41 protein-coding genes (1 of these 41 running past the window's edge) are annotated in these 57,671 nt (G+C 51.0%); 18 read left to right on the top strand and 23 right to left on the bottom strand.

Annotation, left to right across the window (positions count from 1 at the left end):
- Window positions 1-70: 70 nt before the first annotated feature.
- From ACZ45C_RS09845 to ACZ45C_RS09835, 3 genes are all read right to left on the bottom strand, one after another.
- A complete protein-coding gene (locus ACZ45C_RS09845; RefSeq protein ID WP_460562080.1) occupies window positions 71-1,270 on the bottom strand; it encodes a transcription initiation factor IIB family protein in 1,200 nt (399 codons plus the stop codon).
- A 385-nt stretch (window positions 1,271-1,655) separates the two neighbouring features.
- The gene (locus ACZ45C_RS09840; protein WP_200530629.1) at window positions 1,656-2,990 is read right to left on the bottom strand and encodes an IS4-like element ISH30 family transposase; all 1,335 of its coding nucleotides are present in this window, start codon (window positions 2,988-2,990) and stop codon (window positions 1,656-1,658) included.
- 37 nt (window positions 2,991-3,027) lie between these two features.
- On the bottom strand, window positions 3,028-3,411 hold the full coding sequence (locus ACZ45C_RS09835; RefSeq protein ID WP_460562078.1) for a hypothetical protein: 384 nt from the start codon (window positions 3,409-3,411) through the stop codon (window positions 3,028-3,030).
- Window positions 3,412-3,965: 554 nt separating this feature from the next.
- Here ACZ45C_RS09835 and ACZ45C_RS09830 point away from each other — a divergent pair.
- Together ACZ45C_RS09830 and ACZ45C_RS09825 are read left to right on the top strand one after the other, a co-directional pair.
- Window positions 3,966-5,138: a hypothetical protein gene (locus ACZ45C_RS09830; RefSeq protein WP_460562076.1), complete on the top strand. Its 1,173-nt coding sequence runs from the start codon at window positions 3,966-3,968 to the stop codon at window positions 5,136-5,138.
- Window positions 5,135-5,893, top strand: a complete 759-nt coding sequence (locus tag ACZ45C_RS09825) for a DUF429 domain-containing protein (protein WP_460562074.1) — start codon at window positions 5,135-5,137, stop codon at window positions 5,891-5,893. The genes ACZ45C_RS09830 and ACZ45C_RS09825 overlap by 4 nt, the downstream gene beginning before the upstream one ends.
- Window positions 5,894-6,008: 115 nt before the next feature.
- On the opposite strand, the gene ACZ45C_RS09820 is transcribed toward ACZ45C_RS09825, so the two are convergent.
- Window positions 6,009-7,247 carry a HEAT repeat domain-containing protein gene (locus ACZ45C_RS09820; RefSeq protein ID WP_460562072.1) on the bottom strand — a complete coding sequence of 413 codons (1,239 nt, stop codon included), beginning with the start codon at window positions 7,245-7,247 and terminating at the stop codon, window positions 6,009-6,011.
- 109 nt (window positions 7,248-7,356) lie between these two features.
- Between ACZ45C_RS09820 and ACZ45C_RS09815 the strand changes: the two genes are divergently transcribed.
- A complete protein-coding gene (locus tag ACZ45C_RS09815; protein WP_460562070.1) occupies window positions 7,357-8,628 on the top strand; it encodes a HEAT repeat domain-containing protein in 1,272 nt (423 codons plus the stop codon).
- 66 nt (window positions 8,629-8,694) lie between these two features.
- Here ACZ45C_RS09815 and ACZ45C_RS09810 read toward each other — a convergent pair whose 3' ends face one another.
- The 4 genes from ACZ45C_RS09810 to ACZ45C_RS09795 form a co-directional block, all read right to left on the bottom strand.
- Entirely contained in the window at window positions 8,695-11,031 is a 2,337-nt protein-coding gene (locus ACZ45C_RS09810) for an ATP-binding protein (RefSeq protein ID WP_460562068.1), read from the bottom strand.
- 1 nt (window position 11,032) lies between these two features.
- Window positions 11,033-12,088, bottom strand: a complete 1,056-nt coding sequence (locus tag ACZ45C_RS09805; RefSeq protein ID WP_460562066.1) for a metallophosphoesterase family protein — start codon at window positions 12,086-12,088, stop codon at window positions 11,033-11,035.
- A 132-nt stretch (window positions 12,089-12,220) separates the two neighbouring features.
- On the bottom strand, window positions 12,221-13,390 hold the full coding sequence (locus tag ACZ45C_RS09800) for a hypothetical protein (RefSeq protein WP_460562064.1): 1,170 nt from the start codon (window positions 13,388-13,390) through the stop codon (window positions 12,221-12,223).
- Window positions 13,383-15,137 carry a DEAD/DEAH box helicase gene (locus tag ACZ45C_RS09795; protein ID WP_460562062.1) on the bottom strand — a complete coding sequence of 585 codons (1,755 nt, stop codon included), beginning with the start codon at window positions 15,135-15,137 and terminating at the stop codon, window positions 13,383-13,385. Before ACZ45C_RS09795 ends, ACZ45C_RS09800 begins: the two co-directional genes overlap by 8 nt.
- Window positions 15,138-15,251: 114 nt before the next feature.
- On the opposite strand from ACZ45C_RS09795, the gene ACZ45C_RS09790 reads away from it, so the two are divergent.
- Window positions 15,252-18,458, top strand: a complete 3,207-nt coding sequence (locus ACZ45C_RS09790) for a DUF499 domain-containing protein (RefSeq protein WP_460562060.1) — start codon at window positions 15,252-15,254, stop codon at window positions 18,456-18,458.
- 361 nt (window positions 18,459-18,819) lie between these two features.
- On the opposite strand, the gene ACZ45C_RS09785 is transcribed toward ACZ45C_RS09790, so the two are convergent.
- Complete coding sequence (locus ACZ45C_RS09785) at window positions 18,820-18,969, bottom strand: hypothetical protein (RefSeq protein WP_460562058.1); 150 nt, start codon at window positions 18,967-18,969, stop codon at window positions 18,820-18,822.
- Between the two features lie 170 nt (window positions 18,970-19,139).
- Between ACZ45C_RS09785 and ACZ45C_RS09780 the strand changes: the two genes are divergently transcribed.
- On the top strand, window positions 19,140-21,806 hold the full coding sequence (locus ACZ45C_RS09780; RefSeq protein ID WP_460562056.1) for a DUF1156 domain-containing protein: 2,667 nt from the start codon (window positions 19,140-19,142) through the stop codon (window positions 21,804-21,806).
- A gap of 2 nt (window positions 21,807-21,808) precedes the next feature.
- Window positions 21,809-22,192 carry a hypothetical protein gene (locus ACZ45C_RS09775; RefSeq protein ID WP_460562054.1) on the top strand — a complete coding sequence of 128 codons (384 nt, stop codon included), beginning with the start codon at window positions 21,809-21,811 and terminating at the stop codon, window positions 22,190-22,192.
- Between the two features lie 4 nt (window positions 22,193-22,196).
- Here ACZ45C_RS09775 and ACZ45C_RS09770 read toward each other — a convergent pair whose 3' ends face one another.
- From ACZ45C_RS09770 to ACZ45C_RS09755, 4 genes are all read right to left on the bottom strand, one after another.
- Window positions 22,197-22,643 carry an ASCH domain-containing protein gene (locus tag ACZ45C_RS09770; RefSeq protein WP_464374314.1) on the bottom strand — a complete coding sequence of 149 codons (447 nt, stop codon included), beginning with the start codon at window positions 22,641-22,643 and terminating at the stop codon, window positions 22,197-22,199.
- On the bottom strand, window positions 22,612-24,090 hold the full coding sequence (locus ACZ45C_RS09765; protein ID WP_460562050.1) for a PIN domain-containing protein: 1,479 nt from the start codon (window positions 24,088-24,090) through the stop codon (window positions 22,612-22,614). Before ACZ45C_RS09765 ends, ACZ45C_RS09770 begins: the two co-directional genes overlap by 32 nt.
- Window positions 24,091-24,253: 163 nt before the next feature.
- The gene (locus ACZ45C_RS09760; RefSeq protein ID WP_460562048.1) at window positions 24,254-26,020 is read right to left on the bottom strand and encodes a 5-methylcytosine restriction system specificity protein McrC; all 1,767 of its coding nucleotides are present in this window, start codon (window positions 26,018-26,020) and stop codon (window positions 24,254-24,256) included.
- Complete coding sequence (locus tag ACZ45C_RS09755; protein ID WP_460562110.1) at window positions 26,020-27,252, bottom strand: AAA family ATPase; 1,233 nt, start codon at window positions 27,250-27,252, stop codon at window positions 26,020-26,022. Before ACZ45C_RS09755 ends, ACZ45C_RS09760 begins: the two co-directional genes overlap by 1 nt.
- Before the next feature lie 265 nt (window positions 27,253-27,517).
- On the opposite strand from ACZ45C_RS09755, the gene ACZ45C_RS09750 reads away from it, so the two are divergent.
- Window positions 27,518-27,715 (top strand): helix-hairpin-helix domain-containing protein, encoded by a 198-nt coding sequence (locus tag ACZ45C_RS09750; RefSeq protein WP_379739421.1) that lies wholly within the window; start codon window positions 27,518-27,520, stop codon window positions 27,713-27,715.
- A 203-nt stretch (window positions 27,716-27,918) separates the two neighbouring features.
- Here the strand turns inward: ACZ45C_RS09750 and ACZ45C_RS09745 are convergent, their stop codons facing one another.
- Window positions 27,919-29,418, bottom strand: a complete 1,500-nt coding sequence (locus ACZ45C_RS09745) for an HNH endonuclease (RefSeq protein ID WP_460562045.1) — start codon at window positions 29,416-29,418, stop codon at window positions 27,919-27,921.
- Window positions 29,419-29,506: 88 nt separating this feature from the next.
- Between ACZ45C_RS09745 and ACZ45C_RS09740 the strand changes: the two genes are divergently transcribed.
- The 4 genes from ACZ45C_RS09740 (at window position 29,507) to ACZ45C_RS09725 (ending at window position 38,758) form a co-directional block, all read left to right on the top strand.
- Window positions 29,507-32,857, top strand: coding sequence for a PD-(D/E)XK nuclease family protein (locus ACZ45C_RS09740; protein ID WP_460562043.1), 3,351 nt, complete (start codon window positions 29,507-29,509; stop codon window positions 32,855-32,857).
- A gap of 2 nt (window positions 32,858-32,859) precedes the next feature.
- Entirely contained in the window at window positions 32,860-36,585 is a 3,726-nt protein-coding gene (locus ACZ45C_RS09735) for a UvrD-helicase domain-containing protein (RefSeq protein WP_460562041.1), read from the top strand.
- 140 nt (window positions 36,586-36,725) lie between these two features.
- On the top strand, window positions 36,726-37,340 hold the full coding sequence (locus ACZ45C_RS09730; protein WP_464374313.1) for a hypothetical protein: 615 nt from the start codon (window positions 36,726-36,728) through the stop codon (window positions 37,338-37,340).
- A 206-nt stretch (window positions 37,341-37,546) separates the two neighbouring features.
- The gene (locus ACZ45C_RS09725) at window positions 37,547-38,758 is read left to right on the top strand and encodes an ATP-binding protein (protein ID WP_460562037.1); all 1,212 of its coding nucleotides are present in this window, start codon (window positions 37,547-37,549) and stop codon (window positions 38,756-38,758) included.
- Window positions 38,759-39,623: 865 nt separating this feature from the next.
- Here the strand turns inward: ACZ45C_RS09725 and ACZ45C_RS09720 are convergent.
- Window positions 39,624-40,247: a hypothetical protein gene (locus ACZ45C_RS09720; RefSeq protein WP_460562035.1), complete on the bottom strand. Its 624-nt coding sequence runs from the start codon at window positions 40,245-40,247 to the stop codon at window positions 39,624-39,626.
- A gap of 96 nt (window positions 40,248-40,343) precedes the next feature.
- Between ACZ45C_RS09720 and ACZ45C_RS09715 the strand changes: the two genes are divergently transcribed.
- Entirely contained in the window at window positions 40,344-41,159 is an 816-nt protein-coding gene (locus ACZ45C_RS09715) for an IS5 family transposase (protein WP_128906796.1), read from the top strand.
- Window positions 41,160-41,361: 202 nt separating this feature from the next.
- On the opposite strand, the gene ACZ45C_RS09710 is transcribed toward ACZ45C_RS09715, so the two are convergent.
- The 6 genes from ACZ45C_RS09710 to ACZ45C_RS09685 all read right to left on the bottom strand — a co-directional run bounded on the left by ACZ45C_RS09710 (window position 41,362) and on the right by ACZ45C_RS09685 (window position 47,086).
- Window positions 41,362-41,685 (bottom strand): hypothetical protein, encoded by a 324-nt coding sequence (locus ACZ45C_RS09710; protein WP_460561843.1) that lies wholly within the window; start codon window positions 41,683-41,685, stop codon window positions 41,362-41,364.
- A gap of 227 nt (window positions 41,686-41,912) precedes the next feature.
- The gene (locus ACZ45C_RS09705) at window positions 41,913-42,326 is read right to left on the bottom strand and encodes a TRAM domain-containing protein (protein ID WP_460561845.1); all 414 of its coding nucleotides are present in this window, start codon (window positions 42,324-42,326) and stop codon (window positions 41,913-41,915) included.
- Window positions 42,327-42,380: 54 nt separating this feature from the next.
- The gene (locus ACZ45C_RS09700; RefSeq protein ID WP_460561847.1) at window positions 42,381-42,533 is read right to left on the bottom strand and encodes a DUF7837 family putative zinc-binding protein; all 153 of its coding nucleotides are present in this window, start codon (window positions 42,531-42,533) and stop codon (window positions 42,381-42,383) included.
- 661 nt (window positions 42,534-43,194) lie between these two features.
- Complete coding sequence (locus ACZ45C_RS09695; RefSeq protein ID WP_460561849.1) at window positions 43,195-44,220, bottom strand: PDDEXK family nuclease; 1,026 nt, start codon at window positions 44,218-44,220, stop codon at window positions 43,195-43,197.
- Window positions 44,221-44,650: 430 nt separating this feature from the next.
- Window positions 44,651-45,466 carry an IS5 family transposase gene (locus tag ACZ45C_RS09690; protein ID WP_464374304.1) on the bottom strand — a complete coding sequence of 272 codons (816 nt, stop codon included), beginning with the start codon at window positions 45,464-45,466 and terminating at the stop codon, window positions 44,651-44,653.
- A 72-nt stretch (window positions 45,467-45,538) separates the two neighbouring features.
- Window positions 45,539-47,086, bottom strand: coding sequence for an outer membrane protein assembly factor BamB family protein (locus ACZ45C_RS09685; protein WP_460561929.1), 1,548 nt, complete (start codon window positions 47,084-47,086; stop codon window positions 45,539-45,541).
- Between the two features lie 125 nt (window positions 47,087-47,211).
- Between ACZ45C_RS09685 and ACZ45C_RS09680 the strand changes: the two genes are divergently transcribed.
- Together ACZ45C_RS09680 and ACZ45C_RS09675 are read left to right on the top strand one after the other, a co-directional pair.
- Complete coding sequence (locus tag ACZ45C_RS09680; RefSeq protein WP_460561931.1) at window positions 47,212-47,682, top strand: PDDEXK family nuclease; 471 nt, start codon at window positions 47,212-47,214, stop codon at window positions 47,680-47,682.
- Entirely contained in the window at window positions 47,682-48,722 is a 1,041-nt protein-coding gene (locus ACZ45C_RS09675; RefSeq protein ID WP_460561933.1) for a hypothetical protein, read from the top strand. Before ACZ45C_RS09680 ends, ACZ45C_RS09675 begins: the two co-directional genes overlap by 1 nt.
- A 1,306-nt stretch (window positions 48,723-50,028) precedes the next feature.
- Here ACZ45C_RS09675 and ACZ45C_RS09670 read toward each other — a convergent pair.
- The gene (locus ACZ45C_RS09670) at window positions 50,029-52,011 is read right to left on the bottom strand and encodes a restriction endonuclease (RefSeq protein ID WP_460561935.1); all 1,983 of its coding nucleotides are present in this window, start codon (window positions 52,009-52,011) and stop codon (window positions 50,029-50,031) included.
- 497 nt (window positions 52,012-52,508) lie between these two features.
- Between ACZ45C_RS09670 and ACZ45C_RS09665 the strand changes: the two genes are divergently transcribed.
- From ACZ45C_RS09665 to ACZ45C_RS09655, 3 genes are all read left to right on the top strand, one after another.
- Window positions 52,509-53,015 (top strand): hypothetical protein, encoded by a 507-nt coding sequence (locus ACZ45C_RS09665; protein WP_460561937.1) that lies wholly within the window; start codon window positions 52,509-52,511, stop codon window positions 53,013-53,015.
- 165 nt (window positions 53,016-53,180) lie between these two features.
- Window positions 53,181-53,516 (top strand): hypothetical protein, encoded by a 336-nt coding sequence (locus ACZ45C_RS09660; protein WP_460561939.1) that lies wholly within the window; start codon window positions 53,181-53,183, stop codon window positions 53,514-53,516.
- A gap of 227 nt (window positions 53,517-53,743) precedes the next feature.
- Window positions 53,744-55,549 carry an HNH endonuclease gene (locus tag ACZ45C_RS09655; RefSeq protein ID WP_460561941.1) on the top strand — a complete coding sequence of 602 codons (1,806 nt, stop codon included), beginning with the start codon at window positions 53,744-53,746 and terminating at the stop codon, window positions 55,547-55,549.
- A 432-nt stretch (window positions 55,550-55,981) separates the two neighbouring features.
- Here ACZ45C_RS09655 and ACZ45C_RS09650 read toward each other — a convergent pair whose 3' ends face one another.
- Window positions 55,982-56,371 (bottom strand): winged helix-turn-helix domain-containing protein, encoded by a 390-nt coding sequence (locus ACZ45C_RS09650; protein ID WP_460561943.1) that lies wholly within the window; start codon window positions 56,369-56,371, stop codon window positions 55,982-55,984.
- A 1,245-nt stretch (window positions 56,372-57,616) separates the two neighbouring features.
- On the opposite strand from ACZ45C_RS09650, the gene ACZ45C_RS09645 reads away from it, so the two are divergent.
- On the top strand, window positions 57,617-57,671 hold the beginning of the coding sequence (locus ACZ45C_RS09645; protein ID WP_460561945.1) for a hypothetical protein. 1,241 nt of this gene lie beyond the right edge of the window; the window shows 55 of its 1,296 coding nt (coding positions 1-55); the start codon lies at window positions 57,617-57,619; its stop codon lies off the right edge, out of view.

Below are 57,671 nucleotides of genomic sequence, written 5' to 3'. Positions count from 1 at the left end.
ATTGGCGGGTGATCGACGAGACAGTCAGTTGCTCAGTGTACTGACTCTATCCGCAGCAAACATACTCTGGCTAGGGCGAGCCAGTGTATTTCCGGTAGTTGTTTCGGATAGTGACTTCGGATATTTCTGCTGCACGAGCGATGTCCTCTTGAGTTATCGAATAGTTATCTGACTGTTTCATCGCCACGTAGAACGCCGCAGCAACCTCTGAGATTGGATTCGAACCCCCGCCATGCTCTTCTTGTGTTAGTAATTCACATACTGAATTACGAAGGCTGGTATCGTCTGTTACTCCCAAGTGCCGGGCGATGTAGGGCACATAATCGACCGGGTCAACAATAAGATCGGAAACGTCCAGCGTTTCTGAGAGACTGGTCTCTTTCATTATTCGTTGGAACTTATTTCGAATCGAGGTCGGATCCTCTTCGACTGTATCAGCAATATCCGCGAGCGGTCTCGGCGTCCCTGCTTCGATTGCAGCGATACGCAGAGCTGCTCCTACCGAGCTCTCGTGTGCTGCTCCAGGAACTACCCCAGCAGCGTGTCCTTTCGCATAGAGTTCCGCTGTCCGGTAGGCGACAGCCGGTGAGAGGTACAACGATTCGACCGTATCGATAATAACTGGCGTCAATTCGAGAGCAAGCCTTTCCTGGTAGTCCCGATCGTAGGGGTGAACGTAAGTTCTGACTCGGTCGCCGTAGTTGATTTTCTTGGCGACTTTCCATTTGTTGATCTCAGCACCGGGATCTGTCTCTGAACTCTCGGAGAGTGGCTCGTTACTGGACTCAAATTTCGGAATGTGCGCCCCACGGCCCCGAAGTGCACCGACTGCTTCCCAGAAATCGCGTCCTTCTGGGTACTCCCGTTCGTTAGCGATGATTCCTTCTTCGAGAGCAACCAATTGCAACGCATCAAGCGCGATCATTCCCTTTCGGTAAATCCACACGTCATCCAGTACGCCTAATCGAGTTCCGGATTCGCTGTGGACCCACGATGGATCATACGAATACGTTCCATCGCCATGTTCCCGGGTCTGTGTACTCCGCATTCGAATATCGGACGGCCGAGTCTGGTTGATTGCATCAAAAATATCTTGGATGTCACTTGTCGTCTCTATCTCGTGGAGTTCATCACGGGATCGTTGCGGTTCTGCAATCGTCCGATCAGGCGTTTCGCTACTAACCGAGGCGTATTCGGCCTCAAGTTCATTTAGCAAGCGATCGCCAGACGTGATCTCAGCAGGGGTTCTCTCAAGGTGATCTCCAGTCACCGCGACAAACCGGTTCCGGTCATACACTTCTAAAGTTTGGTCGTCGCCTTCGTCTATCTGACCCGTTAGCGACTTGATGTCATCACCGAGGCTTCCACTGACAAAGACGTGGATCCCGGTTCCAGAAGTAGAGGCTGCAGTGTATGCATCCGTTGTAGTTTAGCGGCGCGTTGAGGCGGTGTTTGTGCGGATAGTTGACCAAGACGGTGTTGAGTCCAATCGCTGATGAAGTGTGATCGGAGAACTGAACGGATGTTCTTCTGTCTCGGATGATGAGATCTGTGTCACTCTCTGAAGGCGGCGCACTCACTCCGGTGAGTGCGTCGCCGATCCAGAGCTGTCACTACTACCAACGTCTGAGCTGACCGGCTTGTCAGGCGAGTTTCTACCAGAACTCGCCTGACTCAACCTGCTCACGTAATCTTGCTCGATGTGGATTTGGATCCCGTGACGACCACAACAGCAATTCGTCGAGATCTGGCAGTTCATACCCCAGATCTAGCATCAGGTACAGTTGGACCAAGTGTGCGTGACGTTCGAGCGCGTGAGAACACCGACGGCGTGGGAGACGCGTCGACGACGCCGCTGCGTCGTCGTCGCTTCCCTGCCGCTTTGCGTCTAATTTGCGGAGTTCATCCACAATAACGCGGCTCATCAGCAGCGAGAGCGCCGCTACGATGATCAGCGCTTCAATAATGTAGGGATCCGTCGTATTGATCTCATCAAGACCGAAGCGCGATTTGAGTTCCTTGAACAGCAGCTCAATCTCCCAGCGCGCCCGATAGAGCTGTGCGATATCGGGCGCGTGGTAGTTGTCTCTGGCAAGATTCGTTAGGTAGAGATGGTACTCACCGCTGTCCTCGTTGAGCACACCGACGAGTCGGAACGTTCGGGTCGTGCTGACGCCCGACCCTCGCTTGCGGTCGAATGAGAGGGTGATCCGAGCGTCGATCGCCTGTCGCTGCAGGTCGTCGAGGACGTCCTGCAGCGACTCGCCTTCGAGTGGAATACTGTTTCCCCGCCATGTGCGAAGCTCTTCGACGATCTCGAAGTTCGCGTCATCTTTGACCCGTGAGACGAACCAGCCGTCGTTTTGATCGATACGGTCGAACAACCAGAAGTCGTAGAAGCCGAGATCGAGTAAGACGAGTGCGCCAGCTACCCACTCGCCGGTGGGTAGCTGGCTCCGTTCCTGCGTTTTGGCGTCAGTCGTTTGAAACCGCGTAGGAAGTCCGGTTGAGAGTGATTCTGTGAGGTGGAGCTTCACGCCAGCTTGATCTTCGCCAGTCGCTGCGTAGACGTCTGTAGCGTCTTGGTAGAGTGAGACGATAGAGGCGTCAACAATGAGGACGTCTCGAAAGCGTTCGAGACGTCCGCTGAGGTCGGTTTGTCCCGGTTCGAGATTCTCGATGGCGTCATCGAGAATCTCTCGCAGGAGTGCAACGAACGCGGGTGAAAACCAGCCGTGGAAGGTTGGATAAGCGAGTTCGTCACAGTCAGCCATTTCGACGAACCGTTCGAGAAATGCCTGAATAGAGCGATCTGATCCAGCAGCGAAACCCAGTGAGAGGGTGTAGAACAACGCGACAGTGTCGAACTTGCGCTCTCGTTGGATGAGATTCGTTGCGCGAGCGCGCTCGCGCAACTCATCAGAGGGAAACGCTCTTTTGATCCGGTCGACAATCACTGAATCCGGTGGTTCGTAACTCACAGCAGCCACCGGGTTTCTCTGACAAGTAGTTCCAACGGTATTCAGATCAGCAGACGGTGCTGGCACGAGGAGTTAAACTACAACGGATGGCAGTGTATGAATGTGCTTGGTCAATAAGATTCTGCGCCGCAGGGCTAGGCTCGCCGTCGATGATAACATCATCAAGATCGAGAAAGGCGATTTTATCGTCACGGGTGAGTGCATATGCGAGTTCAAATTTTTGAGGGAGTTTCGACCGCCAACTCTGCGCCTCTGTAAACGACACCCAGTTCGATGGATCCATCGCATCAACGTACAGCAGTGGATCTCCGGTCTCCCAAGGTGCTCTCGGGATTTTACGACCATCATCTGTCGGTTTCCAGAGCAGCCATTGCTCCGAGTTTTTCATCTGCTCCGGGAACGTTCCAGTAGAGATCTTGTCGCTAATCATAATACTAGCTTCAACGCTGGATCCTGACCTGCTTGAAGGGTTGTCTCCAAGTCACTACTAGTAACTCTTTGAGCTGAAGGGCTCACAGCAGGCTCACTAGAAGAACCGTCTATGGCCTGAGGTTAATAGTTAATGTACTGAACAGTACTTGACTCTCAGAATCGACTGTAACCGGACAGTAGAATACTATCTGCACAGGTTACATACAATAAATAAGCCTTGTTTAGACGCGGTGTGGATCGGACGAACCGGTCGCTATCCAAAAGCGAAACCGAACAGAGAGGCTCTCATAGACTAATCCTGTTCTGCCGATACTGACACCAGCCCACGTTATCGGGGGCGTCTAAACAAGGCCCAATAAATAGATTCAGTGTCACCCGGAGTAGGCCGACAGATATGAACGACATATACAACGCACAAAGTAGCCCGTGAACGGCCCTATGACACGTTTTACATAGGGGCAAGAAGCGGGATGAACAAGTGGCCGGTTAGGACACGGTAGATAGGATGGCAGCATCAGATTTTATTATGTTCTACTGAGTTGTCGCGCGTATATGGGGTACCCATTCTCGTCACCGAATGGAGACGAAGAAGACCTGAATCAACAGGTTGCAGGGTACCTCTACTATAGTCTACAGATCAGTCCTGATATTCTCAACAGGATCCATAGTGATCAGCCGCTATCGTTCTCCGATGAGGCGAGGCTTGTCGCCCACCAGAACTCACCGCTACTACTGTATACTGATACGGGGATTGACCGAGAGATCGACTGGGTTGTAGATGATGAAGACAAACTGGTTGGTTACGAGTCAAAGTACGGTGCGTCTCTACACAAAGACCAGCTTCAAGACGAGTTGGCCAAACTGCGGTTGAACGCGGATGGTCAAGACGTTGCACTGGTCGTCGTCACAATGAACACGACTCCAGTCTCACTACTAAACCAATTCGCGGACGAACCTGTTTACTGGTTGAGTTGGTTCACCGTTTTCCGGCGACTCCGGCAAACTGACGAGGCCGACATCCCGGCAGAACAACGCCCAATTCTCCGGATGCTCCTGGACCTTTTCGAGGCAGAAGACATGCACCCCTTCACAGGATTTGACCACCACGACAAACAGCAGTATCGGTACTTCATCAGAGACCTTCGACAGGAATTGGTCGGGACCGAACTCGAAAACCCTGGGAAGGTACATACATCAACGACGAAGAAACCGGAACCGTCTGCGTGGAAGCGTATCGTACCCAAACGTATCGATATTCCATTTGTTCGGAAATTACGTGAACAGGAATGGTCTCGGCTAACGTCCTACCTGACGGTAACGGTAGATCTGGAGACACACGACGTACACACTGGCATCGTGTTCAACCTGAGAGAAATAGAAACGCACCGCGACTACGTGAACGAGCATCTGGACGAGCTTCTCGATTACGCTGCTGAAAGGGGTATGGAGCTGTGGGCCTCAATGAACAGCTTCAATCAGTGGAAGGTTGGGATTGCGAAAACAGACGACCCGGCTGAAATGCGGACGTGGCTTGAGAGCGGGAGTGAGAACGCCGTCCGAGCTGACGGCACGAACTACAAGAAGGCAATCTTCGTTCGTAAATGCTCCGAAACCGATCCTGCTGGGCTCGTACAAAAAGTGAAGCAGGAACTGCTCACCCTACATGAACAGTTCCTCAGTTCCGATGAGCTGTATCGCTGGCCAACATTAGAAGAATACGAATGACCCACCAGAAGGTCGCCGGCGTCGATTGGGCTAGGGGGGAATGGCTCGCTGTCATCTTCGAGGATGGGATCTACTCGGGGTGTCTTCTGGAGAATAACTTCGAAATGCTCTGGAAGCGCGTTCCAGACCTCAATCGGATGCTGATTGATGTTCCGATTGGGCTTCCTGATGATGAGGAAACGCTTCAAGACCGCGAAGAACTTGACTCACTTGCGCGAGCGGTGACTGGACGACCCAGTAGTGTGTTCCCTGTTCCGTCAAGAGAAGCATGTACGAAAGCTAATGACGGCGAACCATATGACAGAGTAAACGAGACGAACCAGGATGTGTTGGGGAAAGGACTGTCTCGACAGTCCTATCATATCGCCTCGGGGATTGGCGAGGTAGACGCCTTCTTGCAATCAAACGCTTCAATTACCAACATCGTAACTGAATCCCATCCCGAAGTCTGTTTTCGAGGTCTCCGTGGAGAAGAACTCCAGCACTCAAAAAAGACTGCTGCTGGCGTGGGTGAGCGGCTTGATTCGCTTGATAATCATCTCGACGTTCCAGGGGATGTGTTTCAGACACTCTGTGCGAGACTCACCAAAAGCGAAAATCGTGCGACAGTCGATGACGTAATTGATGCGCTTGGACTTGCTGTGACAGCGTGGAAATCAGGAGAAAAGCCGGACACACTTCCGAAAAATCCAAATATCGACTCCAAAGGGCTCCCGATGCAAATGGCGTATTGGAGCGAAAGTACACTCGCATAAAAACAGAGTATTATGATCGTATAGGGCCGATCGGCCCGATAATCGATTTCAACCGTTCGCGTTATCTCTTCGTTTCACTGCGAACTGATGCCGATCGATATTGACCGTTATTTCCTTACGAGCTCCCGATTTTATCAAGCGCCCATGATGCGGCTTGTCGAACCCTCTCGTTTGGATCGGCCTCAGCACGCGTAGCAAGTGCTTCTTGAGCTCTGGTTGCTTCGAGATGTCCAAGTGCCCAGCAGGCGTTTTCTCGTGCTGCTGGCCGATCCTCATTGAGTGCATCAATCAGCGCTTCGATTGCGGGTCTAACTGGTTCTGGGTCGTGTTCTGCCACCCTGGCGAGGATGGAAGTTGCATTATACCGAGCGTGATCATCCTCGTCACTGAGTAGCTCAATTACATCAGGAACAGTTGATTGTACTTCTTCAGGATATTCGCCAGCTAAATCCGCGAGCAACGCAGCGGCATTTGCTCGGAGTCTATCTTTTTCCACCGAGAGTAGCTCGTGAGCAGTCGGGACAACATCTGTCGCTACGTTCGGGTACGCTTTCGAGACCTGTCCAAGCACTGAAAGCGTTCCAACGCGATGAGTATGAGATGGATCACTCACGTGTTCAACGAGAGTCGGAACGATAGGGAGAACGGCTTCTGGATACCCTGTGGCGACCCGTGTCAGTACTTGTTGTATTGAACCTGCGTCATCCGTCGTTTCCTTCAGTAGTACCTCAAGTTTCGGAACTAAATCTGAAACGACAGATGGGTCTTCCTCAGCGACACGGCTGAGAATCGCAATCGTCCCCTTCCGAAGCCGATCATGGGTCTCAACAGCGAGGAAACTGCCGAGTGTCTCAACAGTTGGACGAACCAGTTCCGGGTCTTCGCCGGAGAGTTCATGAAGGATTCCGATAATCTCCGCTTGTACCGCGATGTCACCTGACGACAGTCTATCGATGAGAGTAGAAATAGCCGGTTCACAGGCATCAGGATGCTGTTCGGAAACTCGTCTAATTCGTACTAATTCTATCCGAATATCTTTCTCGTCACCGTTCTCAATCGCCGTGATCGCTTCAGAAATGCTCTCAGGTTCTGGCTCTTCCGGAAGGTCAAGGAATCTCGGGTCCACGTAGTCGTTCGTATACTGGTCAAACACTGACCAGTCGGTGAATTCGGACTCTGGGGGAACAGACACATCGGAGAGCGTAAGCCACCATTGACTCGTTTTCCCGACTCGCTCTGTCGGTGGTTTGAGCATATCCCATTCAGCAAGTTGATACCCTATATCGGGTGATGCCTCTCGTTTTGTATCCCGAACACGATCAAGTGTGGAACGGGATTCCTCGTCGTCGCTCATAACGTGCCTATTTCATTCAATTGAATGAATATTTTCCCGTAGACTTACTCGTCAAGTCTTACTCTGATTGCTGGACAATATGTATGTAGTCTAACGATAAAATCCTACTATGCCGTGCCCGATCTGCCGCGACGGTCCGATGAGGCCACGGGGGGAGTTTCCGGTACGAGTTTGTGAGGAGTGCGATCAGCGCGCGGTAAACGAGGATGGAGACAAACCTTGGACTGGTTTTCCGCCGGACGCTCAACCCGAAGAAGACTTATCAGCTATTGTTGATCCGCCCAGCGATGGAGAAAACCCCGTGTTCATTGATGGTCACAAGTGTTGGCGACGGTATCGGATGATTGGCTGGAAAACGTACCTTGACTACTACGACTGTGACACACTCAGGGAGTTTTACATCCGGCACGGATTGATGGAACCACACGAATCTCGCCCACAAATCACTCCAGACGACCAATCGCTGGATCCAAAACAGGGTGAAGGATCCAGTCAATCGCCCACTGAAGACCGTCGAAATAACGGTGAAGATGACGCCTCGAACGACGTTGTCGATCTGGATTACTCGGATAAGGATCGAGGGGAGCTTCGAGACATCATCATACAAGGAGCTGAGATTAGTTCCAAGTCCAGAACGACTAACGATGAGATACAACAGATCGCTGGCCTCGTTGGGGGCTCTCAGTGGTCTTCGTTGGCAGTTAGATACCTAGTGATGGTTGCTAATGATGAGCCCGAGAATGCGCTTGAAGCTCTTCCGACGGTAGCTAGTTCGTACGGAACAGCAGACGCGGAAACACGGCAGTGGATCATGCACTACTTTGCGCGGCTCTCGAAAACGCATCCTGATGCTTTGCTTCCGGTTCTTGATACGCTAATTGACGGGATCAGCGAAGACGAGATCAACATTCAATCGAACGCATTAGCGACTCTCGGACGAATCGTCGCTACGTATCCGAACGTCGGTTCCGGATTAGTCGATGATATAGCCGAACTACTGGTACATGTAGATTCGAAAGTCCGAAAGAACGCTGTCGGACTGCTCGGTGACATTGCACAAGAGTACCAGCGGCACGTGGCTGTACACGCAGCCACAATCGCCATGTGTCTAAGAGACGATGAAGGACTGGTTCGTCGAAACGCCTCGATCGCTCTCGTTAGGTGCGGCGAAGCCGATCCTGAAACGATTCGGCAGCAAAGCGACCTACTTGAACAAGCACTAACTGATGACCAACCGGAAGTTCGCAGGAACGCATGCGCGTTGATCGGGAATGCAAAACCGTCCGTCTCAACTGAGAGACTAGAACGACTCGCTGAGGACGATCCTAATCCAAAGGTCAAAGAGATGGCTCAGTGGGCACTCAGTCAAATCACTGACTAACCATTCTTTCAAGATGCCCAGCTATGCTACTAGCGGAGAACACGCCAAGACGCGGCAATTTCCTTTTTAAGTACTCAATGATGAGGGCTCCATTTTCGTGTGGTTGAGATCGTATTCCTCAACCATTGTTTCGCTCACCTCTTGCTTCGCAGTGAGATAGAGGATTTGCCAGCCGTCATCGGCCAGTTCTTGCAGAGTCTGAAAGCCTTGGTTGAGCCGGTCTGGATCTGCTGCGAGGAATGGATCATCGAGGAGTAAGAATCCAGGAGTGCTTCCAAGGAGTTGTTGAGCCAGTGAGACTCGCGTTGCGAAGTATAGTTGATCCTTCGTTCCCTGGCTGAGTACTTCGGGACTAAGAGTACGCCCATCTTGGCGTTCAACAACGAGATCGTGGGCGTCGGGGTCATAGGCAACTTGCTTATAGCGACCACCAGTTAGCTGTTCAAACGTCCGGGACGCGGGACCGTCTGGATCGAATAAGTCCGACAGCTTTTGCTCTTCCTTCGATTCGATCCGTCCGAATATCTCCAAGGCTTTCCGTGATATGTCAGCATCTTCGTCCAGCTGCTGGACGACAGAATTTAGATCCTCAGCGAGCGTTTCTAGACCTTCTTTTGAACGCGTATCTAGGTCGAGACTACGACCAATAAACGGTTGAGAATTAAGAGTCCGAGCCCGCCGGTCAAATTTATCAAGCGTGTCGTCGTGTTCGTCAAGGCGTTCCTGTAGATCGTCGCGTTTTCTTTCGAGGCGCTTTACCTCGGCTTCGAGCTGCTGAAGCTTCTCATCATCATATGTGTCAGTATCAACCTCGTCTGTATCGACATCCGTGACGAGTTCGTTGAGTTCATCTTCCCAGGCTTCAGCTTTGTTCTCAGGATCGTCAGCATCTTGCTCCGCAAAGCGATCAACGAGACTTTGCTTGGCGGTCTGTTTGTCCGGTTCTAGGTCCTCACGCATGCCGACCACTTCTTCATACTCCTCGATCGATTCGACATTGGCTTCCTCAAGTCGTTCCCTAAGTTCGTTCTCCTGCTCTTTGATCTGGGTCTGTAACTCTGATTTATCATCTCGGAGTTCTTCGAGTGTATTCTGAGCGCTTTGATGCTCCTGTTCTTTCTTAGCGGTCCGTTCGCGGATTCTCGAAAGCTTCCCGTCAAAAGACTCGATCGCCGGCGCAACTTCGTTCACAGCCTCGACATCAAACCCTGCGTCCCGAGCGGTCTGTAGCGCAGCTTCACGGGCTGTCTCGATACCAGTGAGGCGCTGGTTAGCTTGGTAGTAAAGGACGCCGCATATGGCCGATACGAGTAGAAGCAGGACCCCTAACCCGACTGCTGACAGTGTACCGGTGATCGCTCCAACAACGCCTGCGCCGCCCGCACCAAGTAATGAGACGAGTGCTGCTGGTCTCATTAATTCGATCCGTCGATCAGCACCGGTCGCTTCGTCTTGCCGATCCCGGTATGTCTCTAACGCTGTCCGTACATCATCAACTGCCGACTCACGACGTTCGAGATCGGACTGCTGATCGTTGAGTTCCTCTAACTCTTCCGTCGTTTCCCCAACTTCACCCTGTTTCTTTTCGATGTCGTCGTCTAGTTCTCGTAAATCCTCTTTATCCCTCTTCAGATCGTTCGACAACGCCCGCAGCTCCTCAAGTGTATCTCTGTCATAGTCTTCGAGTTCAGCGAGTTGGTCACTGGTAGAACGATACGTATCGAGTTGCTTCGAAAGCCGTTCGTATTCAGCTACGGTTTTCGCTCTCTGCTGTTCGTTGAGTTGTTCGCGTGTTTCACGGAGTTCCCGTTTGACACGGAGCCGTCGTGTATCTAATTCGTCCAATCCTTCTTCTTCGATCTTCTCAGTATACTCGCGTATCTCCTCTGCAAGTGCATTTGCCTTATCGTGTACGTCGCCGGCGTTGTGGTAGGATTGGTCGCTGGAAATGTTGAGCCGCCTGTTAGTGAGGCGTCCACGGTCTTTCAGTGCGGATGTGATCGCGTTGATCTCCGTCGTATGAATGTCTCCCAGTTTCTCAATGAGTGATGTGTAGTACTCTTGGTTGCTCGGAAGTTGGAGATCGCTGTCTCTAACAACAAACACGCTTTGGAGATGCGACGGTTCAATCTGGGTAATGTCGCATAACGACGTTTTCCCATCGAATTCGTACTGCTCGTCGTTGTGTTCGACGACGGCGCGTCCCGTTGGGGTTTGGTTCACGCGGGGTGATGGATCCATTACGTCCGCAACGTCGGGTTCAAGCAGCTGAAGCAGGGCTTCGAGGTATAGTGTTTTCCCGGCTTCATTCGGACCGGATATGACAGAGAGTCCATCTTGGGACGGTGGACGGCAGTCGTAGAGTGGCCCGTACCGATCGATTTCAGCTGTCGTGAGACGCATCTTATATCTCCCCCTGTGCCGTGAGCTGGCTGAATACTTCCAGTGTTCGCTGGGTTACCTTCGCAGACGTATCGTCATCCCAATCAGTCTCTTCTAATTCCTTTTCGAACGACCTGTACAAGGGATGTGAAAGAATGTGTTCCACGCTTCGCGTCTCGTCCGTCACTTCTGCTGGCGACGCTGCCGTCGTCAGCTCTCCGTAGAATGCTTCTTCATCCATCTCGACAAAGCCGGAAACGTGAACCGAAGCTTTCGAAGAGTCTGTTATGTGCTGCTGTGCCCACGCTCGAACTTCACCAAGCAATTCCTGCTCTGTTCCCGGCGTAGCCGTGAACTCCCGTGAGACGTAGTGAAACGTATCAAGCGTCTTGAAATTGATTCCATTATCCGGATCGAGTACGCTTACACGTCGCTGGCCTGTTTCAGAGGTACTTGTCGAGGCAGGGGTTCCCGGATAGGTGAATTCTGCTCCGTTCGAGAAAGATACCTGATGCGGGCTATGATAGTGACCCGCAAGGTAGTAATCGAACTCTAGTTCTGTGAGTAGGTCTTCTGTGACTGGGAAATAGCGGTGAGCACCTTCGTCACCTGTCTCATAGTCATCGAATGGTGCATCGAGACTACAGTGTAGGAGTAGAACCTCTGTCCCGCCAAATGGTTCTCTGTCCTGAAGCGACAACAGGAGATCGTCGTCCGGATGTTCTCTGTACGGAAGTCCAGTGATCCGAAGACTTCCATCAGATGCAGTCCAGTGCTCAAAGGGTTCTTCGGTAATGACAGTACAGGAATCACCGAAGAAGACATCACCGCGATACGCCTCAATATCGTGATTCCCTGGAATGAGGATGATCTGGAATGGTCGGTTCGAAAAAAGGTCGTTCCGTAAATCGGTACGAAGCTGCTCCACGTTTTCGGGCTGGTCGAAGAGATCTCCCCCGATCGTGACAACGTCGATACCATCTCTTTCAGCGTGATTAAGGAGTGATCTCAGTGCTTCCATCCGCTCTGGATCATCAGGGGTAAGATGTACATCAGCAGTATGGAGCAACCGTGTCATAGAAGAAACAATACAAAGGACCGTATTTACAGCTTGGGTAAATGGATGTTTCAACCGAACTCAGAACAATTGAGTCAACTATGCTTTGTTACCATCTATCTGGCTGCATCACTGGCTATTACGAATCCGCCATCAAGATCCGCTCCGATAACATTGAGAGCATTGTAGACCATCTTTGATACTCCGAAGTGGATTGTTGTCTCCAAGGGTCTGGTTACAGAACTCACAATCTAGATTGTCAGTTATACCGATACCATCTCCATAGCCGAGTGTCACTGACCGAGTCACCGAACCTTCCTCTAACTCAAACATGATTTCTCCTCGTTCGTATTCGATCTGTGTTATCGTGAGCGGGGTTACTACGACTTCAAGTGCGTGTCTTTCTCGAACGTCTTGCTGTTTTTCGGGATAGCCTTGCTCACGTCGATGCCGGAGATCTTCAATCTCAGTGTCCAAGTCTTCGTATTCTGATTTGAGTTCCTTGCGTTTTTGGAGAGCCTCTACGCGCTCTTCCTCATTGCCTCTCTGTTGGATTGATTCGCTTAGGTCCTCAATTCGATCCGAGAGTCGAGTTTTACTCTCTTCCAACTCCTCAATCCGTTGTTGCTGCATCTGTCTGTACTCCTCAATCTCAGCATCCGCTGCCCTAGATGCCTCTTGGTGAATCTCATCAACCTTCGGCTGCACACGCTCAATAATCTGTTCACGGGTTTGCGTGATCAAATCATCTGCTGTGGATCGCTCAATATCAATAGATTGGCTCTCAATCTGCGCTCCGGTAGGTAACGTGTATTCGAGAAACGTTTCCTCAAGCTTTGGGAGACGCTCCATTGAGCGAATATCAATCGCAGTGGCACGGAGTAGTTCTGTTTGGTACTCACTGACCGTCTCAATGCTGATTCGATAGAGGATTGCTATGGCGGACCGATCGTAGTATGGGGTGAACGTTGCGTCATTCACGTTGATATTATTGCCCTGAAGCCACGGTGGTATCTCGATCTGGGTATCCTCTGATGCTATAACGACCTTACCTGTCGGCTGTCTCTTACTCGCTTCCGTAACGATCTCTTGGAAGAAGGAACTCTCTGGATGAAGATAGCGTTCATTCTCATCCAAATCAGCGGACGGATCACCACAGAATAAGACTAACTGGCCAGATGGGAGCTCTGTCTCTGCTTGTTCGGAGATTGCGATTTCCCATTTGTCTTCGTGTTTCTCAATAGTGGAGTCCAGAGAACGTAGATACTGCTCGGTGAATTGTTGGACGGCTGATTGAGTGATCGGAATAGCAGCGTCAGTCATCACTTTCCCCCAGATCGAAGCCTTCGAAGACACCGCTGTTGAACTCCTCTAATTTCTCTGCAAGATCACGCTGTTCCTGTAAGTCAACGGCCATCGCGTCGAAATCGTTCTCCAGATCAATCTCGGAATCAGCGTTAACCAATCGTTCGAAGATTTCGTCCTCAAACGTCTTGCCGGATTCCTCTAACCGTGTGAGAATGGAACTTAGCTCACCAACCGACTGCTGGAACAAGTCGATCTTGTGGTACAGTCGTTCTAGGACGTATTCTTCGACTGTATCCTTCAGGGCCATATTGAAAACGTACACGTCGCGCTTTTGACCAATCCGATGTATCCGCCCGATCCGCTGCTCTACACGCATGGGATTCCAAGGCAGGTCGTAGTTGACCATTATGTTTGAAAACTGTAAGTTACGTCCTTCTGACATAGCGTCGGTTGAGACTAGCACCCCACCCTCTTCTTCGAAGTTTTCGACAATCTGCTCTTTTTCCTGGCTAGAGTGCCCCCCATGGAAGGAGTGGACAGTGTACCCTTCCGTGGCCAACCGATCAAGAATCTCCCGTTGAGTCGCTCGAAACTGGGTGAAGACGATGACTCGTCCCATCTCGACGTGGTCACGGGCTTCCTCAACGATGCTTAGCAGATTCTCCTGCTTTGTGACCGTCTCAATACCGTCAATCAGATCGAGGATTGACTCCAGTTCTTCCGTGTGAGTGAGTTCAGACTGGTCATCGAGCCGTTTTTCAATAGTTGCTTTCAGCGCAGCAGGGCTGCTGACAACCTCTTTCTGAAGCAGCATTAGAACCAGCTTTTGGCCCTGATCCTCGCTATACGCACCTCTGACGTAATCAGAGACTGCCTGATAGAGCTCTCGTTCTTCAGGAGATGGATCGAAGGTTCGTGTATCGATGCTTCTGTTCGTGAAGTCAATATCCGTATCTGCGCGCCGATTCCGAATCATCACCTTGTTCAGCCGATCCTGTAGTTCGTCGCGGTTGACGAGTGTTTCCTGATTACTGTTTACGAAATAGTGATGGAAGACATCACGCGTCCCGAACAATCCCGGTCGAAGCAAGGAAACAACGTTATACAGGTCAGTTAGCTCGTTTTGAATCGGTGTGGCTGTCAGGAAAAACCCGTAGTTGTACGAAAGATTGTCAATTAGATCATAGCGGTCCGTCTCCTCGTTTTTGACGTAGTGGGCCTCGTCAAGAACTAGAACGTCCCAGTCTCGGTTGAGCACCGTTGCTCGATGACGGTCACTCTTCGCCGTATCAATACTCGCTATGATGTGGTCGTGCTGGTCAAAGCCGCGGAATTCCTCGTCGTAGTTACACACGTACTCCAGTCCGAATTTCTCCAATAGTTCGCCCTGCCACTGCTTGGCGAGTTGGGCTGGGGTGAGAATGAGAACGGAATCATCTGTCTCGCGGAAATGCATCTCCTTGAGAATCATCCCGACTTCGATCGTCTTGCCCAAGCCCACCTCGTCAGCAAGTAGCGCTTTCCCATCCATCTCGAAAAGTGCCCGGTAGGCAGCATCGACTTGATGCTCAAGCAATTTGACCGACTCCTCGTCCAGCTGTTTTAGCGATCTGAGTTCGGAATCCGGTTGGCCAGCCTGGAGACGAACTGCTTGAATTGTCTGTACGTGGTCCCCCTCAGGAGAGTCCGCATCTATCGACTCCAGAAGATCAGTCGCAGATTCGTGAGTGACCTCTGTGTCAACGAGGTCGAAGTCTGCCATAGTACGTTAGAATCAGGTGAGGGGCAAATACGTTGTGTGACACCCAAATAGTCGACAGATACTGTCACCCGAGCGTTTATTGTGTCGACACAAGCAGTAGTTAAGTACCTAAGAATGGCCGAGACTGAGCCCTTGCCCAAAACTCTCGATGACACGGTCACCCTGAGCCGTGAGCTTCGAGAGGATGGACAAATAGACGGACAAGTAAAACTCTACAATGTTGAGGATGACGATGAGTTCGAGTCGGACGCCGAACTCTTCTTCGATAGGACGCTGATGACTCAAGGGCTTCGAGAAGCCCTCACGATTCTCCGTGATTCACTCACCGGTGACGACCCGCGAGGGACGCACATTCTCTATGGCCCGTACGGCAGTGGGAAATCTCACCAGATGGTTGCCCTCTATCACTGCTTTGACGCCCCCGCTGCTGCAGCTGATTGGGCCAGCGACTCGGTGGATGGGTTCGAATCGGCGCTCCCCGATAACGCGACTCCGATTACAGTCGCAATGCAGAACGAGCAATACGAGTACCTCTGGGAGCCGTTCTTCGAAGCACTGGACTACGATCCAGGGACGTTCGAATCCGGCGGGTACCCCGATATGCAGACGATTCAAGATGCTGTTGGGGACGAGACTGTCGCGTTCTTCGTCGACGAGCTCGAAGACTGGTTCGACACGCTTCAGGGCGACCGTAAGAGCTCAAACAAAGCCTTTCTCCAATCACTACTTGAATCGACCGCACTCTCCGACCTTGACCTCTACACGATCGTCTCTGTTCTTCGTGAGGGCTCTGAGGTTCACGACATCCTGAATCGGGAACAAGCGGTCGAAGTCAATATGAACAATCAGGTGGACAAGCGAGAAGTCCTGCGCCACCGCCTCATTGACGATATTGACGAGAGTGCCGCCCGCGAGATCGTCAACGGGTACTTCGACGCGTACGACCAGTCCGACCACGTCACGCTACCCGATGATCTCCTGGCGGATATGCACGATCTCTATCCGTTCCATCCTGTCCTTCTTGATGCGCTTGAAACGCGTTACTACGCCGACGAGGGGAACCAGAACACGCGCGGGATGATCTACCTGTTCTCGAAGGTACTTCTCGAAATGCAGGATCAGACGGATCTGATCACTCACGGTGACATCGACGCGATCGAGTTCGAAAACGAGCTGGCGAAGATCAATTACGAACGGTTGAACGCGGCGACAGGCGACATCAACAACCGCGTCGACACTGACGACGTACCACACGGCCGCCGCGTCCTGAATACGATTCTCCTGTACTCGCTGAAACCCAGCGAGGGAGAAGGGGCTGATGTCTCGGAGATCGTGATGGGCGCGTACCAGACTGGAGATCTCGTAGCCGATGTCGTACTTGACCTCGAACGACTCCACGGGGTTGCGTGGCACCTACACAAACTCAACGGGAAGTACGCAATTCGAGATCGACAGAATCCGAACGCGCTCATCCGGAACGCTGCGACCGACGTTTCAGAGACAGCAGCCAAAGCCGAAATCGCGGACTTCATCACCGACATCTTCGGCTCAAACGCGTATCCCATCGGGTTCCGGACGAACGACATCCGTGACATCCCGGATGATCGTGAGATCAAAGTCGTCGTGAAGGACGATCAGTGGACGCAGGAAGAAGTCGAACAGGTCATCACGAATGACGGGCGAGGGCGCGAGTGGCGTAACACGCTCGTGTTCGTCCAGCCCTCTGGAGACAAGGCTATCGAGTCCGGAACGCGGTACATCGACAAGGCCCGCTACATCGAGGGTGCCCGGCAGGTTCTCGCGGATGAATCGCTCGACGAAGAGATCCGCGAGTCCATCGAGAACATGAAAGAGCAGGAAGTCAGCGAACTCAAAGAGGAGCTCCAACTGCTCTACGGAGAGGTTATAGATGGCGACGACCTACTCAACGAGTTCGACCTCGCTGCCCCGATGGACCTCGATGTCTACGTCATCGATGGGGCCGAACTGAGCGCATCAAACATCGCTGACTCCGCAGCCGCCGATCCCTTCGACCTTCAGACCCACGTCTGGGCCATCGTCGAAGACTTACTCGACCGTCGGGGGGAGATCTCAATCGAAGATGTCTACGAGCAGTTCCTTCGAGATCCAGAGTTGCCGATTCCCGGAAGCGCGAACGACATACTCAATGGAACCGTCAAGGCACTTGACGACAAGCCGATCCTCGCACGGGACTCAAGCGGATTCCGTGATGATCTCTCCGGAAGTTCACTCGATACGATCCTGGTCCACAAGGAAGACGTTGCTGTGTGGGGAGTAGACGATGTCGAGCAGGAACTCCGGCAGCGGTTCGGGAGCGGCACGACGGCACTCGACATTGGTGACTTCGAGCTCGAACTCGTCCAAGACGGAGAGATCTGGATCGACGGGGACAGCCACGACATCATTATGCGAGCCGTCGGTCGGCTCAACCGTGAGGATCAGTACGTCATCGTCCGGGGGAACGAGATCCTCGATAAACCGCAATCCGACGCGACGCTGCGGGATGTCGGTAGCGCGACGGTCGTCGGGGCGTCCCACCTAGTTGATCGGATCGAAGCGTCAATCGAAGCAGACGGATACGCGAAACTCGATACGATTATCGGAGAGATCCGCAGCGACGAGAGCGTGTTCCTTCCACCGGACGAAACTGAGACCGTCGCACGTGAAGCGGTCAACGACTTCCTCGTGGACGAGTACGTCCTCGAAGCCGGCGGTCGATACTTGGGGTCGCTCGGTGATCGTGACCCGACGACGGTCAAGATCGTCCCGACGGTTCCCGACCGGATCGGTGAGCAGATCCTGGAGTACATCGAAGATCTCGAACCGGGAGAGCAGTTCACCGTGAACAAGGTGACGGACCGATTCGATGACAGCGTCACCGAGTACATGGTACGGACGTTCCTGCTTGAGAACATCGGCAAGGACGAAGAGCCCGAATACGTCGTCAACACGACCGGGTCGGACAAGGCATCGGACTGGGTGCCGGGGTATCCATTCCGGAAGGCCGACACTGAGGCGGACACGTGGCGCTTCGAGTACAACGGTGATGACGTTGCAGTCCTGCGGAAGAAGTGGCGGGACGAGCATCAGGCGGGCGAGGTCGAGGTGGGCGATGTCACCTTCATGTTACCGGATAGAGAGGGGATTCCTAGTGCCTTGCAGGGAACCGCCGATGTTGAACGAACCCAGATAAGCCTGACATTGCAGTCCGAACAGGACTACACGAAGGTACAGGATATGTTCGAACGGATGCCGGACGAAGCGACGAGCATCAAAGTCGAAATTAGCTTCCAGAAGTAGCGGTCGAAGCACGGGATTCCGCTCGGGGAATAATAGCCAATAACCGAGATTCGGGGGCGCACTAATTATCGATTATACGACTGCTTGTCTCATATCTGCCAAGACGTTTATAGTGACTCTGGGTAGTTATGAGACAAAGTGATCGCTAGGTGAGAATTCTGCGTTCGCAGAACGAATCGGATAGCTGGACTAGTGAATCCAGATAGTCCTGGAGCGTAGCGACTGTTCGGCCCGTTTTTCGCCTTCTTTGCTCCGCGATATATAGTATACCGCGAGTGCCTCATCAAGACTCATAACGTACCAGAGAACCAGTCGTGAGGGTGAATAAAATCTCAGATGATTATCTGAATATCGAGATCGATTAGAACTTCAGAACTGACTTAATGTCTTCTCCGCTCGCAGTATTCTCCTCTCTGATGTCCTCTATGCCCCCAAGGACACCTTCTGGGACAAGCGGGTCTTCACCATTATCGGAAGAATCAGTACTATTGCCAGTGCCTGAGAGGCTCATTACTAGCCGTTATCTCGTCTAATATCATTAAATCTCGTTTATACCGAGATACTGTATCGATACCAGACGACACATTCGCCTTCGTAGAATCTCGGTTGATTCAGTAGAGAATAACCGTCGAGGCTGTACACTTATGAGGCTAGTCCGTAATCCCTACGGTATACTGATTTATGTCTGAACAATCTGGGTCCTCGTCAACAGAACACGAGCGGACGGAACTCCCCATCGAGCGGGGATTCCCCATCGAGCGAGTGAACGAAATCGCTGCAAAAGAAGGTCGAGCGAAGATGTACTACCGACCCATTTATACGATGCACAAATGGTGGGCGCGACGCCTTGGCTGTGTCTTCCGAGCCATCTCTCTATACACGCTACTTGACGATCCAGAGAAGGTTGAGGTCTTCGAGCCCGGACAGGATAACGAGACGCTCGCTGATTGGGGCGACGAGACACAGACGGACATCGCATCGCTCATGGATCGCGTCGATATGAGCGATCCTGAGAGCCTCTGGGAGCTGTACCCCAAGGACGTTCGCGTAGAAGACAAGAAGATTCTGGATCCGTTTATGGGCGGTGGTACGTCGCTCGTCGAGGCGTCGCGGTTCGGTGCTGAGGTAGTCGGGAACGATCTAAATCCCGTCGCGTGGTTCGTTACGAAGAAGGAACTCGAAGCAGGGCAGACCGATGTAGAAGAGCTAGAGGCGGCCTTCGAGCAGGTCAAAGAGGACGTTGCTGACGAGATTACGCAGTATTACAAAACGACCTGTCCCAACGGTGATCACGAAGCGGACGTGATGTACAACTTCTGGGTGAAAGAGTTGGACTGCGTCTCCTGCGGGCACACAGTTCCGTTGTTCAAAGACTATCGTGTGGCGAAGGGACGCTACGAGAACGATGACAAATACAACGTCCTTTGTCCGGACTGCGAGTCTGTATTTTTGGTAGATGATTGGCGGAGTGAGTGCAGTTGTACCGACTGCGGCTACACATTTACTCCGAGTGAGGGGAACGGTGGTCACGGCAGTTACTCATGCGACGAATGTGGCCAAAAGTACAAAATTATTGACGCAATTCAGGAACAAGGTGGTTTCCGGACTCGACTGTACGCATTAGAGTACTATTGTGGCGAATGTGATGATGCAGGTGGATCTCGGAGTGACGTAAAGGGATATAAGAGAGTTGAAAAGTCAGATTTAGAACGATTCGAACAAGCGAAGGAAGCGTGGCAATCAGCGGATGATCTTACTGAGTATGTCCCTGATACTGAGATACCACGAGGAGCTGTGACAGCGACATCGAAAAATCTGGATTACGATGGTCATGATGTTTTCGATCACGGATACGAACTCTGGAGCGATATGTTCAATGAGCGGCAACTTTATTCTTTAGCACTACTCCTGCGTCGGATTGACGAGATCCCCGATCAGAATATTAAAGAGTATCTTCTCTTGGCAGTTTCCGACTCATTAATGTTCCAAAATACATACACTATCTACAATCTATCAGCAAACAAGATAGAAGGTATATTCAAATCCAACGGATTTGCTCCACAATTAGATTTCGTTGAGAATAATGTGTGGGGAACAGAATATGGTCGTGGGACTTTCAAAAACACCTGGGAGAAATTAGTTCGTGGAGTTTCGTATAGTTCTGATCCAACAGAACGCTATGTTGAAAATGGCGAATCCATAGAGACAGATCCATTCTCGAAAAAAATAGGGGGTGATGTTACTCTAACCCAAGGTGATCTCCGCACAACAGACTTCGACAAAGACTTTGATGCGGTCATTACCGATCCACCTTACTATGATAATATAATATATTCCGAATTATCTAACTTCTTTTATGTTTGGCAACAGCCTCTGCTGGAAACGGTATATCCGTGCTTCGAACCGGACCAAACACCTCGGGCAGAGAGCATCGTCACAAATCCTGCGGAAGGAAAAGATGCGAGTGATTTCGAGCGAGAGATTCGGGAGTCTTTAGAGAAAATCCATGGTTTACTCAAAGAGGACGGCGTTCTTGCTTTCACATATCATCACAGTGACTCAGAGTCTTGGGGGGAACTTCTTGAAGGACTCTGCGATGCCGGGTTCCAGATCTCGGCAGCGTATCCAGTCTCTGCCGACCTTCAACGTTTTACTCAAGACGAGTCCGTATCATTCGATATTATCGTTGTTGCCCGTCCTGTCGATGAAACCGAAGCAGCGTCGTGGAACTCACTTCGCCGGGACATCTACCGCACAGCTCGCCGTACCCGCAGGCAACTTGAAGGGAACCGTGAGCTCTCACGCGGCGACATCGGCGTGATGGAGATGGGTGCGTGCTTCCGCGAGTATTCGAAGCACCACGGAAAGGTACAGCGCGACGGCGAAATTATGTCTGCCAAGGAAGTCGTCCAAGAGATCTACGGTATCATCCAAGAGGCCAGCGACATCGGCGTTGAGGACGTTTTCATCGATCTCCTCGATAGCAACAACCCGTCCTTCGATGACGTGAACAAACTCTGTCGGGGTACGAATGCTACTCCCGAGGAGCTGAAAGAGATGTGCCTCTACAACCAAGACGACGGCTTCGAACTCGGTACGTGGGACAACGAGAAACGGCAGGCCTACATCCAGGAACGAACCAACGGTGACAGTGACGATCACCTCTCGAACCTCGACAAACTGCAGTTCCTTCGCTACCGTTACGAGAAGGGACAGGCAGTTCAGAACTTCGTCGACAAGTGGGGTGTCGATGATGATCTGCGTGAACTCGCCGGTCGGCTGGCGGACGTGACTGGAGACGAGACCTACACGCGTGTGCTTGGAGATCGAGATATTACGAGTTACTAACGATGGCAGGACCAGGCCGAATCCCCGGGCAGTACAACATCATCCTGGACGGGGAGTACGATACGTTCGATCATCAGATGCCGGTCGAGGAGTTTCTCCAACGGCTCAAGAACGACGACGTGCCGGGTGAGGTGAGTGTCGTTGGACTCGAAGAGGCGTTCGACGACGAGGAGCTGGTAAACGAGTTGGCGCGTGAAATGGATCAGCGGGCAGATGATCTGGAGTACCAGAGCCCAACCATCCAAATTGTAGTCAAGGGATCGTTCCATCGCCAAGGGAAAACGTACGACCTACGGTACGAGGGTGAGCTTTACTCCCTTCAGGAGATCTTTGGCCCACAGCTTGAACGACGAGAACAGGGTGATTGGATAACGTCTCCGTTCTAATCCTTCAGTCACTCGCTACTGACGGTTCTACGGTTCCCTGCTCTAACACGGAGTCGAACTCTCCGTTCACGTACTGGAACGAAACGGGCGGAGTGAAGTCGTCAATGTGTTCTGTCGGATCAATCGCGGTTAGGAGTCTTCGTGGATTACCGATTTCGATGGCATATCCTTCCTGTTTTCCACTGTAATACTCCATGAATCGCTTTCGCTCTTCTATTCCTGAGGCATCCCCATACTGTTCCCACAGCTCGGTCGGAGATCCGCTTGTAATCTGATTTATTTCAAACGAACCGACGATTCGTTGGGCAGGCGAGGAAGCATACAAGATGACATTCTCTACGGAGTCAGCCTTGCTAATGGGCGTTTTTCTGAACTCGTACTTCTTCTGGCTCGTCAGGATCTTTTCAGCGAACTCTGGTTTAATTGACAATAAAACGTTCATCGATGTCACCCAACTCCTTGATTTTCTCATAGGCCGATTCGTCTAGCTGTTGAATAGTCTGTGGGGGGCCCGCAAGAATGTCCTCATCTCGGAGCACACGATACCGTATGGGGTCCGCGAAATCGAAATGCCATTTGAAAAGGAGAACAGTGGTCGGTGACTGGGCAACGTCCTCGATTTCGCTGACAGAGAATACAGACCGCCGACCGACTAACTCCATGATCTCATCCGGATCTTCCATCCCATACTCCACCTGCTCACACACGCCCAACGAAGTGACTTCCTTGTGATCGTGAGAGCGGTAGAAAACCAGAATGTCAGCAGGCTCTATGCGCCGTATGTTCGCGTGAGTGAGATATGCCTTTTTAATCGCATTTGACTCAGGAATGAACTGTCCAGTCACTTCAGACAGTGTTGGTTGTCGTTTATCGTAGGTAGCGAAGAGCTTGTTGTGCCACCTGGGTTGAATGGGAATCAAAAACTTCTGAATATTCGGGCCGTCATGGAAACTTGGATAAAAGCGAATTATCGTTTCAAGCGGATCGGGGTTATCTCCCGGCCCGGGAGTGAGTCGCTTTACGAATACTGTCTCACCATCTTTCTCGTTTGATGCGTGCTGGAAACCGTATTTAGAGATCAGTTTCACCAGATAATCCGATTCCTCATCAATATAGTGCGTAAGGTAGATCTCTTCCAATCCGTAATTGATCGCCTCACGGACCGCGAGACTAATCAATAACTCTCCAGCCTTGGATCCGCGCTTTCTCTCGGATACTTTGAGAGTACTTATTTTGAGTCGTGCTTTCGGGTCCAACGTCGGATCCACGCCAAGTTCTTCCGCTTCATTATCTTTCAGAATTAGTACCGCACCGAGTGTACCGTCCTCGTTCCAGTTAACCCAGGCATCTCGGTCAGCAATACCGGCGAACCAACTCTCGAAGTTTCCATATTCTGTTTTCAGCGAATCAAAAATCGGATCATCAACGTCCAGTTCATCGACTGTGACTTTTTGAATCGATACTGGTGATCTCAATTCATCATCTTTCTCTCGGAAATGCGCTGCCCCCTCTTCGATGGTAAGTACTTTGTCTGCGATTCCAAGCAGGTCGGCTTTCGTATGCATCGGCTGATCTTCAGTGATAAGCAAGTCAACCCGCTGATCGTAGACGGCATATAGCAGAGCGTTATCTACTTGCTCACGATCGCTATCAGCAGAACCGTTGACTTTGTCATAAAAATGGTCGTCATCCGAAGATGGGTATGGCGGAAAAGTTAGCTTCGCATATGTTGCGATCTTCGATTGGGACTTTTTCCTTATTTGCTCGTCTTCGTGGTTCTGTACTTCTACCTCAGAAAGAGGATGTACCAAGATATTGTGTCCAGCAGTTTTGAGCAAATTCTCTAATTCCTGTAGTGCTTCAGGAATCACCCGATTTTGTTCCCGGGTAATGAACACGTTCGTATCTATCAATATATCCAAAATTGTTCACCACGCTGAACAGTACTGGGTCGGAAATCCTGTTGCTGGTTATTAATACTAGCGGCAAATGAGCCGTTTAGAAGAGACGATCCCACTGATTTTGGCCATAGAAGCCAAAGTTTGACAAGAGAAATAGCCTCTACAACAGTTTCAGTGGCCCCTCTTTCTCAACCTCTCCGGTTCCATTTTCAATAAAGTAGAGATCAATCCACTCTTGGCCCCCATCTCGACGGAAGACAGGCACACACGTCGTCGTATGTTCGTACCGTCGTTCACATCGTGTTTCGATTTGCTCTCGTGTCCAGCCGCCGTCTTGCTCCAGATCGTATCGATTGCGAACTTCCCACGAGTACTCGTCAGCGGCCGCTTTGATGACCTGGAGTGAGAAATCTCTCGCGTCCTTGAACGCGAACGGGCCGCTCATGTCCGTCGCACGAGCCAGATCACTTTCGTCGACTCCATCGAGACACAGGTGGTTGTCGCTCTCCGCGACAGCACGGAAGGCTTCCAGCTCCGGGCTGTTCTCTACGAGGACGCCGTGAAGGTAGTCGTGGATCACTTCGTCGTACGAGTCCAGGGCAAACTCGCCGGCCGGTGACACGATCTGAAGCTCGGCACCGGTCTGAGCGACACGTCGTCGTCGCGGCTCAAGCAGCGGACACAGGAACGCGAGCCGGTCGGTGTGAAGCAGGTACGCGTAGCTGAACAACCGGGAACGGGACGGTGACTCTTTCACCGGATCGTGGCCTTCCGCGTAGTACTTCGAGTCCAGTACTGCGATCGTTTCGTCGCCTTCCTGGAGCGCGTGGTCGGGCTCGTGGTAGATCTGCCCTTCACCCTCGAACGGTTTGACCGACGGTGACCGAACCGGAGTAACGTCGTCCAGATCACCGAGGTGGTCGTAGGATTTGATGTAGTTGAGCTCCCGTTCGATGACGACCTGAGAGTACTGCTCGAACAGCGACTCCATGTTCAGGACGTAGTCCACGACCAACTCTCGTGGCCCGTCGCGCAGTTGTTGGCCGAGGGACGAGGACATCACTGCCTTAGAAACGTCGAACGCTTTCTGATAGTACCGACGCTGTTTTGGGAGATCGTGAAGCGAAATCCCCCGGTACTCGTCCATCCGATCTAACCCGCTATCGACGCCCATACTCTCCATCCGTTCCACCTCTCGATGGACTTCGGAGAAGATCCGGTCGTAGGCGGGATGGTCGTTCTCTGAGGATTTCTGCCGGAAGAGTCGAAGGAGCGTTTTCCCCGCGTAGTGGAGCAACGAGTTGGCAGCGTTGTTATACTCGGTCTCGTTTCGGATCCAGTGTGGTTCGATCGTCCCCCGAGCGTGGTTCAGCAGCGTTTGCTCGACATCAATGTCGCCGCGACCATCCAAACTGTTGACTCTCCTGATGACGAGATCCCGGATATATCCGTTCCGCTGAATCCTCTCCAATCCGTCGAGGTAGTTGATCGCCAGCACCACGAACACATCGTCGAGATGGATGTCGTCTGAGAGGAAATCCTGGAGCGGAATGCCGTGATACTCGATCGACCGGTTCTGGTCGTACACCGCCAACAGCATATCGAAGATGTACTCCCAGTCGATCTTTGGATCGACCTGTACCTTCGATGATGGCGTGAGACTCACGACGCCGACGATGTCCGTCGCTTCGACGTGGAGTATCTCGTTGTCGTCGCCGTCTACCGTGACGGTCACGACCTCGTATTCCTGGTCCGAATCGAGTGCTTCCTGGCTCTTTGTGAAGACGCCGGGGCTCTCTTGGGTGAACGACGCGCGACGAAGCTGGTCCATTATGGACGACGGACAGCCCTCTATCCGGATCTCACCCCGCTCGGGGATGTTGAAGGTATCTTGCCCGTATTCGTAGACTTCGTCGACGGTGCTCATTACTCGTAGGAACCCATCTGGCGACGCTCTTGTTCGAGTTCGCGTTCTGCGAGTTCAGCCGCAGGTGACAGATCGTATTCCTCGAATTCACCGTTGAGTGCTCGATAGTGTTCTGCGATTCGTTCGATCTGCGGGAATGCCGCGGCATTCAACAGACGAGGAACGATGTAGGTACGGAACGCTTGGCCGACTGCGTCCGTTTGGTCGTACTCGTACTCGCCGCCCTCACGACACCCGACGCCAAGGAAGACTGCTATGTCTCGGTAGTGCATCGGCCCGAACCGCATAATCGGCCCCTGTGAGGTCGCTTCATTCCCGTGATTGATTCCTTCGTAATCACGCTCAAAGAGCCGTAGAATTTCGTTCTCGTCGAGGTCTGTCTCACTGGTGACGTGCGTGGTGATCCAGTCCTTGAACAGTTGCCGACGTTTGTCTTCCTCGTATTCGTCGAGCTCGATCATCGCAAACCGGCGGGTAATCGCGTTATCGAGTTCGTTCACCGTCCGGTCCGACATATTCATCGTACAGATGATGTTCACTCGCTCATCGAGTTCTATTGTCTTCCCCTCGTCAGTCTCGAAGATCGTCTGATGAGGATTCTCGATGGCCGTATAGAGGGGGCCGAAGATCTTCGAGATGTCTGCCCGGGTAATTTCGTCCAAGATAACTCCGTACTCGACATCGAAGTCACGCGCGCGCTCTACCGCTTCTGAGACACACCCAAGCTTCGTTCGGTAGCTTAGCGATTCGCCGGTATAATCCGGGCTGACCCCACCAATGATGTCGGATGGTGTCCACGACGGCGTTGCTGTATTGAGACTGTAGCCGATGGTCGTTTCTCTGGCGAGCTGTTTGGCGAAGGTTGTTTTTCCGGTTCCGGTCGGCCCATAGAGGACGACAGGCTTCCCAGCCTCTAATGCAACCTTCGCGTTTCGCTGAACGTCACGAGGAACCAGAATCTCTTCGGGGGTTTCGTCGCCACGCAGACTCACAATACGTTTGAGACGATCAGACGCAAGTGACGATTCGAGGACAGCACGACGAACTTGTCCGAGACCACGTTCCCCGTCGTGTCGTCGGTCAAGTTCCTGCTCTTCGACAAGGTACTCTAGTACCTCTTCGCTCTCTGCGTTCTGGATTGCTTCGACGACATTGTCTTCGACATGCCGAAGGACGCCAATATTCTCTTTCGCCTCTTCGACAGTATATCCATCCGACGAACTACTCATTATGACATACAGGTATAGTGTGGGATATAAAAACCATTCCTCGATTACTGAGTTCGACTGTTCTATGGATACTTGCGAGATTGTTCAGTAACGTCCGAACCGTGACAAACCAAAATATTGCTGTCCCACACTCATCTTAGAGCTCAGTCCGATAAAGAGCGTCGTAGTTAGAGAGGGAGTCTGAGAAGGTACTGGATGCCGCTGATCCGCTCTGTGACAGACCTACTTGAACGAATACTTATTTTTGAGGGTGTGTTGAGATTCTCTTATGAGAAAAGATGGCACAACAACGCAATTTGAGAATGTTAGTTACACCCGTGCGGTTGCACTTCAAGAGGTGGGAATCTGGTGGGTAGAAGATGTATATGAAGCGGATTTAGAGGACTTGATGGCAGCAGAAGGTGTTGGAGAAAAGACAGCTAAGAAAATGAAGGCACAGGCTGATCGCGCATTTAGAGATAATTGACTGTGCTGTCTAACTATGATTGGTCCTAGATGAACTCTAGCGGCTCGTACTCACTGTATCTCTCACGCGGTTTCAGAAACAATGTGGATAGGTTCGGATTCCATGTGGGTATGTCAGTTCCTTATACTGAGTGGGATCGGACTCGAATGTGTTACTTGTAGAGGATTTAAACAGATCCTCTATGAACAAATCGGTATTATCGGTTATCGCAGGTTACAGAGATTCTCACTATGATATTGAAGAGAATCGTAGGAAAGTTCATGTTCTGATTCAACGGAGAGATGCGTTCCGTCGACCTCAGAATCATATGGATGTTCGATAGACAAATCGTCTAAGGTAACCCGAACAACTCCATTATCGAAGTCTGCATGGTGATTTGGACAGAGAACGAGCATATTACTCACATCGTCTGGCCCATTATGTGGGGAGCCAAGAGGATTGAGATGATGTACCTCAGAATATCCAGTCCCATCTCCACTGGCTAATCGGGCACCACATAACTGACAACGATTATCGTAGAGTGATTTGAGTTCCGCTACCTTCTCGGCATCTCTTTTCACCCGATCAAGAATTGTACGGTATCGGCCTGGTTCATTCGTGAATTCGCCAGCAGAGAGAGTGACATCACTGAACTCGTCTAGATTCTCAAGACGCGTCGGTTCCGGTTCGGGAGTCCCGACTTCCGTTTCGACAAGTTCGAGCTGCTCCCGCCATATGTCAGTGAAGTGCGTCGGATCGTATTCTCGATGTCGAAAAGGACCACCACTAGCTTCTGCCACTTTATCGAAGTCCCGGAGTAGCTCATAGAAGCCTTGCTTAGTATGATGTGTGTCTTCGTCAAACCGTGGGAGAATTGAATGTACCAGTACCTCAGATGCTTCCCCAAGTACGAGCAATCGCGGGAAAATCACGTCAAGAACTCTCCGGATATTTGGAGAGCCAGTAAACACGATCTGAAGCTTATTCTGTTCTGAAGAGTCCCCGTATGAGAGATTATAGTCGTCACAGAAGCTCAAAAAAAGAGACACAAAGGTTTGAGAAACTCCTGAGCGATGTAACCGTGCAACCGGATACATTCCATAGCCGATCTTGTATTCTTTTGATTCGTTTATGCTTGGACGATACCGACATCCACCGTCGTAAACCCCTGCGATCCATTCAATCGAGTAGTCGGAGCGAGATTCGGCAGAAGATAGTTCTGGCACTTGAATGTCTTCCGTATCGATTTTATGTTTCTCAGCGATGTCTTCTGGCGCCGTATGATACCGGCCTTTTGGCCGCCAACCGTACCGTAGGTCATCGCGGAGAAGCGCGAAATGGTATATTTCCAGTGGCTCAAGGATTTCAAAGTCGAATTCATCAGCAAAAGTCCCAGTAACAAATGCAAGCTCTTGGACGAGATGGGCTGATTCACCTGAAAGGAACGATTGAAGATCTTCTAGGTCACTCCGTTGTTGTAATCGAAAGAACTCGTCACCGTATCCACGTTCGATATACTCATACTGGTATCCCTGTGCTTCCAAAAATTCACCAATAACAGCAGCACGAAGCTCCGTTTCGTACGGTTGGATCCGAAGCATTGGTCGGACCGTATACATCCCCTCTTCAGTCTCGCTAATATCGAATCTAACCCGTCCAATCGTATCAAGTAGTCCAGCAATGTATGAAGGAGCAAAATCGACTGTATCGGCGTCAGTACTCATGTGCGACTATGATAGTCTCACGTGATAAATTAATACTTACTCAGAATTCTACCAAACTTACTTATTGAACTTTGACTTCTAACGAAGCATGTCTTTCTCACAGGTTTTCACCGGTCATACATTCCCCATATTAGAGCACAGGGCGTTCGACACTGTCGGGGAAATAGTCGGTAATCAGCCGGAAAGCATACTCTACATCGGCCAGCAGGAACACCCGAAAGACGTTACGAGGGAACGATGGAAGAATCACGGTCGGTCAGCGTGTTTGAGCATCAGTACCTTCGATGATGTCGTTTCGGAGTGCTATGAACGTGACCAGTACAAGGGTCAAGTGACCCACATCGATAGACCCCTTCTATTTCGACTTGTAGAGCTTGGAGTTGAAGAGATAGATTCACGGGCAAATCCGTTCCATACCGGCGACCAGTTTCCCCGTGCGGGACTCGTTGATGCGGCCGAGAATCTCTATACTGAACTCGAATTTGCCGGCCTACTGTCGTCAGAAGCAATGCGCGAGCGACTCATCGAAGAGGGGTTAGACGACCGGGCTCGCCACACTGCGGAGTTGGCAGAAGGAATCGAGACGGCTCGGCAGAAAATCTTGGCCGACGAGCTTCCTGACACGTACCGGACGGAGCGGATGCACCACGTCATCACGATGGAGACGCCGCTTGATGAACTACTACCTGCCGTGGATGCGGTCGTTCTCGGCGGCTTCACGCAGTTCGATGCGCTGGAACGCAACTTCCTAGAACGAATCGCCAACACGTGGCCGACGGTAGCGTTGCTCCCGACGCAGAACGATTCGGATACTGCCTCTGGGATCGATCGAGGTGCCGCTCGTGCGCTCGAAACGTATCTCGAACTCGGATTCACACGAGACCACTATGAACCGGACTCACCGTCAGCAGAAGAGCCTCAACGACGTGTCACGGCTAACCTCTATCAGCATCCTGAGAAGGCACCTTCGACAAATGAGATTGATCTGGCAGCACTGGGGCTCTCTTACGTCGAATCAGAAACGGTTTCTGTTGAAATCCGGCTCGTAGCGAATCAGATCCGTAGCCATCTTGCTGACGGCGTTGAGCCGGGCACTATCGGCGTTGTCCCAATGAGTCCGAGCGAGTATGCCGACCAGATTCGGGAGTCATTCGATGTGTATGAGCTCCCGTACTCGATACGGACAGAAATCCCGCTCACAGAGACTGCGCTGGGAGAAGTCGTCGAGTCGATCTGTACGCTCGCTAGTGAGCCGCGATCGATCGATACGGTTCTCGCTCTGCTTACAAATCCGCTTGTTTCAGTATCAGATGAAGGAGAGCCAATCGATTATCACGAACTCACGCGGGTTGCGGCTCGTATAGAGACGAATGGGCTCAATACGATTCTTGAACACGTTGACGAGACTGTCGCTGCGACTATCGAGTCGATCGTCCAGGACGCAACGATGCTGTCCACCGTCGATCTTGAATCGCTGCCCGGTCACTTGGATGCGCTTCTGGAACGACTCGGGGTGGTGACGACCTTAGAGAGTGATGACGTATCGTCCGAATTCCGGGCCCGTGAGTCAAGTGCTCGGGATCGTCTCGATCGTGTACTTGAGACACTGGTGCTTTCGGCACCTGCTGCGGATCCCGACATTGGTGATCCCACTAAGCGGCTGGAACGGGCTCTTGCGGGGGTGTCGATTCGTGGGAGTGGCAGTCCGGATGATGAGAATGTTGTCGTCTGCGGCTTGGGGGAAGCGTTCCTACACGAGTTTGATCACGTCTACATGCTCGGCCTGACTGCCTCACATTTCCCCTCTGATACAGAACGATTATCGTTCGCTCAACCGATCTACGAGGCTCATCCGGACTTTGAGCAGAACGATGCCGGGCAGGAAGCCCGCTACCAGTTCGGTGCGGTTATGGCGAGTGACGCATCGATCCAGTTGTCGGCTCCACAGCGTAGCCAGAACGGTGATCCGTACGTTGAGGCGGACGTGTTGACTGAACTCTGTCGCCTCATCGATCTCGACGAAGTGACAATCACCGGAGACGGCGTGGTACCGGGCAGTCAGGAAGATGTTCAACGGGTTATTGGCAAGGTACTGGGGTCGGCATCAGACTCACGCCGAGAGGCGCTCATCGACGGAGCAGTTGACGCAGGGACGTTCGGTCCCAATCAGTATACCCGCATCAGAAATGGCGTAGAGTGCGCCTCAGCGCGGGCAGACGCGACACTAACGCCGTACGATGGTAAGCTCTCTCCGGAGACGGTTGCCCAAGTTCACGCAGAGAAGACACGCAAACCCTACAGCCCGAGTCGCCTCGAAACCTACGCCGCGTGTGGATTCAAGTACTATATGCGACGAGTGCTCGGGATAAAAACGCCGGACCCACTGACGCGAGAACCGGATCCTGGCGTTCGTGGCTCCTATATTCACGACGCGCTCGAACATTACTTCCTCTCTCTACAATCCGAATTGGGAGAAGCAGTCGATCCTGGCGGGGATTTTGATGAGCGCCAAGACCAACTGCTTGAAGTCGCCCTTGATCGACTCGGTAACGCATTCAGCAACTACCCCGAAACCGCATTTCACGATCAGTGGCTCACGTCAGTACTCGCTGGACTTGGAACGCCAGAAGAGAACGTGTACTACGAACCCAAGCAAGAAACAGACGAGGGGAAACCAGTCGCTCAGGGCCTGTTCTATCGATTCCTCGAACACGAGTTTGAGAATCCCGCGAAAACGACTGCACGGCCAACTTGGTTCGAGGCGCGAGTTGGCCAACCGTACGACGCTGGGACGCCAATTTCAGACGACCCGGCGATTATAGAGTCACCTAGTGGGCCAGTCCCAGTTCACGGACTAATTGACCGTGTCGACACTGTTCCTGGAACGGACCCTCTACAGGCAGTCGTCCGCGACTACAAGACTGGAAGGTCAATCCCCGGCGAACGTGAGGCGTTACTCGGTCTGAACTTCCAGCTGCCACTCTACGCGTTACTGGCTGAAGACGCACTTGATGGGATTGAGACCGTCGGAGCGGCCTACTATCAGGTCTCCCCGCCAACGTCGGTGAACTCTCGGAGCGGTCAGATCACGTCACAAGAGATGGCGACGTGGCAGGGTAGCGACGATGTAGAGACGCCGTTGCTGCGCCGTTCGTATCCTCACTTTGAGACGCACGAAGCGTTCCGTGGGTTTGTGGAAGAGATCACAGCAACGAGGGTCGGGGAACTCGCAACCGGGATCGAAGAAGGCCGGTTCCAACCGACGGTACTTGATCCGTCTGATGCGGGGTGTCGGTACTGTGACTATGCCCACGTTTGCGATGTGCGGCCTCACCAGCGGCGGGAGACAATCCAGCACATCGACGACGATGGAATCTCAGCGTATGTGCCGCCGATGGCTCGTGATGTCGATGCTGAAGATGTCGTGGGGGTGGAGTAACGATGGTATCCTATGAAGATCTGACTGACGAGCAGCAGCGGGCTGTCGATGCGCTTGATCGCAACGTGACGCTCACCGCAGGGGCAGGCACAGGGAAAACCACGACGCTGACTGCCCGATACCTGCGGATGATCGAGAAGTCGCTAGCAACGGAAACAGACGAGAATCAAGGGAGTGAGATGCTACTCCCGGAGAACATTCTCACGACGACGTTCACGGAGCGGGCAGCTAACGAACTGGAAGACAGTGTCCGTAGCGAGATCACGGATCGGATTTCGTCACTGGAAGCTGATGAATTCGAAGCGTGGCGAACAGTCGCTGATGAACTTGAACACGGGTACATTCACACGCTTCACGGGTTCTGTGCCCGGCTTCTACGAGAACACGCGTTGAGTGTCGAAGGTCTCGACCCTGGCTTCGATACCCTCGACGAAAACGAGACGACAGCACTCATTCACGATACCGTCGGCACCGTTCTTGAGGAGCACGAGAACCACGATGCAACACGAACGCTCGCACCTCGGTTTTCCCGGAGTCAGTTACGGGACGTACTGACTGACCTCGTGAATGAGCGGCCGGAGAGCATTGAATGGGCCAAACGGTGGGCTGATGCGACCGAGGAAGAATACGTCTCGTTCGTCGAATCCGAACTCCATCCAATCGATCCGGACGAAGCAGCCGAACGACTAGCCGATCCGGAGTTCACCGAAGCTGTCGCAACGCTCCAAGAGATGGTGGAGAGTCCCCCAGACATCTCGACAGAGGGGACAGCTTGGAAGCGGGCTGTGGCCATCTTCGAGATTCTTAGTGACGACTTTGACGATGGTATTCCCACTCGCACGAAACAGACGACGATTTCGAAGCTCAGCATCCATCTCACGAAAGGCAGTGGTGAGCGCTACGCGGATTATACAGGAGCGAAGACGCACTGGGGGGACAGTCCGTGGAAAGACGAGTTCGATACAGCCATCGAGCAACTTGTCGAGACACTCCAACCGGAAGACTACGCGGTTAGCGTCGACTTCGAATTAGAAGCGAATAGCTTCCCGCTGGTCAGCGCACTCGCAGAATTGACTCTACTCACGGTGAGTGAATACGAGGATCGAAAGCGCAGGCAGAACGCGGCCGATTTCTCGGATCTAATCACGTACGCGGTTGAGTTCCTGGACGACGAAGAGAACGAACACATCCGCACGGAGCTTCGTGAGCAGTTCGAATACGTGATGCTTGACGAGTTCCAGGACACTGACCCTCGCCAGTGGGATCTCATCAAGCTCCTGACGGCGACCGAGGAAGGAACCTTTGACGCACAAAACGTGTTCGTCGTCGGTGACGTGAAACAGAGCATCTACCGGTTCCGGAACGCGGACGTGACGCAGTTCAAGGAGATCACAGAAACACTCGAAGCGACCGGGCCGAGCGCTGATCGAGCGGCTGACCAGCTTTCGACGAATTTCCGGACTCTCCCGCCGGTACTGGAGACAATTAACGAGCTGTTCGACACGGTCTTTGACGAAGATGGGGAGCCATACGAGGCCCCCCCACAGCGATTGACGGCGGAACGAGAGGATCCAGCAGACATCGGGAGCGCAGAATATCTCTTGATACCGACTGATTCGGAGCTTCGAAACGCTCGATTCGATGACTATGAGAAGTTTGCTGACGCGGAGCCGGAGACTGATGCCGAGTTAGAAGCGATGGCGCTCGCAGCACGCCTCTCACAAGTGCTTTCAGAGCCGTACCAAGTGTACCCTGAAGAGACAGCTCCTGATGAGGAAACGCCTGAACCGCGTGATATTGAACCGAGTGATATTGCGATTCTCATCCGGAGTCGAACCCACCTCAAAACCTACGAGCGGGCGTTAGACGAAGCCAAAGTCCCGTACTCTGTTGCATCTGGCATCGGGTTCTACGAGACGACGGAGATTACTGCATTACTGAATCTATTCCGGGCGCTGGCAGATCCTGATGATGAACGGGCTCTCTACGCAGCACTTCGATCACCGCTGTTCGGATTCACCGACGACACACTTGCTCAACTCAAAGTCCACGACGAGACACTCTGGGACGCACTGGCAACAACTGAGACGCAGAAGTTGGTAGAAGCCTACGAGTTACTCAGTAAGTGGCGTCGTCTTGCTGGGCTCGGTGACGATGGGGCCGTAGCCTTCGATGGATCGTGGGCAGCATTCTTGAGCCAAATTATCGAAGACACGGGGTATCTGGTGAACGTGAGTGCGGGCGAACGCTCTCAGCAAGCGATGGCGAACCTAGAGAAGTTCCGAGAACAGTTACGCGGGTGGAGTGACGACGGCGTCCGGAGTCTTACGACGCTCGTGAATCGGATTGAACGCCGAGTCGAGCTCGGTGGGCGCGAAAGTGAGGCAGAAACGACGGATGAAGGGGTACAGATCCTGACAATTCACGACTCAAAAGGAATGGAATTCCCGTTCGTGGTTGTCCCAGAGCTTAGCCATGGATTCAAAGACGATGCGGCGCTCGGCAGCGGGAAAGTCGAATTCGAGCGCATCGGTGACGAACACGCGATCGGGATGAAAGCTCCGAGTACAGACGACCCGTTCGAGATGAAAGATACAATTGCCCGCGAAACTGTTCGAGACCGTCGCAGGCAAGAAGAACGTGCTGAAGAGAAGAGGGTGTTATACGTGGCTTGCACCCGTGCTCGTGATCACCTACTGCTATGTGGACATCACGAACTTGCGGATGATGCCGAAGGAACAACACTCACCAACTTGGCCGAAGCTGATCTTGAGTCACCTTCGAGTTGGCGAGATTGGGTTCAGCCAGCGCTTCTCTCTGATGAGGTATGTGGCAAATTGGATACTGAGACCATTATCACCCAGTCATACGGCGATGGATCGTATCAGATCTCGCTTCCGACACCCAGAATCGAGCCTGAAATAGAACCTGAAGATGTTGATCCAACAGTTGAGTTATCACCGGCACCCCCTGACCGCGACATCTCATTCCGCCTTTCAGCGACTGATTTATCCGCACTACTCGGCGGGTACGGTGAAATACAAGTCAACGAAGCGACTCGAACTGCTTTCGTTGAGAAAACAGATCCGAGTCCGGACGATCGCCACGGTGAGGATGATCTGAGCGAGCAGGATAATGAGGACGAGGTAGCTCGTGATTCGGGGTCAGTATCCGGAGAGGCAAGCATCGATCCGAGAGTGTTCGGTGAGATGGTGCACCGGATTTGCGAGCTTCGGCCCCCCGAGTCTCGGTGGTCGAATCTCATGGAACAAACCCTCGTTGATGAGGATGCAGACGTAGACCTCACTAATGACTTACAGCGCCGCGTGAGTGACCATGCGCAACGAGGCATCGAGTACGTGAACGAGCAGGCAGCGGGTGACGAAGTTGAACAGCAGTACGACGAATTATACGTTACTGCGGAATTCGATCAAGGTGAAATCGCCGGGTACATCGATCATCTCATCGTCAGCCCCTATACCTACCATATTGTAGACTACAAAACGGGTGCTGTTGCGCCAGAAGAATTAGAGGCTGATGCAAAGTACTACCAGAACCAAATGAAGGCCTACGCTGTCGCTCTCCATCAACAGGAGACCGATCGATCCGTCCGAGTTTCTCTCGTATTCACCGAGATTGACGAGGCTTGGGAGACTGAGTGGAACCCGACTAACATCGAATGTATGAAAGAATCTCTTCAACAGGATCTTCTGGCCAGAATCGACTGAACCCCCACTATTTCTTCTGGAGATACGCTTTCCATAGCGCTTTGATGCGTGTTCTTCGATAGAAATGCAAGTTTACTTTTAACTGGGTCTCATGTATTTAGGTACAGCAGCCCGGTGCCGCCTCGCAGAAAGGCCGCGTGGTGCAACACGCGACCGGGCTGTTCCACACTAGAAACAGCATGTCACAGAATCACCTCACCCGAGAAAAATCTCTCGGACTGACTCCCGCAGACGTACCGCTTGAAGCGCTACCAACCGTCGAATTAACGACTGAGGATATTCAGCGAGCACTCGAACTCGCTGAAAAACGGAATGACTCATACAAAGCAATCGACGGTGGCCTCGTATTCGGCAACCGCGATGCTCTTACCAGCCACCAGATCGGGCTCTTAGGTGAGCTCGCCGTTGCGAAACTCTACGGAATCGACATAGATGGAAGTACCTACCGAAGAGGTGATGACGGGAAAGATCACTCCCTCTTCGGAGTCGATATTGATGTCAAAGCAACAGCGACCGAGAAGGTTCGCTGCCCCGATTTACTGGTGCGTTCCGATAAGCCACTCCGTGCAGAACTATACATCCGAGCCCACGTGATTGATTGGGACTCTTCGAGCGCCCGTGTCCGTATCATCGGGTGTGCATCCCAAGAGAAAATCAAAGAGCAGACGCCCGATGACCAGCTCTTCGACGTGCCAAATTACATTGTCAATCCCGAAGAGATGAGCTTCTTACCGATGCTGCAGCCGACAAGCTGATCTGATACAGGTTGATGAAGGCGTCCTCATCGGGTATTCTGTCGTATATTGGTAGTGGCGGAATCGCCTACTTGTCCGTACGAGTCGGGTATACCGCAGTACGTACTCAGCTTACAGAGCCGTACCTTGAGGGGATACTCTGGCCGATTTCCGTTGTTGGACCGCTATTGTTAGTTTTTAGCGCAGCCACAGTACTGCTAACGGCTTTGCTCGAACTTGCTGAACGTGGCGAAACGCCGGTACTACTTGGACGAACCGTCTATACATTAGTTGGTAGTGCAGGAATGCTCGGAGCGGTCATTGGGACCGTGCGAGTAGTTTACCGCTGGAGTGTCCCATCTGGAGTCGAACCGACAGTAGGAGCTATCGTTGCCTTACTGATAGTTGCGGCTCCTGTCACGATGGCATCGTATCTCTTGTGGCGACCACAAGACGAATTCGTAGGGTCTCAGGCGAAAACAGATGAGAACCAGTACACTCCAGAATATGTCCGAGATAAAACCGCGCAATGGAGTACTGATGACTCCCCCCAGCGTCAACCGTCTACCCACACACGGGAAAAGAAAATCGAATTTCAAGATGGAGTGGCCGACCCACCTCAGGCCAGTCGATCCAGTCAAGATGAGAGAACCGACTTGACCGAAACAGAATTCGACTGGACAACAGACACAGAACTCACGTTCGAGGATGTCGGCGGGATGGGCGAGGTGAAAGCGGAATTGAAACGAGGCGTGATTATGCCGCTCACGACTCACCGTGAGAGCGCAGAACAACTCGGGATTAGCCCTGAAAATATTATATTCCATGGTCCGCCAGGCACCGGGAAAACCTACTTAGCCAAAGCTCTTGCTGGCGAGCTCGGGTATCCTGCTGCGTTTCTGTCTGGAGCCGATATTCAGAGTAAGTGGATCAACGAGTCCGCCGAACTCGTCAGCACGTTATTCACAGAAGCTGAAGCCGTTGCTGAACAACACGACGGATGTATCATCTTTCTTGATGAGCTCGATTCCGTGTTGAAGAGCCGTACTGGAGCTGGAAATACCCATGAAGAGGACAACAAAGTAGTGAACGAGTTCCTCAACCACCTGGAAAATATCTCTGATGACAGTATCGTGTTTATTGGGGCGACAAACCGGTTAGAGTCGCTTGATAACGCGGGGATTCGATCAGGGCGGATCGATAAGAAGATCCATGTTGGATTGCCAGACCGGCGGGCCCGACAAGACATTCTCCGCGCCCAGTTAGTTGACCGACCAACTACCCTATCCGACGATCAGCTTGAGCAGGTTGCCGGGTGGACACAGGGATACAGTGCCGCAGATTTAGAGCAAATTGTCGAAGATGCCGCAATGGCGACTCTGGAGCGCGGTGACGACAAAATTTCGTGGGTCGATCTACGGCGGGTCGTCTCTGTGTGACGGCGGTTGCTTGCCTAAGTTCCAAAACACGAACTGACGAGGCGTTAGATAAGCCGGATTTATCTTGGGTCCAGAAATTGTTCTAACTTTCTGTATAACCCGCGCTGGCGAGTTCACGCCACGTCAAACGAGCCGAAAGTGGTACCTTACCGTCCAGTGTATTGAATTCTAGCGTACAGGCTTAGTGAGGGGGTAGTATAGTCGTACTGTCAGTTCGTATTTCTGATTCCGAGTCTGGCCTTCAACAACTTTCGGCGCTCCCTGTCGATTTCTCTGTGTCGAGATCGTTCACTCAACCCTGTAATTTCTGTGGCTCTGTTAAAATCCTCAATAAGTGATACGTCGTGACCCGTTTGCAATCTCTTCAGATCAATGCAAACTCAGCGTGGAGTACGGTACAGACTAGTTAGTGATTGGATGAATGATTCGAAGCGAGACATTTTGAGACATGGATCTCCCGCTGGATGGCGATTAGTTTTCCGAGCGTTAAGGTGGTTCCGTGAGTGAGCGAGACAACGGTATGAGTCGGAACAGACAGCAAAACGGAGAGGCACCGGACGCTGTCCATCTATGGATATGTAGAATCACCGGCAGTAAGGACGAGACGACGACGTATTGCGACCGAGAACGTGCGCGTCGATGGGTGCGTGCAAGGCTCGGGAGTGATGGTGAGTGGCGTAGCGATACATGGAAAGACGTGTACGATGCGGGTCAAGATACTGGGATCGTTGAGTTCTCAGTTGTTCAGGACGCTGTCGGGATAGTGTTTGAGGGCGATACAACTGACACTCCCGGAGCATAACGCGTGCAGTGCGTAGATCGTTCAGTACAGGGGACCCACGAATCGCTTAATAAGCACAGTAGGTTATTTCTGTGCGGTGTTTTGTGCAGTGAGATCCTGGTATTTTTCTATCAGATTTTTGAGTGTATCGGCCGTATCTATCCCTAACGGCCGGGGGATTGAAGCTGAGAGTAGAAGTAAGAACCAAGCCATTCCATTATTAAGGGTTCCAAAATTCCGGTCTTTCCGAATTGACATTTTTAAGTCAGACTTCATTTTAGCAACTTGTTCTGAATCAATTTCTGAGTCATCTTCTATAATTGAATCATCAAATGAGATCTCATCAATATCAAATTCATCACTAACAACGTCTGCAGGACCTCTCATGTCGTCGAAGAACGGCAGACTGGAGTTCACAAATAGAACATCATCTTGTACGATTAGCAAGAGATCCCAAGCGTCTTGATATTCGATTAATTGGTCAACTAACCTTTCATCGGATATTGAGCGCTCATCATATACTAAACATTTTATTTGACTATTCGTAGTATATGTGCCTGTCTGTGAAATCGCAAAAGTTCTCTGTTCACTTTTGGCTAATTTAGAAACTTTCCGTAGTTTTGTTAGGTCTTTTTCCAATCTACCTGAATCGATTTTGCTTTTGACTTCACACAAGAATGCAGTACCAATCAACGGAACATAAGTCATATCTTGCCTTGTTTTGCCGCCTAGTGACGACGGTCTGGGACGCTTTTACTGTAATATTCCGCCAGATTAACCCGGAAATGGACGCCGTCTGGCGATATGGCATCGCTCAGACGGCTTGCTTGGATGTGTCGAGATCTTGCCAAACAGCATGTTGATGATCCGGACGTACCCGCCGCGCCGGACGGCGCGGACGGGTACGCTGAGTGGGTACAGATCGCGTTGATCCTGTATCGCGTCGAACTCGAAAAGAGTCTCCGTGAGACCGAAGACTACCTCAACGAGATGCCCGGCGTCCTCGCCGTGTTTGATCTCGACGACGCACCGCACTACAGTTCGTTTTGTCGGTGGGAAAACGAGTATCGGATGCGTGAACTCCGCCGCCTGCTCCGCACTTCGGCGGAGCAGGCGGGCTGGAGTGGTGAAGCCGCAATTGACGCAAGCGGCTTTCAACGCGACCAAACCAGCTACCACTACCGCGATCGCGCAGACTTCTCGTTTCAGTCGATGAAGACGACGATCTTGATCGACGTGAATTCGCTAGCGATCAAGGACGTTCATTTCACGACGCAGAAGGCGTGGGACGGCCACATTGGGATGCAGGTCTTCCGCCGGAACGCGGAAGACCTGCGTGTGTTATCTGCCGACGCGAACTACTCATGGAGCGAACTCCGTGAGGAGTGTCGCTCCAACTCAACGCGACCACTGATCAAGCACAGAGAGCAAACACCGCTACAGAAGGCTCACAACGCCCGGATGAACGAGGATTACAACCAGCGCTGGATGAGTGAAACCGGCTTCTCGCAGTTGAAGGAAGACGACGGCGAGAAGCTCCGCTCCCGGAGCTGGCACGGCCAGTTCCGGGAGCTCACGCGGAAGTGCATCATCCATAACCTGACGCAGGCGGCGAGTTAGGGCTCGCCGCCTGCTCTCCCTTCTCCGGACGTATTTGGGAGAGGCATCGCCGTCGTCACCTGATCAAGGAAGTAAGATACCATAGTTTTGACCCTTTGACGACCACCGCCAGCGGCGGCTACTACATCTTCTGAGTGTAAGAACCAGTCTCTGACATCGTGAAACCGTGAGTTATCGACCCTACCCCGACGCAGTCTTGCGTTCAACAAGGCATCATATCTCCAACATCGAAGACAATTCTCGGTCTGGCGCTCTCAAATAATCCTACGAGATCGATCTCGTGTTCTCCTCTTGAGGTATCGAACACGTCAAAAACATCGAGGTTCTCATCAATAATTACAGATTGAGTTTGGATTTCGTAGACACCTCGATAGTATTTTGTTAAAAAATTCTCCAGTGCCTGCTCGTATGATGCTCCTTTATTACTCGGATTATGATGTTGATCTCTAAATTTTTCCCAGTCGTGATTTAGTTGCTTCTGTATCCCTTCAAATAGTGAAACAATCTCCTCTTCTTTAGATGTCATATTTGGTTGTCATTCTGTCAGCAAATAATTGTTCTGTGGTATTCACTACAGGGTGGACAACCCTTCTACGAATTACTCAATACGCACCCTTCAGTGACCAGCGATTTCAAACGAAAATGTTTCTGAACAAGAGGATTTCGACAGAGTCGAAGAATTAGAATCTTCTGAAGTCGCTAATTCTGCTACAGAACCGTTCAGGGAAAACGAATCGGATTTAACGTTTTAGACTACTCGTAGTAGCTGACGCGCTCGACAACTTCCGCGAAGGCGACATTCTCGCGCACATCAGTGATCTCGATAGTAACACGCTCGCTCTGTTTGGTATCGGGTACAATAACGACGAACCCGCGCTCAACGCGAGTGATACCATCGCCTTGATCGCCAATATCTTCGATTTCGACGGTACGTTGTTCACCTTCCTCGACAGGGGGCGTCTGTGACGTTTGCTCGGGCTCTGGATCGGCGTTAGTCTTATTGGCCTCGTTAGTCGTAGGTGACGGGAGAACAGCCACACGATACGTCTCGTCCGCTTGTAGGTCGCCAAGCCGGACCTCTTGCTCTGGTATCTTAATCATATACGACCCGTTACGTTCTTCGACTTTTCCCGAAAACAGACACTGAAGTTGCTCTGAAATTTCCATTGAAGACCTTACCACGGATACGCGAGGAAGAACACTTTACTCTGCTGTCTTCGACTATTCAGGTGATACAACGTCCTCACACGCTGGACACTCGGCCCACACGCCCTCAGTGCCGTCGTTCTTCTTGTACTCAACGAGAGCCCACGCTTCCGATATGTCCTCACCACATTCCGGGCAACGACCGAGTGACGATTCGTCAGCGTTCATGAAGGGGTGGAAGGAGCGTGTGACAGTGTTCCTTCCACATGAATTTCGTTCGGGGTTGAAAATAAGCCTTTGGCGGCTTTGTAGGTCGAACGCACCGAATCTCTGATGGATACAGACCACCGATGGCATTAACTCACAGTCTCCAAAACTCCGGACCCATGAGTGTCCGCACAGTACTTACTCGGCTACTGCCCGGTGACGAGACAGAAGTAGTCGTGGAGTGTCGCCGGTGCGGTGAGAATCTTGCGTCGAGTGCAGATGAGTGCCCCACGTGTGGGTCAGCTGAGATTGAGCGCTTCCAGATTTCAGAATAGGGTGCTGTATTCGGGGTAGATCAGTCACTGTTGCCAATCAGGCAGACCTACGCGACAACGAGATTCCTAGTTCACAGGTTCAGTATTGAAGTAGAATAGTCGTGCTGCTAGCACGTGTTTCCGATTCCGAGTCTGCGATTCAACCTTCGGCGCTCCCCACTGATTCATTGTGTCGATATGGTTCACCCGATCCCGTAGTCTCATAGCCTCTGTTGAGATTCTCCCATACTTGACATTAAGACGAACCACTCTCTCCACGAGATTCCGTAAATCAGGTGCGAAATTAGCATTCGAGTATAAATACAGACTATGGCTCATCAACAATAACCTACACAAGAATGAAAGAGCTATGAGGTCGATTGATTCAGGGTGACTTCCATCTCGTATTCATACAGCGTCAACTCTGGAATCACAGCCATCGCATATTCGAGTTTTTCCGACGAGTCACTCACGATAAGCCTACCTTCGACTTCAGCATCAGCGCTAACGCCTTCAAGATCGTCAAGATGCGCACGAACCCAGCCAATATACCGTAGAATTTGACCTACTGCCCGGTCACTAGTACTACCTTTCTTCAGTTCAAGAATACAGACACGCGCATCTGACGTGTGTGTGAGGAGTATGTCTGGTCGGCCAATGCCAGTTGAGAACTCGACTCCGGCTTCCGGATCGTCTGAATCACTATAGATCTCCCACTGATCGGAGAGCCCCATTTTTTCCCAGTGATTGACGAGATACTGTTGTAGATGCTGTTCCTTAGCGAACTCACCTGTTGCTTCCGTATCCTCTACTGTCTCTAAGGGATCTTCTTCAATTCCTACGAGATACCCGAGTAGGGCGTCCAAGTCCCAGAGATCGAGGTCTAATTCGGTGCCGAGATCCAGTAAAACCTCGTTCACTCGATCGTATCGCTGACCGAAGTCACTCCCATATTCAAAGTCTGGCCAGATGTCTAGCTGTTTGAGAGCCTCTTCTGAGCGGTTGTTCCATACGCCGTACTTCTCAGGATAGGCAGTCACGAGAATCGCAGAGATCGTTGCTTTCCCCATACCATCGACTTTCTCCTTGGTATCCTGTACACGCGGCGCAAGGTCCTGCTCTTCATCTACGAGAGATCGTAATCCATCTCTGAGCTGTTCCATATCATCAGTCATCATTGAGCGCTTCCGATGTAACCCAGTCCAGTGACGGTTGTTCTCGTATAGAAGAAATTCTTTGAACTCCTGCTCGGTGAGACTCCCAATTTCCGTAGGTTGGAAGAGCGACTGGTACTCACCAAAAATAGAAGCTTTCTGTTCAATAGAAGCCGGTGGATCATCTCTCATATCTCTCTCCGCAGCTCGCAATCGCTCAACGGCTGAGTCAATACTCATATACTACGAGTTCCTTGCTGAGGTATTAATAATTTAGACGAATCACAGAGCTCGAATAGAGATTTTGATAAGCCTTCATCAGAGTGTGAAACTGATCACAATCTCATATTGCTCTATACTACGTATCAGCTAGAATGTCAACTTGATCTAATCGAATCTCCTGTGACCAATATTCATACTATACTACTCAGTGACATCATCTAGTTTGTACAGATCTTGCCTTGTTGAACGCAAGACAGCGTCGGGGTAGGGTCGGTAACTCACGGTTTCACGGCGTTAAAGCACGGTTCTTACACTCAGAAGATGTAGTAGCTGCCGCTGACGGTGTTGCTCGAAGAGTCAAAACTATGCCATCTTACTCCCTTGATCAGATGACGATGGCGATGCCTCTCCCAAATATGTCCGGAGAAGGGGGAGCAGGCGGCGAGCCCTAACTCGCCGCCTGCGTTAGGTTATGGATGATGCACTTCCGCGTGAGCTCCCGGAACTGGCCGTGCCAGCTCCGGGAGCGTAGCTTCTCGCCGTCGTCTTCCTTCAACTGCGAGAAGCCCGTTTCACTCATCCAGCGCTGGTTGTAATCCTCATTCATCCGGGCGTTGTGAGCCTTCTGTAGCGGTGTTTGCTCTCTGTGCTTGATCAGTGGTCGCGTTGAGTTGGAGCGACACTCCTCACGGAGATCGCTCCATGAGTAGTTTGCGTCGGCAGATAACACGCGCAGGTCTTCCGCGTTCCGGCGGAAGACCTGCATCCCAATATGACCGTCCCATGCCTTCTGCGTCGTGAAATGAACGTCCTTGATCGCTAGCGAATTCACGTCGATCAAAATCGTCGTCTTCATCGACTGAAACGAGAAGTCTGCGCGGTCGCGGTAGTGGTAGCTGGTTTGATCGCGTTGAAAGCCGCTTGCGTCAATTGCGGCTTCACCACTCCAGCCCGCCTGCTCCGCCGAAGCGCGGAGCAGGCGGCGGAGTTCACGCATTCGGTACTCCTTTTCCCACCGACAAAACGAGCTGTAGTGCGGTGCGTCGTCAAGATCAAACACGGCGAGGACGCCGGGCATTTCGTTGAGGTAGTCTTCGGTCTCACGGAGACTCTTCTCCAGTTCGACGCGGTACAGGATCAACGCGATCTGCACCCACTCGGCGTACCCGTCCGCGCCGTCCGGCGCGGCGGGTACGTCCGGATCATCAACATGCTGTTTGGCAAGGTCTCGACACATCCAAGCAAGCCGTCTGAGCGATGCCATATCGCCAGACGGCGTCCATTTCCGGGTTAATCTGGCGGAATATTACAGTAAGAGCGTCCCAGACCGTCGTCACTAGGCGGCAAAACAAGGCAACAGATCTTCGTCAGTATCGACGTAAATCGCGGATGGTTGGATCTCATCATCAAGAAGCACGCCACCGCCAATCTCACTGTACCACTCTATTTCACCCGACGGTGCGAGACAGAGTAATCCGTCTTGTCCCGCGGAAATGTAAACCATTTCTTCAACACGCACGATCCTAGGGCTGCGTTGCCGTCTACCTGTATCTGTATCTACGAAGTCATAGTGGGCCGTTGCTTGGGAACTGTCGAGAGTGTAGACAGTGATGCCCGATACAGTCACCAAAAACAATTTCTCGTCGCAAAGTGCCGCCATCGCGTTTGATGCGGTTTTCCTGAGTGAGGGTTCGTCCGTTTCGACTGTCGTCGTGAAAACCTGGTTTTCGGTCTCCACGTCATATACCTCGAAGGTTCGCTCAAGTCTGTGATGCGATTGACTCATCCCCCATCCTGCTTCATCGGATTCGGAGTCATCATCCTCATCGTCGTCCTCAATCTCATCTTCCGTAACGAACAGAACGTGTGTTTCCGTAGCCTGAACCATTTGGTCTAGTATTTGGAACTGGCTCAATTGATCTCCGGATGTGGCATCCAGCACGCGGAGCGTCTCTCCGTCCCGAATAAAACAGTAGTCTCCTCTGAACGAGAGACGAGGCTCACTAGGAGATCGACTGATGACCTTGCCATCATCGGATCGCTTTGGCTCGGTATCAGTCAACGGACATCGCCACTCTACTGTCCCATCGGCAGCTGAAAGTCGTGTAAGGCATTCTCCTTCAACATCGTGACGAATGTAGATCGATCCCGCTTGTGCGGTACAGAGCACGGCATCGGTCTCTTTCCGCCACCGAACGCTCCCATCTGAGACATCTTGTGCGATAACTGACTCACCGTCAATATCTATCACAGTACTGTCGGTGATTTTCGGCCGAGTATGTCGATCTCCGTGGGGGACCGATCGCTCCCAAACGAGTTCCCCCGTTCTCTCATCAAGGCCAAAGAGCGCCTGCTTGGTACGAACCACGACTCGATCGACCGCTGGAACGCTCTTGCACCATGAGATATATTCGCCAATATCGTGAGTCCAACAATCTTGACCGGTTCGAATGTCGATCGCACCGATAACTGAATTATCCCAGATTAGAACCTGTTCTTGGCCTACAAGAAAGGAATCGAACGGCGTCGGTTGCCCAGTCTCATCGTGACGGCCCGTACCGGCGAATTCACCAGCAACCCGCGAATACGCACCCTTCGGGAACCCCCACAGATATTCTGGATGACCGCGTTCAGAATACACATTATATTCGTCGGTAGCGTACGCTTCAATCCAAGCATGATCGAACAAGAAGAGTGTCTCATGATGAACTTCTGCACCAGCACCAGACTTGTCGACTTGCCAAACCGGTTCTACAGGTTCCAAATCGTCAACGACTGGATCAAGGATCGATGTATCTACCTCTTCAGTCCGGCGTTTTGTGGAGCCATCTGAGGAACCGAGTGATGCTCGCCAGTCTGGACCGTCGTCCTCATCTTCTGTCATAGATTCGGAGACGTTGTCCTTTGGTATACATCTTCGCTCCACAGCAACAACGATTTTAATGGCTAATTATTGGAATAGTGGTAGTATCACTGAATATTATTGTGGTGCGTCTGCTTCGAAGAGTAATGGCACGAATATGGTTGACAAACGGGACTCCGACGATACCGGGGATTCTGAATCCGCTTACTGCAGCGTGCGACAGAGGATTTGTTCCGGATCAGGCACAAATCCTTTCGAATCCTGGTGTGGCTGATTCGGTTGCCGTTGCCAGCGAGATGTTCGACACGATAATCGATGCGTACAGCGGAGACGCAGACATCTCGCAGTACAGCCTTGAGCAGGAAACCGATTTTCCAGACATTATTGACTTCTATCGGTCGGCTATCGAGACGGCGAAAAATAACGGAGATACGATTGCTATTGATGTGACGCCTGGTCGGAAGTTCATGTCCGCGATCGCGTTCCAAGCAGGCTTTCAGTTTGGAGCTGACCACGTTTACTATTTCCACCGGAAAGCCGGTGGGTATTACGGGCAGTTCTACGCTGAGATTCCCCGGACTGCTACCGATCTAATCGACTTCAAAGAGGTGCTGTGATGCACGTTGACCGTCAGCGGTTAATGATCCTGCTGAATGCGCTCTTCGATCAAGGCGTCGATTCAATCCCTGTAAAGCACCCCTGTGACAATATCGGAGAGCTCGTCCGTATCAATCTCGAAGACAACGGACGAGCATCAGTCCGATTTACGCAAGGAGCGATAACGTACCAAGATAACCGCGATACGATCCCAGCCAAGTACGGTGAGTCCGCCTATGACGACTTGCCGGACGCACAGACGTATATCCGCGCGATGGTTGCAAGCGGCCACATCGAATTAAAAAATCTCGACGATGTCGTCGAATTCGTTAATCGACACGGCTACGCTGATCTCGAAGCAGGGCACGACCCCGTCGTCGTCGGGCTCGACGCGAATATCATGCCGTGGCGACTGCCTGAAGTGCTCGGAATCGACAGTGAAACCGGTGAGAGAGATGATCATGGCCGGCGGCCGACTAATGGGTACGCATTAGCGACCGGCATCAAGGAAGAGTTGGACTGGCACTTCAAGCAATACAACACGCATGAGCTAACTGCAGCGTTCGGAAAAGAGTTCGAGCGATTGGACAAACAGCCCGCGGGCGCGAACCGCGAAGGACTGCTTGGCCTCTACGAGTACCGACGGCTCCGGACGAACCGCACAGTCGATATTGTTGAATGCGAGACTGGTGACGAAGCGATTGTCGAGGGGTACCGGAAGTTCAACGAGGAGAGCCGGAAGAAAGCGATCTTGCTCAGTAATGACCGTGGGTTCGTTGAGCGAAGTAATACGGCTGGGGTCCCGGCGCAGCACATTGAGTATCCGATTGATCTTCCGCGGAAAGTAACGGGCTCATGGACAGAGACGTGTGAGCTGCTCTACTACCTAGCAGTCCTGTTCGGGGTCGTCACACTTCCGAAAGCAACAGTATATGGCGTCTGGAACGGGAAAGACGGTCGTCACTGGCAACACGAACAGGTAGATGTTGAGTGTCGCAGTCCAAAGATCGAACCACAACTAAAACGCGATTTAACGATCCTCAACGCGGCAAAGAACTGATTCACCGCCCACAACCGGGAAACCCATTACTCACTAAAGAATCCGATCACAAGCCAATCTGACGCGTCTCACAAGACTATGATCTAAACTGCTCTGTTGAATAGCGGTCTTGCTCAGGGTAGTAGAAAGTTTAGTCGGCTGGTGAGTGGCTGACACTACTGATCTCAAGACCGGTATCGTTTCACTGCGGCTCAGAGGCCGCTATTCAACAGAGCAATCTAAACCGCTCTTATTGAATCCCTCAATAACTTGGTCAAGCATCGCGCCTCATCCCCGGCTCTACACGGTGCTGCGTAGCCGTCAGTGACCCCTTCTACAAGCTCATTTTAAATTTTGATTATTCTTAGGTATCTCGACAGCCTTACTCCAGATGGCGCTTGAATCAGGACCGTCCATCTGCGGACCAGACAACACGTCCCAGGCTGAATGCCGCCCACCCTTCCTATAACAACAAGCATCTATGGGAGTTCAGCGGGGGTATAGAGCTGCTTTGAACCCCTAATTAACCGATTAAATCTCTTTAGGCAGTTCATGAGTCTCTTAGCAACTCCAGATTTATTACAACCGTATTGGGGATGACTGCCGAAACTCCTGATTTTTACAATAAATAGGAAATGTATTCTCTGAAATTCGGGGACAGCACGGAGGTAATTTTGTGGAAATGCTACTCATTGACTGCCGTCCGATCTTGATGGCTGATTACGGTCGATTAATAATATTGTAAATAGAACACGCATTCCTTGAAATCGCCAGCCAGCAACCGTGTGCGGATTATTGTAAATTGAACACGTATTCCGTATAATTCAGGGACATGAATTTTGTACTGTCTACTCGTTTAGCGAGATCTAACCTGAGTTATTAACTCATTCCGCTACGTGATTGCTATGTGATAAATTGTGCTTACTGTGCTTATTGTAAATTGAAGATGAATTTCCAATAATCGCTGCCCGTCGGTGAAACATTAGTTCATTGTAAATAAGAAATGATTTCCTTGAATTTCGGTGCCTGCTCTACATATTGTAAATCGAAAATGAATTCACGGCACACAGACTCTGAGAATGTCAGAATAGACTAGTATAGCGAACGATGTATTGTGCTTATCTGGCCTATTGAAAGACAGAAATCCGATGTATAGAATGCTAAATAATATGTCATTTAGTGGTCTCGACAATCATAGGTTTGGGCCTAACCGATGTACTCACGACCAGCAGTAATTGCCCGCAGTCAAGCCTGAGTATACCATCTACGATGAGTTTCAACAGAATGGCTCATCCTGTCCAAAATATTGAACCCAGCAGATAGCACGTTACTGTAACTCGTCCAGCCGGCGTTCATCAGCGTCAGTAAGGAGTTGGACATCGTATTTGTCCTCAAGAGCGGCGATCTCCTCAAAGCATTCACGGGCCGAAATTTCATTTTCCTCGTCGAGGTATTGCTTGCCTTGCTGTCGTCTGACTTTTGCTAACCCCTGTTTCCCGGCGTATCGAGGCAACGTCTCACGGTAGTACTGAGCAGCTTCATCTAGATGGTTCCACCACTCGTCTGTCACTCCCTCTTCGCGTTTGATCGTCTTGGCAAGTTTCCAGTGTGTCTCCGCTAATTGCTGAGCGATGTTCCGTTCCTCATAGTCTTCTGCCGCCAAGTCCATCGCCTCATCCAGAAGATCCAGTGCTTCGTGTAGACTCGACTCTGTGCTACTCTCAAGGAGTTTCTCTAATCGATCTTGGCGTTGTACGCCGTCGCTTTTCCAGATAACGTGGCCACCGAAATCAATACCGTACGCCGGATCGTCGTCAGGATCGCCTAGACGAAGCATCCAGCCGTCGTCCCGATCGATGAATTCGAGATGCTGGACGTTCCCGTGTTGGTTCTCGTGACGGAGCAGCTGTTCGCCGGACTCAACGTCGAATATGTAGGTGCTACAGTCTGGATTGAACGTACTGGTAGCAGCATACTCGCCGTCAGGAGTGATAGCGACCGGACCGATATTCGCGTCGAACTCGTGTTTCACGAATCGATGGCCTGACGCGTTGAATACATAGAATCTCCCCGAGAGCGTGTCACCCCAGTCGATCCAGTCAACGACAGCGACAGTGCCGTCGTTTCCGACAGCGCACGCGTTCGGCCGGTCGAGCTCAGTTGTGAACTGGAGCTCCTCGTCTTCAAAGAGAAACACGCGTCCCTGCTCCGGATCCCCGGCTCCAGCTCCTGATCGCCCATCTTGATAGGCTGCAATGTATTCGCCGTTTGGCGAAGTAGCAGTCTGGGCGTAGTATCGATTGTCGCCGTGCTCGATGTCTATCCGATCGGTTGCGCGGTCAGTAGTCGAGAATTCGGCACTGTCCTGCGTCGAGTGAGTAGCAGGCTCACCCGTCGATGTTGATGAGTCTGCCGAAGATTCTGAGTTTACCTGGGTCTGTGACCTTGGCTCTGGATCAGGAGTTGTCTCAGTTGGCGGCGTGTCGGAGACGTGAGAGGGCTCAACTGACTCGTTAATCGAGCGTCGTCGCCATAGGTAGAGACCAGCAGGGACGATTGCAAATAGCCAGACGAGTGATGTGAGTACGTACGCCCACCAGTACTGTGGCCAGTCGCTATACTCTCGGACACGTCTCGCGTCAAGGAAGAGTGCAATGGGCAGTCCAAACCAGACGGTGAAGAAGAGGACTCCCCAGAGTGCCACGGGTAGGACCTCGACCCCGAAGAACGCGACGACCCAACCAGGGATTGTGATCATAATCACCTTCTTCCAGATCGTGGTCGGTACTGACCCGGATTCCGTTGTAGTCCCTGTTTCGTATGCTGAATCCGGCTCCGATTCGGGTTCCTCTGGCTGTGATTGCTCTGTCGTGCCTGCTTGCTTCTGAGCGTGCTCGCTAGGAGTGTCAGACTCAACGGTAGTTACGAACTCAAGGTAGTCATCGACAAGATCAATCGCATCGTGTTGGACAACAAGCGTAGCGAGGTCAGTACCGTTGATGAGCTTCACATTAAGTCGGTCAGCAAGATCACGGGCTTGATCGGTGAACTCGTTTGTCGTCACGACGACTACCTTATCCACGCCGCTGTATTGCTGGTCAAGACTCGCGTACTGCTGAATATCCGGGGATCCAACAGTCGTGTTCGGCCCGTACCGCTTCGCCTGAATAAGCGTCTTCTGCTCGTACGGATGTTGTTTTTGAGCGATCACGTCAACGCCTTCATCCATCGTCGCGGACGAGACCTCGGTTTGCCAGCCCATCCGTTCCCAGAGATCCGCAACGAAGTGCTCAAACTCATACGGATCCATCTGCTGTAACACGGTCGTCAATTCATCGACGCTGTCTAGGGTACCTTCATCAAGCGGAAGTTCGTCACCGTGTTGTGAGGATTGGCCTACTGATCCGTTAGAATCGTGTGAATGTGAGGAACTGGAGTCACTCTTTTTCCCGACGTTTCGGAGTCGCTGGTACAGCTCACGGTACAGAACATATCGAAGAAACCGTTTCATCGTGATTTCCCTCTGTCCCGAAACCGTTCAAGAGTGTGTTGATAGGCCATACGTTGGCGTATTGGTGATTTCTTAGTATACAGGCATAATAATCATCGGGAGTACTGAATCAAGAGAATGGGATCACCCAAATCACTATATTTGCTACGCTCAGTGCCTGTGCGTATGTCATAATCGCACTTGAGCAGATCATACTGAACATCAATATTCCGTGTCTACAAACGAAATACGTTCAAGATGTAGAGTATGAAGTCAGTAGAGACAAATATATCAAATAAACCTTCGGTACTTTCAACATGTTCTACCATGTATTCTCAGGTAGAATGCCTAAGGATGGTCCCGCATTTAGTGAGACAAATTGTCCACTCGGTGTTCTGACTGCCAACTATGGGAATCAACTTTCTGTCGCTATGAAGGACCCACCTGTAACATGGGCATCCGACGCAGGGTGGGTTACAGCAAAGAAACTCGCAGATAAATACGGCGATCTTCCTCTTTATATTCGAGGAACTGAAGAAGAAAGCGAAAGTCATCTCGTTACCCACTTGGGAATCGCAGGAGACATCGCCCGGTACGATAAAAATCGAGGCCATGCGGAGCAGCTTATGCAGTACTTGGTTGAGGGGGATGTTATGCACCAAGGAGAAGATGCGTACGGTCACTACATTCGAGTTGACAAGTGTTGGGAACTTGAGAATCCATTTTCTCAAGAGGAACTCATTTTGGATTCACAAAACCGGCCTGTAGATCGGAATTATTCTCGAAACTATGCTATAGTCCAACTCCGTGATAAAGACATCTGAACCTAAAGACTGTTATTTGGTAAAGTAAGGGGACTCACGAATCGCTCAGTACAGATCTTATATCTATTTTTTCGATCTTCAGGTGTTATGCTCCTTTGATGGGTCTGTCGATCCCGCCTTCCCATCAGCGAAATGAATATTGGTTGGGATTCTGTAGACAAGCGTATGGACATTATTGGCATAGACACGAAGGATCCACGAACCCGTGTTCATATCCGCGCGGGTAGTTCTGATGGTGATGAGCTAGTTGCTTATGGATTAAGACGACACGTTGATCGACTCCCAGCCGACGCAGGGGAACGTATACGACGGGTTCTTTCTAACCACGATATAGAACAGTACCCCGAAGGAGCATACATCGGAACCTTCGGCGTAGAAAACTTTGATGAGAAGAAGACGAGGATAATTCGGGATCACCGTGAGATCGTTTCTGACCCATACCCAAGAAATATTGACCTGACTGAATTCCCGCCTGACGAGGGTCAACTCTACAAATGGTAGTCGGTGAATGAGGATTTCCAATACAGAGGACTCACAAATCGCTTAGTACAGGCAAGGAATCTAACGCGAGACATATCGACCAATCCATCAGTTGGTAAGATACCCGTGTGAGATACAGAGATCCTATACTGAACTTGATCATTGTTAATTTCATTATTTTCACCCCGATTATTTCTGACTGTTCAAAGCACCAAAAATATAAAATCCATCACAAAACATAATAGCCTATGGACCGGGAAGTGGTAGAGGGTATACCTTTAAACGGCAAAACATTTGATGCAAAAATACATGAGATCTCAGACTCTGGAAATGGATTAGTTGAAACGACAGAAACAAAAATTAATCTTGGACCTGTTGAGGCCGGCGCGGTTGGTGAACGGGTTGAAGCAATGAAACTTCCAGGGAAGTTTGCAAGAATAAAGAGACCAAAAAAGATTTTGAAATCTGATTATATTGAAAAGCTTCAATCTATGACTCCATATGACTTCTCAATTGATTATGGTGACGCACATCAGAATATTTCAAAACATGGTCTAAGAAAGCAGGAGAATATTGGTGCTATTCTCGAATATGTCCCAAATGATGATTCATCAACACCTGATGAAAGAAATCAAAGTAATGACGATCCACTATATCATCGTCCAATAAAGCGTATTAACAAGTATGGACATGGAGTTGTTGAAATTGATGGAGAGTTCATCTCGATAGGACCTGTAAGTGAAGATGCAGTCGGATATGAAGCTGCTGTTATTCCGATTGGCGACGGTTTTGGAGTGTGTAAAACTCTCTCAGTACGAAAAGAAAACTATTTTAAGAACTATTTAGGTCGCATTGATGATGTACTGATAGATACCCTAAATCATTACGAGGTCGGTATGACTGTCAGGGACAGACAGGAAGAGTTTATACAGAAAGCTGTGGTGGTTAATTTACCACCAATTCCAGCAAAGGATTATGTCCTATATCATGATGGACAAAAGGAAGTGACTGTTGAAGATGAGAACCCGGAATACGATAGACTCGTCTCCGTCGTTATTGTCGTGAGTGAAAAAACTCTACAAAAACATTTTCCGGAGTACGATGGCGGAACAATACCATTGAAAATGCTGTCTGAACAGGGAATAGAACATTATGCCTATCCCCCTGAACGTCTTCGTCCAATGGAAGATGATATGCCAGATTACGACGGATTAATATCAGTCTCAGAAACAAACACCCGTGATTTTAAACAGAAATTTTCTGAAACAAGCCCGAGCGATCCAGACGATGTCTTAGCTGGTGACGACTCTCCGCATAAATACAAAGCTGGTCTAAGCCAATCAGAGTCATCGGTGGAAAGGTCCGAAAAAGAAGGTCAAACAGAAATAAATAACTCTTCTTCAGCTGAAGCAGAAACACCAATAAAATCCACCAACAATAAAAAAGAGAAACGATCACAGAAAGAGGATAAAGAATTTTGTTCTCCAGAAGATGAAAGCACTGAATCTATTTCTGATCCTTCAAAATCTGAAATTAAAGAACCAACAGATGACACTTACGGGGAAGAGGAAGAGGTTGAAACAGCAACCACAGACTCTTCGGTTGTTGTAGATGGTAGTACAGATCCGCAAGAACGCTCTGTGAACAATACATCAGAAATAAAAAATGAAGGAGCTCGGAACGAAGCGAGTCTTGACGAACTCCGTGAAAGGGCCAAAGAAAATGAGGTTGAGGAAATCACTCAAGAAGTCTCAACAACAAATACAACTGAAAAGACTCAGTATCACCGATCACCGGAGATTAAAGAATATGTGAAGGCCCGGGCTGAAGGATGCTGCGAAGGTTGTGGTAAACCAGCCCCATTTACTGATAAAACAGGTGACCCTTACCTGCATGCGCATCACGTCCATGAGCTTAGTGACGGTGGATCGGATACTGTGGATACAGTGATTGCACTATGTCCAAATTGCCATTATAGAGTGCATCACGGTGGGGATGGTGAAAAATACAATCAAAAGTTACTGGAGAAAGTTCAGAGACTGGAAAACAATTAAACCTCGTATTGTCAGACTATTACTTTCCTCTTCTCAGACCAGAGCTGCTCTGTTAAATTCGTAATTATATAATTTTGGTTTAACTCGTAGCATATCGCAAATCCTCAATCATCTGTTGAATACGTGCTCTTCATCTTGCACGGCGCTCCGAACATCACTGGGAACTGGTAGGATTCTCGTCGCTCAATAAGCATTCTTCAGTGACCGGCTATTTCAGACGAGAATCTATCTGAAGAATACGACTTCAACAGAGCCGTAGACCTGCTTTTAGTTTCACTGTGACTGTCCTCTACTACGCGAGTACCGGGACTCGCCACAGAGAGTAGGTTCGTCTGTGCCGGTTCGTTAACTCCCACGTATAGATACTATTACGTGCTAGTTGACAAGCTTCGTCGTCACGTTCTCCGAACTCGACGACGAAGCGGAAAACAGTCAATTCGGTTCAGACCCAGTGATATTCTGTACATCAGACGTGATTTCCTGTTGACCCATGTGCGTGATCCTGTAGAACGTTTGTCGGCTATCTGTATCTTCTGGGGTGCCAACTCGCGCAACCAGACCGGTATCAATGAGTTTTCCGAGGTGATGAGTAAGGTCGAATCCGGGGTCGTCGATGGCTTCATCGAGGCTTTTTCGGGCGACTTCCTCACGGGCCCACAGGTAGTAAAGGATCGCGTATCGTCGCCTGTCGCTCAGCGCGGCTTTCCGTGCGACGTGGTCCGTGAGCGTCCCCATACCACCGCTGAACAACTGGTCGTCTACGTACTGCACTAAGTCGCCGTCTTCGGGATCTGGCGATGTGGGAGTGGTTTCAGATGACATCGTTACTGGACGTACAGCGCGGATTCATGTGAATCTGCTGATTAGCAAGAAATATTTCTTTGTTTTTAATTGATGATTTGCTCGGAGATGTAATGCGCCTGTTTTTGACGAAACGGGGGCATAGACAGGAGCATGTGAATCACAGTTTCGACGGCACTCACTCTTCTTACTACGCAGCGTGACTATCCAGACAGAGCACCCGAGACTCGATCTAGTACCGCGTATCATCCACGGCCTGTACGGTGCCATGTATCGGCTATCAACTCCTTCACAACAGGTCGTTCTCACAAATCGACCTTCTGATAAGATTCCGACAAGCCACTCCCGACATGGCGCTTGAACGTAGGCCGCCCGTCTGCGGTCCAGACAACAGGCCTGGAGCTAAATGCTCTTCACCCTTCTATAACAACACCCATGTTCGGAAAATGAGCGGGGGAATAGAACGGCAAGAGACACAAGTAGTCTGATTAAATTGTAGCTTGTCGTTTCTAAAGCTCTTAGAAACGGCGAGTTATTTTTCGGTGATTTACTGGGTGAGCTGGAAAGTACAGAATTTCGTTGTATACTGAGAATGAATTCCTTACAATTCGGAGACTGAACGGCCGTGATTCTGCGGTCTTCCTAGGGTTTCTGGATTGAGTGCTGATCTGCTCTGATTTTGGCTTGTTAATAATATTGTGAATGCGAAATGAATTCATTATAATTACGGGACAGCAGACGCATGCCGTGTATTGTAATTTGAGTATGAATTCTTTGATTTTCGGAGACAGCATTTTTGATCGTGTTGCCTCAACTGTTCAGGGTTGACACAGATTATTAACCTCAGTTTGGATGTGACGAGATACTGATAATATGTTGCGTGCACTTGATATTGTGAATAGAATATGAATTCACTGCATCCCGGCGGTATCAGTGAATTCGGGTCTGATTGTAGAACTAGCATGATTGCCTTGAATTTCGGTGCCGGCTCTACATATTGTGAATGGAATATGAATTCACTGCACACAGAGCTAATTAACATACAATAAAATTAGTATTCAACCTGAGGTATCTTGCTTAGAAGTCTATTACGAGCTAAAACCCGACGTATAATAGTTTACAGATATGTGATATATTGGATCTTACAATCGGTACTGACTTCCATCTGACTACCCATGATACTCCTGAGGAAATTGCTAGAATCGAACCAAGTAGCATCAGAATTTCCCACAGATTTTTACCATCTGCTTTCTTGAAAATTTGTTGATGAAGATATTACGTGAAGAGAGTTATCAGTCTACTCCTACCTTGTGGCCTGGTG

Source organism: Halorubrum pallidum, from assembly GCF_055380345.1.
Note: the sequence above shows the minus strand (reverse complement) of the source record. Positions and strands in the feature narration are given on the sequence as shown.

Bases quoted from the DNA above. Each gene is read 5' to 3' on its own strand.
- ACZ45C_RS09735 (WP_460562041.1), top strand. From the start codon at position 32,860: ATGGTATCCTATGAAGATCTGACTGACGAGCAGCAGCGGGCTGTCGAT.
- ACZ45C_RS09700 (WP_460561847.1), bottom strand. From the start codon at position 42,533: ATGAACGCTGACGAATCGTCACTCGGTCGTTGCCCGGAATGTGGTGAG.
- ACZ45C_RS09780 (WP_460562056.1), top strand. From the start codon at position 19,140: ATGTCTGAACAATCTGGGTCCTCGTCAACAGAACACGAGCGGACGGAA.
- ACZ45C_RS09665 (WP_460561937.1), top strand. From the start codon at position 52,509: ATGTTCTACCATGTATTCTCAGGTAGAATGCCTAAGGATGGTCCCGCA.
- ACZ45C_RS09660 (WP_460561939.1), top strand. From the start codon at position 53,181: ATGGACATTATTGGCATAGACACGAAGGATCCACGAACCCGTGTTCAT.
- ACZ45C_RS09695 (WP_460561849.1), bottom strand. From the start codon at position 44,220: ATGAGTATTGACTCAGCCGTTGAGCGATTGCGAGCTGCGGAGAGAGAT.
- ACZ45C_RS09775 (WP_460562054.1), top strand. From the start codon at position 21,809: ATGGCAGGACCAGGCCGAATCCCCGGGCAGTACAACATCATCCTGGAC.
- ACZ45C_RS09720 (WP_460562035.1), bottom strand. From the start codon at position 40,247: ATGACTTATGTTCCGTTGATTGGTACTGCATTCTTGTGTGAAGTCAAA.
- ACZ45C_RS09795 (WP_460562062.1), bottom strand. From the start codon at position 15,137: ATGGCAGACTTCGACCTCGTTGACACAGAGGTCACTCACGAATCTGCG.
- ACZ45C_RS09750 (WP_379739421.1), top strand. From the start codon at position 27,518: ATGAGAAAAGATGGCACAACAACGCAATTTGAGAATGTTAGTTACACC.
- ACZ45C_RS09800 (WP_460562064.1), bottom strand. From the start codon at position 13,390: ATGACTGACGCTGCTATTCCGATCACTCAATCAGCCGTCCAACAATTC.
- ACZ45C_RS09790 (WP_460562060.1), top strand. From the start codon at position 15,252: ATGGCCGAGACTGAGCCCTTGCCCAAAACTCTCGATGACACGGTCACC.
- ACZ45C_RS09740 (WP_460562043.1), top strand. From the start codon at position 29,507: ATGTCTTTCTCACAGGTTTTCACCGGTCATACATTCCCCATATTAGAG.
- ACZ45C_RS09715 (WP_128906796.1), top strand. From the start codon at position 40,344: ATGGCATCGCTCAGACGGCTTGCTTGGATGTGTCGAGATCTTGCCAAA.
- ACZ45C_RS09785 (WP_460562058.1), bottom strand. From the start codon at position 18,969: ATGAGCCTCTCAGGCACTGGCAATAGTACTGATTCTTCCGATAATGGT.
- ACZ45C_RS09825 (WP_460562074.1), top strand. From the start codon at position 5,135: ATGACCCACCAGAAGGTCGCCGGCGTCGATTGGGCTAGGGGGGAATGG.
- ACZ45C_RS09680 (WP_460561931.1), top strand. From the start codon at position 47,212: ATGGCACGAATATGGTTGACAAACGGGACTCCGACGATACCGGGGATT.
- ACZ45C_RS09810 (WP_460562068.1), bottom strand. From the start codon at position 11,031: ATGCGTCTCACGACAGCTGAAATCGATCGGTACGGGCCACTCTACGAC.
- ACZ45C_RS09685 (WP_460561929.1), bottom strand. From the start codon at position 47,086: ATGACAGAAGATGAGGACGACGGTCCAGACTGGCGAGCATCACTCGGT.
- ACZ45C_RS09650 (WP_460561943.1), bottom strand. From the start codon at position 56,371: ATGTCATCTGAAACCACTCCCACATCGCCAGATCCCGAAGACGGCGAC.
- ACZ45C_RS09675 (WP_460561933.1), top strand. From the start codon at position 47,682: ATGCACGTTGACCGTCAGCGGTTAATGATCCTGCTGAATGCGCTCTTC.
- ACZ45C_RS09745 (WP_460562045.1), bottom strand. From the start codon at position 29,418: ATGAGTACTGACGCCGATACAGTCGATTTTGCTCCTTCATACATTGCT.
- ACZ45C_RS09830 (WP_460562076.1), top strand. From the start codon at position 3,966: ATGGGGTACCCATTCTCGTCACCGAATGGAGACGAAGAAGACCTGAAT.
- ACZ45C_RS09815 (WP_460562070.1), top strand. From the start codon at position 7,357: ATGCCGTGCCCGATCTGCCGCGACGGTCCGATGAGGCCACGGGGGGAG.
- ACZ45C_RS09690 (WP_464374304.1), bottom strand. From the start codon at position 45,466: ATGGCATCGCTCAGACGGCTTGCTTGGATGTGTCGAGACCTTGCCAAA.
- ACZ45C_RS09760 (WP_460562048.1), bottom strand. From the start codon at position 26,020: ATGAGCACCGTCGACGAAGTCTACGAATACGGGCAAGATACCTTCAAC.
- ACZ45C_RS09670 (WP_460561935.1), bottom strand. From the start codon at position 52,011: ATGGATCCGTATGAGTTTGAGCACTTCGTTGCGGATCTCTGGGAACGG.
- ACZ45C_RS09705 (WP_460561845.1), bottom strand. From the start codon at position 42,326: ATGGAAATTTCAGAGCAACTTCAGTGTCTGTTTTCGGGAAAAGTCGAA.
- ACZ45C_RS09805 (WP_460562066.1), bottom strand. From the start codon at position 12,088: ATGACACGGTTGCTCCATACTGCTGATGTACATCTTACCCCTGATGAT.
- ACZ45C_RS09820 (WP_460562072.1), bottom strand. From the start codon at position 7,247: ATGAGCGACGACGAGGAATCCCGTTCCACACTTGATCGTGTTCGGGAT.
- ACZ45C_RS09710 (WP_460561843.1), bottom strand. From the start codon at position 41,685: ATGACATCTAAAGAAGAGGAGATTGTTTCACTATTTGAAGGGATACAG.
- ACZ45C_RS09835 (WP_460562078.1), bottom strand. From the start codon at position 3,411: ATGATTAGCGACAAGATCTCTACTGGAACGTTCCCGGAGCAGATGAAA.
- ACZ45C_RS09655 (WP_460561941.1), top strand. From the start codon at position 53,744: ATGGACCGGGAAGTGGTAGAGGGTATACCTTTAAACGGCAAAACATTT.